General features: G+C 74.7%; 34 protein-coding genes and 1 pseudogene (2 of these 35 cut by a window edge). 13 read left to right on the top strand and 22 right to left on the bottom strand.

What is annotated here, in order from left to right; all coding sequences use genetic code 11:
• From IG05_RS0109005 to IG05_RS0108985, 5 genes and pseudogenes are all read left to right on the top strand, one after another.
• Nucleotides 1–941, top strand: partial view of a GH12 family glycosyl hydrolase domain-containing protein gene (locus tag IG05_RS0109005; RefSeq protein ID WP_030340788.1) — the 3' portion only. Its footprint begins 175 nt before the window's first position; the window shows 941 of its 1,116 coding nt (coding positions 176–1,116); the start codon falls outside the window, past its left edge; its stop codon occupies nt 939–941.
• A gap of 106 nt (nt 942–1,047) precedes the next feature.
• On the top strand, nt 1,048–3,225 hold the full coding sequence (locus tag IG05_RS0109000) for a glycoside hydrolase family 3 N-terminal domain-containing protein (protein ID WP_030340786.1): 2,178 nt from the start codon (nt 1,048–1,050) through the stop codon (nt 3,223–3,225).
• A 46-nt stretch (nt 3,226–3,271) separates the two neighbouring features.
• On the top strand, nt 3,272–4,738 hold the full coding sequence (locus IG05_RS0108995; protein WP_078893993.1) for a glycoside hydrolase family 6 protein: 1,467 nt from the start codon (nt 3,272–3,274) through the stop codon (nt 4,736–4,738).
• Between the two features lie 97 nt (nt 4,739–4,835).
• Nucleotides 4,836–5,930, top strand: coding sequence for a lytic polysaccharide monooxygenase (locus tag IG05_RS0108990; RefSeq protein WP_030340783.1), 1,095 nt, complete (start codon nt 4,836–4,838; stop codon nt 5,928–5,930).
• A 182-nt stretch (nt 5,931–6,112) separates the two neighbouring features.
• Nucleotides 6,113–6,382 (top strand): annotated as a pseudogene (locus tag IG05_RS0108985) (rhamnogalacturonan lyase); the annotation flags it as partial.
• On the opposite strand, the gene vioD reads toward IG05_RS0108985, so the two are convergent.
• From vioD to IG05_RS0108955, 6 genes are all read right to left on the bottom strand, one after another.
• A complete protein-coding gene (gene vioD, locus IG05_RS0108980; RefSeq protein ID WP_030340780.1) occupies nt 6,370–7,551 on the bottom strand; it encodes a capreomycidine synthase in 1,182 nt (393 codons plus the stop codon). The pseudogene IG05_RS0108985 and the gene vioD overlap by 13 nt on opposite strands.
• A gap of 92 nt (nt 7,552–7,643) precedes the next feature.
• Nucleotides 7,644–8,813, bottom strand: a complete 1,170-nt coding sequence (metK, locus tag IG05_RS0108975; RefSeq protein WP_037813368.1) for a methionine adenosyltransferase — start codon at nt 8,811–8,813, stop codon at nt 7,644–7,646.
• 73 nt (nt 8,814–8,886) lie between these two features.
• Entirely contained in the window at nt 8,887–9,948 is a 1,062-nt protein-coding gene (locus IG05_RS0108970; RefSeq protein ID WP_051789661.1) for a pyridoxal phosphate-dependent aminotransferase, read from the bottom strand.
• Entirely contained in the window at nt 9,945–11,057 is a 1,113-nt protein-coding gene (locus tag IG05_RS0108965; protein WP_051789658.1) for an iron-containing redox enzyme family protein, read from the bottom strand. The genes IG05_RS0108970 and IG05_RS0108965 overlap by 4 nt, the downstream gene beginning before the upstream one ends.
• A gap of 67 nt (nt 11,058–11,124) precedes the next feature.
• Nucleotides 11,125–12,306 carry a KamA family radical SAM protein gene (locus IG05_RS0108960; RefSeq protein ID WP_030340773.1) on the bottom strand — a complete coding sequence of 394 codons (1,182 nt, stop codon included), beginning with the start codon at nt 12,304–12,306 and terminating at the stop codon, nt 11,125–11,127.
• A 53-nt stretch (nt 12,307–12,359) separates the two neighbouring features.
• Nucleotides 12,360–13,382 carry a C-terminal binding protein gene (locus IG05_RS0108955; RefSeq protein ID WP_078893991.1) on the bottom strand — a complete coding sequence of 341 codons (1,023 nt, stop codon included), beginning with the start codon at nt 13,380–13,382 and terminating at the stop codon, nt 12,360–12,362.
• Nucleotides 13,383–14,212: 830 nt separating this feature from the next.
• Here IG05_RS0108955 and IG05_RS0108950 point away from each other — a divergent pair.
• On the top strand, nt 14,213–16,633 hold the full coding sequence (locus IG05_RS0108950; RefSeq protein ID WP_051789654.1) for a helix-turn-helix transcriptional regulator: 2,421 nt from the start codon (nt 14,213–14,215) through the stop codon (nt 16,631–16,633).
• 15 nt (nt 16,634–16,648) lie between these two features.
• On the opposite strand, the gene IG05_RS0108945 is transcribed toward IG05_RS0108950, so the two are convergent.
• The 12 genes from IG05_RS0108945 to IG05_RS0108890 form a co-directional block, all read right to left on the bottom strand.
• Nucleotides 16,649–17,821 carry an acyl-CoA dehydrogenase family protein gene (locus tag IG05_RS0108945; protein WP_030340768.1) on the bottom strand — a complete coding sequence of 391 codons (1,173 nt, stop codon included), beginning with the start codon at nt 17,819–17,821 and terminating at the stop codon, nt 16,649–16,651.
• Nucleotides 17,818–18,558, bottom strand: coding sequence for a thioesterase II family protein (locus IG05_RS0108940; RefSeq protein ID WP_051789652.1), 741 nt, complete (start codon nt 18,556–18,558; stop codon nt 17,818–17,820). The genes IG05_RS0108945 and IG05_RS0108940 overlap by 4 nt, the downstream gene beginning before the upstream one ends.
• Nucleotides 18,555–19,994: an FkbM family methyltransferase gene (locus IG05_RS0108935; RefSeq protein ID WP_051789649.1), complete on the bottom strand. Its 1,440-nt coding sequence runs from the start codon at nt 19,992–19,994 to the stop codon at nt 18,555–18,557. Before IG05_RS0108935 ends, IG05_RS0108940 begins: the two co-directional genes overlap by 4 nt.
• Nucleotides 19,991–21,100 (bottom strand): alpha/beta fold hydrolase, encoded by a 1,110-nt coding sequence (locus IG05_RS0108930; RefSeq protein ID WP_030340763.1) that lies wholly within the window; start codon nt 21,098–21,100, stop codon nt 19,991–19,993. Before IG05_RS0108930 ends, IG05_RS0108935 begins: the two co-directional genes overlap by 4 nt.
• On the bottom strand, nt 21,100–22,059 hold the full coding sequence (locus IG05_RS0108925; RefSeq protein ID WP_030340762.1) for a chlorinating enzyme: 960 nt from the start codon (nt 22,057–22,059) through the stop codon (nt 21,100–21,102). Before IG05_RS0108925 ends, IG05_RS0108930 begins: the two co-directional genes overlap by 1 nt.
• Nucleotides 22,056–23,885, bottom strand: coding sequence for an amino acid adenylation domain-containing protein (locus IG05_RS0108920; protein WP_030340760.1), 1,830 nt, complete (start codon nt 23,883–23,885; stop codon nt 22,056–22,058). Before IG05_RS0108920 ends, IG05_RS0108925 begins: the two co-directional genes overlap by 4 nt.
• 73 nt (nt 23,886–23,958) lie before the next feature.
• The gene (locus IG05_RS0108915; protein ID WP_030340758.1) at nt 23,959–24,159 is read right to left on the bottom strand and encodes an MbtH family protein; all 201 of its coding nucleotides are present in this window, start codon (nt 24,157–24,159) and stop codon (nt 23,959–23,961) included.
• A 256-nt stretch (nt 24,160–24,415) separates the two neighbouring features.
• On the bottom strand, nt 24,416–29,782 hold the full coding sequence (locus tag IG05_RS0108910; protein WP_051789646.1) for a non-ribosomal peptide synthetase: 5,367 nt from the start codon (nt 29,780–29,782) through the stop codon (nt 24,416–24,418).
• Nucleotides 29,779–34,356 carry a non-ribosomal peptide synthetase gene (locus tag IG05_RS43615; protein WP_051789643.1) on the bottom strand — a complete coding sequence of 1,526 codons (4,578 nt, stop codon included), beginning with the start codon at nt 34,354–34,356 and terminating at the stop codon, nt 29,779–29,781. The genes IG05_RS0108910 and IG05_RS43615 overlap by 4 nt, the downstream gene beginning before the upstream one ends.
• Nucleotides 34,353–37,760, bottom strand: a complete 3,408-nt coding sequence (locus tag IG05_RS0108900; protein WP_051789640.1) for a non-ribosomal peptide synthetase — start codon at nt 37,758–37,760, stop codon at nt 34,353–34,355. Before IG05_RS0108900 ends, IG05_RS43615 begins: the two co-directional genes overlap by 4 nt.
• The gene (locus IG05_RS0108895; RefSeq protein WP_063760070.1) at nt 37,753–38,529 is read right to left on the bottom strand and encodes a thioesterase II family protein; all 777 of its coding nucleotides are present in this window, start codon (nt 38,527–38,529) and stop codon (nt 37,753–37,755) included. Before IG05_RS0108895 ends, IG05_RS0108900 begins: the two co-directional genes overlap by 8 nt.
• Nucleotides 38,530–38,579: 50 nt before the next feature.
• A complete protein-coding gene (locus IG05_RS0108890; protein WP_078893989.1) occupies nt 38,580–40,049 on the bottom strand; it encodes an MFS transporter in 1,470 nt (489 codons plus the stop codon).
• Nucleotides 40,050–40,226: 177 nt separating this feature from the next.
• Between IG05_RS0108890 and IG05_RS0108885 the strand changes: the two genes are divergently transcribed.
• From IG05_RS0108885 to IG05_RS42020, 4 genes are all read left to right on the top strand, one after another.
• A complete protein-coding gene (locus tag IG05_RS0108885; protein ID WP_051789632.1) occupies nt 40,227–43,550 on the top strand; it encodes a non-ribosomal peptide synthetase in 3,324 nt (1,107 codons plus the stop codon).
• Nucleotides 43,551–43,609: 59 nt separating this feature from the next.
• A complete protein-coding gene (locus tag IG05_RS0108880; protein WP_234335801.1) occupies nt 43,610–44,533 on the top strand; it encodes a GNAT family N-acetyltransferase in 924 nt (307 codons plus the stop codon).
• A 52-nt stretch (nt 44,534–44,585) separates the two neighbouring features.
• Nucleotides 44,586–45,671, top strand: a complete 1,086-nt coding sequence (gene gntD, locus IG05_RS0108875) for a guanitoxin biosynthesis L-enduracididine beta-hydroxylase GntD (RefSeq protein WP_078893987.1) — start codon at nt 44,586–44,588, stop codon at nt 45,669–45,671.
• Between the two features lie 66 nt (nt 45,672–45,737).
• Entirely contained in the window at nt 45,738–47,216 is a 1,479-nt protein-coding gene (locus tag IG05_RS42020) for a condensation domain-containing protein (RefSeq protein ID WP_030340743.1), read from the top strand.
• Here the strand turns inward: IG05_RS42020 and IG05_RS42015 are convergent.
• Entirely contained in the window at nt 47,194–49,380 is a 2,187-nt protein-coding gene (locus IG05_RS42015) for an amino acid adenylation domain-containing protein (RefSeq protein ID WP_158838833.1), read from the bottom strand. The genes IG05_RS42020 and IG05_RS42015 overlap by 23 nt on opposite strands.
• 221 nt (nt 49,381–49,601) lie before the next feature.
• Here IG05_RS42015 and IG05_RS0108860 point away from each other — a divergent pair, with 221 nt between their 5' ends.
• Together IG05_RS0108860 and IG05_RS43610 are read left to right on the top strand one after the other, a co-directional pair.
• Nucleotides 49,602–50,969, top strand: a complete 1,368-nt coding sequence (locus IG05_RS0108860; protein ID WP_078893985.1) for a condensation domain-containing protein — start codon at nt 49,602–49,604, stop codon at nt 50,967–50,969.
• Nucleotides 50,966–51,265 carry a phosphopantetheine-binding protein gene (locus IG05_RS43610; protein ID WP_030340737.1) on the top strand — a complete coding sequence of 100 codons (300 nt, stop codon included), beginning with the start codon at nt 50,966–50,968 and terminating at the stop codon, nt 51,263–51,265. The genes IG05_RS0108860 and IG05_RS43610 overlap by 4 nt, the downstream gene beginning before the upstream one ends.
• Nucleotides 51,266–51,438: 173 nt before the next feature.
• Here IG05_RS43610 and IG05_RS0108850 read toward each other — a convergent pair whose 3' ends face one another.
• On the bottom strand, nt 51,439–53,601 hold the full coding sequence (locus tag IG05_RS0108850; RefSeq protein WP_234335800.1) for an FUSC family protein: 2,163 nt from the start codon (nt 53,599–53,601) through the stop codon (nt 51,439–51,441).
• Nucleotides 53,602–53,812: 211 nt separating this feature from the next.
• Here IG05_RS0108850 and helR point away from each other — a divergent pair, with 211 nt between their 5' ends.
• Complete coding sequence (helR, locus tag IG05_RS0108845) at nt 53,813–56,041, top strand: RNA polymerase recycling motor ATPase HelR (protein ID WP_234335810.1); 2,229 nt, start codon at nt 53,813–53,815, stop codon at nt 56,039–56,041.
• An 8-nt stretch (nt 56,042–56,049) separates the two neighbouring features.
• On the opposite strand, the gene IG05_RS0108840 is transcribed toward helR, so the two are convergent.
• Complete coding sequence (locus tag IG05_RS0108840; RefSeq protein ID WP_030340731.1) at nt 56,050–56,919, bottom strand: NlpC/P60 family protein; 870 nt, start codon at nt 56,917–56,919, stop codon at nt 56,050–56,052.
• Between the two features lie 151 nt (nt 56,920–57,070).
• On the bottom strand, nt 57,071–57,671 hold the final stretch of the coding sequence (locus tag IG05_RS0108835; protein WP_030340729.1) for a helix-turn-helix domain-containing protein. The gene runs 3,251 nt beyond the window's last position; only the last 601 of its 3,852 coding nucleotides appear in the window; the start codon falls outside the window, past its right edge; its stop codon occupies nt 57,071–57,073.

Below are 57,671 nucleotides of genomic sequence, written 5' to 3'. Positions count from 1 at the left end.
ACCGCTGGGGCACCAGCGACACGCAGTGCGTCACCGCCACCGACTCGGGATTCCGCGTCACCCAGGCCGACGGCTCCGTACCGACGAACGGCGCCCCGAAGTCCTACCCGTCCGTCTTCAACGGCTGCCACTACACCAACTGCTCGCCCGGGACGAAGCTCCCGGCCCGGCTCAGCACCATCTCCGGCGCGCCGACCGGCATCTCGTACACCTATGTGAGCAACGCGGTGTACGACGCCGCGTACGACATCTGGCTCGACCCCACGCCCCGCACCGACGGCGTCAACCGGACCGAGATCATGATCTGGTTCAACAAGGTCGGCCCCGTCCAGCCCGTGGGCTCGCAGGTCGGCACCGCCACCGTCGCCGGCCGCCCGTGGCAGGTGTGGTCCGGCAACAACGGCTCCAACGACGTCCTGTCCTTCGTCGCGCCGTCGGCGATCAGCAGCTGGAGCTTCGACGTCATGGACTTCGTCCGGCAGGCCGTCTCGCGGGGTCTGGCGCAGGACAGCTGGTACCTGACCAGCGTGCAGGCCGGGTTCGAGCCCTGGCAGAACGGCGCCGGTCTGGCCGTGACCTCGTTCTCCTCCACGGTCGAGACCGGCGGCGGCTCCGGCGGCACGGCGGCCTGCAAGGTGGCGTACGCGACGAACGTCTGGCAGGGCGGTTTCAGCGCCGACGTCACCGTCACCAACACCGGCTCCTCCCCCGTCAGCGGCTGGAAGCTGGCGTTCACGCTGCCCGCGGGGCAGCAGATCAGCGGTGCCTGGGGCGCCGGCGTGACGCCGTCCTCGGGGGCGGTCACCGCGAGCAACCTCGCCTACAACGCACAGATCGCGCCCGGCGGCCAGGTGTCCTTCGGGTTCCAGGGCAGCTATGGCGGCACCTTCGCCAAGCCGTCCGGTTTCAGCCTGAACGGCGGCGCCTGCGCCACCGCGTGACCCACCCGCTCCGGGACCCGCTCGTCCCGCCCCGCCGATCGGGCGGGTCCCGGCTCCACCCCAGCGCCGCCCCGCTCCCGGACCGCTCCAGGAAAGGCCCGCCCCCATGAGCCTCCTGCTCGCCCGCCGCAGCCCGGTGACGGCCCTGGCCGTGTGCGCCGCGGCCCTGGCCCTCACCGCGCCGGCCGCAGCCGCACCGGAGCCCGCCGTCGCACCGGCCGCGCTCCTGCCCTACCAGGACGCGTCCTTACCCGTGCCGGACCGGGTCACCGACCTGCTGTCCCGCATGAGCCTGGACGACAAGCTCGGCCAGATGACCCAGATCGAGAAGGACGCCCTCGTCCCGCAGTCCGACCTCGCCGCCTACCGCATCGGATCCGTACTCTCCGGCGGCGACTCGACCGTCAGCCCCAACAACGCGCAGACCTGGGCCGACACCTACGACTCCCTGCAGCGCACCGCGCTGGCCACCCCGCTCGGCATCCCGGTGATCTACGGCATCGACGCCGTGCACGGGCACAACGCGGTGCGCGGAGCCACCCTGTTCCCGCACGACATCGCTCTGGGCGCCACCCGGGACCCCGCGCTCGTCCAGCGGATCGGGCGGGCGGTGGCCGAGGAGGTGTCGGGCACCGGCATCGACTGGGACTTCGCGCCGTGCCTGTGCGTGGCCCGCGACGACCGGTGGGGCCGTACCTACGAGTCGTACGGCGAGACGCCCGAACTGCCCTCCGCCCTGACGACGTTCATCACCGGGCTCCAGGGCGACGCACTGGGCGCCGGGCCCGCGTCCGTGCTCGCCACCGCCAAGCACTACCTCGGCGACGGCGGCACCGCCGGCGGCGTCGACCAGGGCGACACCAAGGTGTCCGAGGCCGAGTTGCGCGCCGTCCACCTGCCGCCGTTCAAAGAGGCGGTGCGGCGCGGTGTGGGCGCGGTGATGCTGTCGTACAGCAGCTGGAACGGTGTGCGGTCGCACGCCGACCGGTACCTCGTGACCGACGTGCTCAAGGGCGAACTCGGCTTCACCGGGTTCGTGGTGTCCGACTGGGCGGCGGTCGACCAGCTCGACGGTCGGAGCGGTTTCACCGGCGCCGAGATCCGTACGGCGGTCGACGCGGGCGTCGACATGGTGATGGTCCCGCACGACTACAAGAAGTTCCTCACGCTGCTGCGCGGCGAGGTCACCGCCGGCCGCATCGCCGTGTCCCGGATCGACGACGCCAACCGGCGCATCCTCACCAAGAAGTTCCAACTGGGTCTGTTCGAGCATCCGTTGACCGACCGCTCGTACACCGCCACGGTCGGCTCGGCCGCGCACCGGGAGCTGGCCAGGCAGGCGGTACGCGCCTCGCAGGTGCTGCTGAAGAACGACGGCGGCGTGCTGCCCCTGCCGAAGTCGGCCAAGCTGTTCGTGGCCGGCAAGTCCGCCGACGACATCGGCAACCAGAGCGGCGGCTGGACCGTCGGCTGGCAGGGCCGCAGCGGCCCCGTCACCGACGGCACCACGATCCTCCAGGGCATCCGGGCCGCCGTCACCGACCCCTCCCGGGTCACCTACGACCGCTACGGCAACGGCGTCGACTCCAGCTACCGGGCCGCCGTCGCCGTTGTCGGCGAGACCCCGTACGCCGAGGGCCGCGGCGACCGGCCGGGCGGCCTCGGGCTGGACCAGGAGGACTTGAGCACCCTCGCCCGGCTGAAGGCGAGCGGCGTGCCGGTCGTCGTGGTCCTGGTCTCCGGCCGTCCGCTGGACGTCTCCGCCCGACTGCCCGACTGGAAGGCGCTGCTGGCCGCGTGGCTGCCCGGGACCGAGGGCGGCGGCGTGTCCGACGTCCTGTTCGGCGACCACGCCCCCACCGGCAGACTGCCGGTGAGCTGGCCGAGGACGTCCGCCCAGGAACCCGTCAACGACGGTGACGGCAAGGACCCGCTCTTCCCGTACGGGTACGGGCTGACGTACTCCGGCACCGGTCCCGCACCGGCGCCCGGGACGTGCACCGCGCGGATGCGCACCACCTCCTCCTGGCCGGGCGGTCACCAGGCGGAGGTCACCGTCGAGAACACCGGTTCCGTCGCGCTGACGGGCTGGTCCGTGGACTGGGAGCTGGGCGGCTCCCGCATCAACAGCCTCTGGAACGGCTCGCTCGGCACGGCCGACGGCCGGGTCACGGTCCGCAACGCCGCCTTCAACGGCTCCCTGGCGCCGGGCGCCACCGCCTCGTTCGGCTTCACCGCCGACGGCAGCGCCGGCACACCCGCACCGCACTGCGCCGGCAGCTGAGCGCGCCGGCCCCGACCGCCGACCCCCGTACGCACGAGGAGGGCACATGCCACACCCCATCCGCCGAGCGCCCGTACCCCGGCCGGGGTACGGCCGGCGACGGCGCCGGGCAGCCTCGCTGGGCGCGGCGCTCGCCGCCCTGGCACTGGGCCTGGCCGGGCAGTTCACCGCACACCCGGCCGCCGCCGCCGAGAACCACGTCGACAACCCGTTCGCCGGGGCCTCGTTCTACGTCAACCCCGACTACACCGACCACGTCCGCACCTCGGCCGCCCGGACCCCCGACCCCGGGCTCAGGGCGAAGATGCGGAAGGTGGGCCGCTATCCCACCGCCGTGTGGCTGGACCGGATCGCCGCCATCGGCGGCGGGGGCGGAGAGGCCGGCCGCCGGAGCCTCGCCGACCACCTCGACCTGGCGCTCGCCCAGAAGCGGCGCGGACAGCCGATCACCGCGACCTTCGTGGTGTACGACCTGCCCGGCCGGGACTGCGCGGCCCAGGCCTCCGGCGGCGAACTCCCGCTCACGCAGGCCGGTCTCGACCGCTACGAGAGCGAGTACATCGACGCCATCGCGAAGGTGTTCAAGAAGCGGAAGTACCGCGACATCCGCATCACGGCGGTGATCGAGCCGGACAGCCTGCCCAACCTGGCGACGAACACCTCCGACCCGGAGTGCGCCGAGGCCGGGAGCAGCGGGATCTACGTCAAGGGCATCCGGTACGCCCTGGACAAGCTGCACGCGCTGCCCAACGTCTACACGTACCTGGACTTCGCGAACTCCGGGTGGCTCGGCTGGGACAGCAACCTGGCGCAGAGCGTGCAGCTGTACACGGACGTCGCCCGGGGCACCGCCGCCGGACTGTCCAGCGTCGACGGGCTGGTCACCAACGTCTCCAACTACATGCCTCTGGAAGAACCCTTCCTGACCGACCCGGACAAGCCCGTGGGCGGCAACCCGGTCAAGTCCTCGAAGTTCTACGGGTGGAACCCCAACCTCGACGAATCGGACTTCACCCGCAACGTCCACCGCGCGCTCGTCGCCGCCGGCTGGCCCGCGTCGACCGGCATGGTCGTCGACACCTCCCGCAACGGGTGGGGCGGCCCCGGGCGTCCCACGGCGGAGAGCACCAGCACCACCCTCGACACCTACGTCGCCGAATCCCGCGTCGACCGCCGGACCTACCGGGGCCTGTGGTGCAACGTCGGCGGTGCCGGGCTCGGGCGGCCGCCGCAGGCCGCGCCCTCCGGCTACCCCGACTCCCACCTCGACGCGTTGCTGTGGGTGAAGCCGCCGGGTGAGTCGGACGGTGCGAGCAGCGACCTCCCCAACGACGAGGGCAAGGCCGCGGACCCCATGTGCGACCCCGGGTACGCCCCGCCGGGCGCGGGCGGCGACAAGACCGGCGCGCTGCCCGGCGCCCCGCTGGCCGGGCAGTGGTTCCCGGAGCAGTTCGCGATGCTCGTGCGCAACGCCGACCCGGCCGTGACCCCGGGCGGCGGCACCGGTCACTGACACGACGTACACCGACTCCCCGGCGGACCCCGCCCGCCTCGGTGCGGCGCCCGCCGGGGGTGCACCACCGCCTGATGCGAACCGAGAGGAGCAGAACGTGGCTCGACGCAACAGACTGATGTCGGCGGCAGCAGCCCTGTCGACCCTGCTCGCGGCGCTCGCCCTGACCCTGCTGGGGCAGAGCAGCGCGCAGGCGCACGGGGTGGCGATGCTGCCCGGATCGCGAACCTACCTGTGCTACCTGGACGCGCACACGACGACCGGCGGGCTGGACCCGACCAACCCGGCGTGCCGGGACGCGCTGGCCGAGAGCGGTGCGACGGCGCTGTACAACTGGTTCGCCGTGCTCGACTCCCACGCCGGCGGCCGGGGCTCCGGTTACGTCCCGGACGGCACCCTGTGCAGTGCGGGCGACCGGTCACCGTACGACTTCCGCGCCTACAACGCGGCCCGCGCGGACTGGCCGCGGACCCATCTGACCAGCGGGGCGACCATCCAGGCCCAGTACAGCAACTGGGCGGCGCATCCTGGTGACTTCCGGGTCTACGTCACCAAGCAGGGCTGGTCACCGTCCTCCGCCCTGCGCTGGGCCGACCTGGACCTGATCCAGACGGTCACCGATCCGCCGCAGCAGGGGTCGCCGGGCACCGACGGCGGCCACTACCACTGGGACCTGAAGCTGCCCTCCGGACGGACCGGCAACGCCCTGATCTTCATCCAGTGGGTCCGCTCGGACAGCCAGGAGAACTTCTTCTCCTGCTCCGACATCGTCTTCGACGGCGGCCACGGCGAGGTCACGGGCATCCGCGGCTCCGGCAGCACGCCGACGCCCACGCCGACGCCGACGCCGACGCCGACGGATCCGCACACCGGTTCCTGCATGGCCGCCTATTCCGTGGTGAACTCCTGGAACGGCGGCTTCCAGGCCTCCGTCGAGGTCATGAACCACGGCACGGCGCCGCTCGACGGCTGGGCCGTGTCCTGGCTGCCCGGGGCGGGCACCAGGATCAGCAGTCTGTGGAACGGCACGCGGTCGACCGCCGCCGACGGCACGGTCACGGTCCGCAACGCGGACCACAACCGGGTCGTGCCCGCCGACGGCAGCGTCACCTTCGGCTTCACCGCCACCTCGGCCGGCAACAACGTCCCCGCCGGTCCGATCGGCTGCGCCACGGCGCAGACCACCCGCTGACCCATACCGGCCGCACCGCCTCCCCGGCCCTTCCGGGGAGGCGGTGCGGAACGCGGTCCCCGTACCCCCCCCATTCCCGAACACCGATTCCGACAGGATCCTTGACGAGCCGTCGGCAGTCCTGGTCGGCCGGTGTGAGCGGGCTGTACGACACCGTGGGCCGGAACATCGGCCGCAAGCCCTCCTCCGCCAAGGCGACGCCCTCGCTCTCCGGGGACATCCTCGGTGACTGGCGGGAGGAGGTCGTGTGGCCGACGACCGACAACCGCGCCCTGCGCATCTACAGCACGCCGTACCAGACCGGCACCAGGATCACCACGCTGCTCCAGGACATGCAATACCGCACCGCGCTGGCCTGGCAGAACACCGGCTACAACCAGCCGCCGCACCCCGGCTTCCTCATCGGCGACGGCATGCCCACCCCGCCCCGCCCCAGCGTCTACCCGCCCTGAGCGCCGGCGCGGCCGGAGCCCGGCGCGCGCTGCGCCAGGAACTGCGAGAGGTGTTCGAGGCCGGCGCGGAAGTCGGCCTCGGGCCCGCCGAAGCCCAGCCGTACCGACCGGGGGGCGTCGAAGGCGGAGCCGGGCACCAGCAGCGTCTTGTGTGCGGCGAGCAGGTCCCGGCAGAACTCCTCGACCGCGGTGCGGTCCTGCGCGTGGGCCAGTTCACGGATACCCAGCAGGCAGCACACCCCGCCTTCCGGCGGGGTCCAGTCGACGAGTTCTCCGTGCCGGGCCGCCCAGTCGGTGAGGTGGGCGAGGTTGCGGCGGGCCTCCGCGGCGCGCCGGCCGATGAGCCGGTCGGCGTGCCGCATGGCGTGCTCGGCGATGAGTTCGACCAACGGGGACAGGAACAAGGTGGTGCGGTCGCGCAGCGGGAAGGTGGCCCGCAGCAGTTCGGGCGAGGTGACGGCCCAGCCGACGCGCAGGCCGGGCAGGCCGAAGGTCTTGGAGAAGGTGCCGTAGGTGACGGTCCGTTCGTAGCGGGTCGCCGGGTCGGGCAGCGGCTCCCAGCGGTGGGCGATCTCCGCCGTCGCGCCGTCCCAGACCAGGACGGCGCCGACGGCCTCCACCCGGGCCAGCAGGGCGTCCAGTCCCCGGGGGCTCAGGGTCCGGCCGCTCGGGTTGTGCGGGAAGTTGACGATGACGGCCGTCGTGTCCGGGGTGACCAGCCGGGCCAGTGTGTCCGGGTCGATCTCCCCGTCCCGGACGCTGTCGGCCGGCAGGGGCACCGTCCGGCATCCCGTCTCCCGCGGGAAGTAACCCAGTGAGTGGTAGATGCTCTCCTGCACCACCACACGGTCACCGGGCCGCAGCAGGGCGTCGAGGGTCAGGGCGATCGCCTCGCTGGACCCGTGGGTGACCAGGACCCGGTCGGCGTCGCCGGCGCAGTACCGGTCGGCGATCGCCTGGCGGATGCCGGCGCCGCCCTCCGAGACGCTGTCGTCCATGACGATGCCGTCCAGGTCCTCGACGCGCAGCGCGCACACCTCGCGGACCTCCGCGAAGGAGTAGGGGTGGACACCGCTGGAGCTGATGTCGAAGCGGCAGGCGGGCAGGTGCCTGCGGTACCACTCTTCGAGGATCGGGGGGTCTTCCTGCCGGGTCCGCAAGGGGGCCATGTCTTCGGGCGCTCTCTTCTCGTCAGGCGTCGGGCACGAGGCGTCGGGAGTCGGGAGTCCGGGGTCGGGAGTCCGGGGTCGGGGCGGTGGTCTCAGGCGGTGGGTGCGCCGGTCTTCCCGTCGCCGAGCCGGGAGCGGAGCGCGTCCGCCAGGTCGAGCCGCTCCCAGGAGAACTCGGGGCGGCCGAAGTGGCCGTAGGCGGCGGTCGGCTGGTAGGCGGCGGTGCGCAGCGACAGGCGCTCGATCACCGCTTCCACCCGCAGGTCCACCAGGGCCGTCAGCACGGCGGCGATGTGCTCGTGGGCGACCGTGGCCGTGCCGAAGCACTCGACGTCGAGCCAGACCGGCAGCGGGCGGCCGATGGCGTAGGCCAGGCCGATCCGGCAGCGGCCGGCCAGTCCGGCGGCCACGACGTTGGCGGCGAGGTAGCGGGCGGCGTACGCGCCGGACCGGTCGACCTTGGTGGCGTCCTTGCCGGAGCAGCAGCCGCCGCCGTGCCGGACCAGGCCCCCGTAGGCGTCGACCATGAGCTTGCGTCCGGTGAGCCCGGCGTCGGCCGAGGTGCCGCCCACGACGAAGGTGCCCGCCGGGTTGACGTGGATGTCGGCGGGCACGACGCCGCGGTCCTCCAGCGCCGGTGTCACGATCTTGCCCGCCACCAGGTCGGCCAGCTCGTCCAGGGAGAGGTCGGCCGGGTGCTGCGCGGAGACGACGACGATCGCCCGCTCGGCACCGTCCCGGCGGGACAGCTCCACCTGGACCTTGCCGTCCGGTCCGAGCGCCGGTACGCCCTGCTCACCGGTGGCGCCGACCCGGCGGGCGATGTCGTGGGCGAGGACGCAGCTGAGCGGGAGCCGTTCCGGTGTCTCGTCGCAGGCGTACCCGTAGACGATGCCGGAGTCGCCGGCACCGCCGCGGTCCACCCCGTCGGCGATCTCGCGGGACTGGCGGTCGAGCAGCACCCGCACGGTCGAGGTGTCGGCGCTCAGGCCGTGCCGCTCCACGTCGTGGTAGCCGATCTCGCGCAGCACGGAGCGGACCGTCGCGTCGATGTCCACCTCGGCGTTCGCGGTGATCTGACCGGTGGCGATCACGTTGTCCCTGGTGACCAGGGTCTCGCAGTTGACCCGGGCGTGGGGGTCGATCGTCAGGAAGGCGTCGAGCACGGCGTCCGAGATCCGGTCCGCGACCTTGTCGGGGTGCCCGGCGCACACCGACTCGGCGATCTGCGATCCGGACCGGAAGCTCAGGGGTGCGGCCATGTGGACTCCTTGTCTCGAAGCAGGAGGGGCTCGGGGCGGGAGGGCGGGGGCGTGTGCTGCGGCGGGGGCCGCCTCACGCCGCCCGGGTCAGCTCGGCGAGGACCGCCTCGCGCTGGGCCGTGGGACCGATGCTCATCCGCAGGCAGTCGGTCAGTCCGGGTGCGGCCAGATGCCGTACGAACACCCCGGCCTGCGCGAGTCGCTTGGCTACGGCGGCGGCGGTCTCGGTGTCGGCGCAGCGGAAGGTCACGAAGTTCGTCGTGCCCTCCAGCACCGTGTAGCCGAGCTCGGTGAGCCGCCTGCCGTAGTGGGCCCGGCCCTCGGCGGTGCGCCGGACGGTGTCGGTGAGATGCCCGACGGCGTCGAGCGCGGCGAGGGCGGCCGCCTCGGCCACCCGGCCGACGACGTAGTGCTCGCCACCCCGGCGCAGTGCGGCCAGGAGGGCGCGGTCGCCCACCGCGTAGCCGATCCGCAGGCCGGCCAGGGCGTGGGCCTTGGAGAAGGTGCGCAGCCAGAGCATGCGCCGGCCGGTCAGCTCGCCGGCCGCGGGCCGGTCGGCGGGCGGCTGGTATTCGGTGTAGGCGCCGTCGACGACCAGCAGGGTCCGGGCCGGCAGCCGGTCCGCCAGCCGCAGCAGGGCCGGTGCGCCCAGCGAACCGCCGGTCGGGTTGTCGGGGTCGGCGAGATAGACGACGTCCGCGCCGGTGTCGGTGGCCCGCCGTACCAGGGCCTCGGTGTCCACGCGCGCGTCCCGGTACGGCACGAGGTGGACCGTGGCCCCGCCGGCGCGTGCGAAGTAGGCGAAGGTCGGATAGGTGGCGTCGCTGGTCACGGCGGTGCGCCCCGGCCCGAGGAAGGCGCGGCCGATGACGCCGAGCAGTCCGTCGATGCCGGAGCCGATGTGCACGTGGTCCTCGGGGACGCCGAGGGTGTGCCCGAGTCGCCGGCGCAGCTCGTGGTGGTCGCAGTCGGGGTAGCGGTGGCACTCCCGGGCGGTGGCGCCGATGGCGCGGACCACCTCGGGGGCCGGTCCGAACTCGTTCTCGTTGGTGCTGAGCCGTTCACGCGCCCGCAGGCCCGTGGCGCGTTCGGTCATCTCCAGGGAGGGGAAGGGGTTCTCCTCCCCGCCGGTCACCGCCTCCCCTCCTGGGGGAGGTCCGGTACGTCGGCCAGCCCCAGGCGCTCGGCGAGGTATTCGTTGTACCGCCGCATGGCCAGCATCCGCAGCAGTCCGCCGGTGATCAGTTCCATGCTGGCGTCCGGCTCGGCCTCGACGATGGGCAGCACGACTCCGTCCAGCCACTCGGGGCCGTGTTCGGCGTCGCCCTCCATGTGGTTGAAGAAGAACTCGAAGTCGTGCTGGGCGGTGAACCCGTTGCGTTCCAGGCCCTTGACGACCGCAGCGTCGCGGTCGACGTCGAACAGTTCGGGCATGGCCAGGCTGCCCAGGGCCTTGAAGTAGTGGCGCCGGTTGCAGGCCAGCAGGAAGTAGAGGTTGTGTCCGGCGTACGGCCGCCAGTCCTCCCAGGGCGGGACGGTGGGCAGTTCGAGGCCGAGCCGGCGCAGGCTGCGGGTGAACTGCAGGGTGTGCGCGGCGTCGGGCCTGCCTTCCCCGCACTCGTCCCACATGTGCTTGCTGATCTCGTGCTTGACGCCCTCCATGAAGTGCGGCTGGGCGAGCACGAGGGCGTCGTAGAAGCGGTAGTTGAGGTAGCCGTCCGCCTGGATGAAGGCGGCCAGTTGGCCGGTCGTGGCCTTCTCCGCCAGGTAGGTCTCCACCGCCCGGTCGAGGTCGCTGCGTTCCTTCGCCGCCGCGAGGAACCACTCGCGGACGAACCCGGGGTGCCGGGCGTCGCCCGCGGAGGGCAGCCGGTCGGCGATCTCCTCGATGTCCGCGGCGAGGACGCGGTCCTCGTACAGGGAGCGGAACGCGTTGAACCAGGTGCTGCGTTCGTGCCGTGCGGCCGGGCTGAGCGGGTGCCCCAGCAGGGTCTCGTACACGGTGTAGGCGCTGCGGTGGACGTCGAGCAGCGCGTCGTCGTCCCCGTGGGACAGTCCCTCCTCCAGCCTCCGGGTGAGTGCGGCCGTCAGGTCGTCGTGGACGGGGAGTCGCTCCACCGTCGTCCCGGGGCCGCGGAGGCACTCGTTCAGCCTGCGTTCCACCGATTCGGCCGGGGTCTCGTGCGCGTCGCGCAGCACCCCGTGCCGAGCCGGCATCCGCTCCAGGCTCAGATCCCTGCTCACTCGCCTGTCCTCCGTCGCTGTCGTTCCGTGTGATGGTGCGATGTGCGGGGAAGCCGGGTCCGGCTCCTCACACGATCTCCGGGTCGGGGTACTCGATGGTTTCCTGCTGCCAGTTGACGGCGCGCAGGACGCGGACGCCGTTGGCGTCGACGGCGTGCCGCGGGTAGGCGTCCGGCGAGTCGATCAGCGGGACGGTGTACTTGCCGGTGGCGTGCGGCAGCACGTATTCGGGCACGGCGGGGTTGGATATGTGCCGTTTGAGCGCGCGGACGATCTCCACCCCGCGGCTGACGGGGACGCGGAAGGCGCTCGCCTCGGGGCTGTGCGGCATGAAGTGGTACAGGTAGCCGGCGTGGACGCCACGCCGGTACAGGCCCATGCACAGCTCCCGCATCGTCCCGGTGTCGTCGTTGACGCCGCCGAGCAGCGGGACGTTGGCGAAGAGGATGGGGACCGCGCCGTGCAGCCGGCGTACCGCGTCGTCGAAGTCCGGGCTGAGTTCGCGGGGATGCGTGATGTGCAGGCCGACCGCGGTCACGTCGTGCCGGGCCAGTACGGAGACGAGACCGGAGTCGATGCGGTACGGGTTGAAGGTGAGCGAGCGGGTGTGCAGGCGCACGATCAGGTCGGGGCGGACGGCGCGGGCCTCCGTCAGCACCTGGTCGATCTGGTCGTTGCTGTGCATGAGCGGCTCGCCGCCGCTCAGGATCATCTCCTCCACCTGCGGGTTGGCGCGCAGGAAGTCGAGCGTGGCCTGCCAGTGGCCGCGGTCGAAGGAGACCTTGGTGGAGTCGCGGTCCAGGGTGCGCAGCGCCTCGTAACAGAACTGGCAGTAGGCGTGGCACACATTGGCGTAGCGGACGATGACCCGGTTGTCGTACTTGTGCTGGGCGATCGGGGTGACCATCTCGCTGGGCAGTTCCCAGTTCTCGGTCTTCCCGTCGTACGTGTAGGGGTCCTCCCCGTCGCCCGTCTCGTCGGTGTCGATGGGGACGACCTGCTTCCACAGCGGGTCGTCGGCCAGCGGGTTGCCCGTGTGCGGGTCCGTCTCGACGAGGCTGAGGAAGTAGGGCGTCGCCTGGAACCGCTTGGTCCGGTTGTGCCGGTCGATGATGTCCAGCAGCCGCTGGTCGCAGTTGGGGAAGTGGCTCTTCAGCTGGCGGGAGGTGCGTACCGCGTTGCGCTGTTGCCACTTCCAGTCCGTCCACGCCTGCCTCGCGGCGTCGGGGGACAGGGTTTCCACAGCCATCGAGATCCTTCGGGGTTCAGCGGCGGTGAGGTCGGGGGGCGGTACCGGTGCGCTCAGACCACGCGTACGGCCGAGGTGACGGGTGCCGCGACGATCAGCTCGCGGACCGCCTCGGCGGCCCGGGTGCGCAGCTCGGCCAACGAGGCCACGGAGTAGAAGGCGGCGTGCGGGGTGAGCAGCACGCGGGGGTGGTCGCGCAGCCAGTGCGGCAGTTCCGGTTCGCCCTCCACGACGTCGAGCGCGACGCGGCCGGGGCGGCCGGCGGCCAGCGCCGGGCGCAGCGCGGAGACGTCGACCACGCCGCCGCGTGCCGTGTTGATCAGCAGCGAGCCGGGCTTCATCCGGTCCAGTTCGCGCGCGCCCAGCAGGTGGTGGGTGGTGGAGTCGAGCGGGACGTGGACGCTCACCACGTCGGCGTCGGCGAGGAGTTCGTCGAGGGAGTGCCTGCGCTCCAGGCCCAGGGACTTCTCGATCCCGGGGTGGTTGTGGGGGTCGTGGAAGCAGACCCGGATGCCGAAGGCGCGGGCGCGCTGGGCGACGGCCAGGCCGATGCGGCCCAGCCCGACGATGCCCCAGGTCATGTCGCGCACCCGGGGGGCGTCGGTGATGGAGCGCCAGTCCCAGCCGCCGTCGCGCACGTGCTCGCGGAGGTCGGGGAGCCTGCGGACCTGGGCGAGGAAGAGGGCGAGGGTGTGGTCGGCGACCTCCTCGGTGCCGTAGTGGGGGATGTGGAAGACGCTGGTGCCGGCGGCGCGGGCCGCCTCGACGGCGACGTGGTCGTACCCCGTGCTGGCGCAGATGACGGCGCGGCATCTGGTGTTGCGGGTGAAGTAGGAGGCGTCGAGCGGGACACGGTGCCAGAGGATCATGTAGTCGCACTCGGCCTCCGGCAGCCGGTCCCGCTCGTCTTCCGGCACGACGACCAGGCGCACGGTGCCGTGCGGGCCGACGACGCGTCCCTCGATGTCGGGGCTCTCGACGTATCCACCGCCCGGAGCGTCCACCACCCACACTACGGGCGTCTTGTCGTGGCCGTCTCCCGCGTCCCTGGGCACGTCAGGCGCCAGCTGAACCATCGCTCCCCTTTGACATAGGTGCGGACGAAACAGCCGTGCGGACGGCCGGATGGGGGCCACCGCCGGCGGTTTCGGGGGTTTCTCCGTTCCGACAGGAGAAGTTCCGACAGGAGGAGAAAGAGAAGTTACCTGGCCAGGCCTTCGGCCTCCGGGCCGGGCCGGCCGTCATGCGCATCCGTCAGCTGCTTGAAATGGATCAGAAATACAGCCGGTAACGACTCTGTTCTATCAGTTCGAAAACGGCCGCACAAGGATGCCGTCGTGCGCATTCCAGCCGGTTTCGAGCGTGCCGGGCAGCATCCCCCGCCCGGGTGTGACTCAATCCTGACCGCATATCACCCGAACGAACCAGGTCGAGAACCGGACATGCCGGAGGTGGAAATCCCGCCACCGGGAAGGGTCCTGAATGACCGACTCTACTCGGGTTTGTTCATGCTTCTTTCCGCCACACGTGGCCGGAACATGTGGTTACCGTCCGGTTGGTATCCGTGCACCGTGGCCGGATGCATGACCTCCGCACGGTGCAATCACACCTCCGCCATCCCCCGTACCACCGGAAGTTTTAAATTCTTTTCGACGGCGGGGCTGCACCGCGATTTGGCGGGGCCCGTTCCACGTGCGCTTTCGCCGCACTACCGAATCCGGCAGTCGACTCGTTACCCTGGGATCCTGTCGCCGGTAAAAAATCTTGCGCTGACGCGCGTCACCGGCCGCCCGGTATTTCTCGCCACTCGACCGCCGCCGCAGACGGGTCCGGCAATCCGGCCCGTCGCTTCTCGGGCTTCCTCGGGCTCCCCCCTCCCGGGCTCAGACGAAAGAGGTGCGCTTACTTGCCACACCGTGAGGACACTCGGCACACCGACCACGCGACAGGCCCCCGGGGCCCCTCCGACAGCCGGCCGACGACAGCGGACGGGCGCGCGCACGCCCTGCACGCGAGAGCGCGGGAACTCGCCGCGCTCGAACAGGTCCTCGACCACGACGAACCCGGCGTGCCGCTCGTCGAGGTGCGGGGCGACCCCTGGATGGGCAAGTCGGCCCTCCTGGCGGCCCTCGGCGAACGCGCGCGTGAACGGGGGTGGACGGTGGCTTCCGCGGCGGCCGGATCGGTCCCCGAGGGACTTCCGTTCGGCGTCTTCGCCGACGCCCTCGACGAGCTGCTGGCACCGGTCGGCGACCAGACCGTGTCCTGGCTCTCCCCGCACCACCTGTCCTGGCTGGCCGGCATCTTCCCGGCGCTGTCCTGGCACGCCCCGGCCGTCGCGCTGCCCGCCAACCCCTGCGAGCACCACCACGCCCTGCACGCGGTCCGCAGCCTCCTCGGCCATCTCGGCTCCCGCGACCGCCTGCTGCTGATCCTCGACGACATGCACCTGGCCGACGAGGCCTCGGTCCTGCTCCTGCAGCACCTGCTGCGGCACCCCGCCCCGCGGGTGGTGCTGGCGCTCGCGCACCGGCCCCGGCAGGACCAGCAGAGCCTGCGCATCCTGCTGGGGGAGGCCGCGGCGGCCGGCCGGTCCGCCCGGCTGGAGCTGTCGCCGCTGCCCGACGAGCAGCTCGGCGCCCTCCTGCCCCGGCCCCTGCTGCCCGCCCGGCTGCGCAGCCTGCTGCACGCCTCCCAGGGCCGCCCCGGGCTGCTCCGCGCCCTCGCCCTGAGCGCCCCGTGGGCCGACGACGTGCCGGGCGGCCCGCACTCTCCGGCCGACCCGGCGATGTCCCTGCTGCGCGAGTTCCGCGGACTGTCCCCGCTGGGGCGGACGGTGGCGCACGCGGCGGCCGTGCTCCAGGAACCCTTCGACACCGCGCTGCTGGCGGAAGCCGCGCGGGCCGGCGAGGACGAGACCCGGGCGGGGGTGGACGAGCTGGTCCGGCGGGACATCCTGCGGCCCGGTGCCACCAGGGGGACCTTCCGGTTCCGCGATCCGCTGGTGCGCCGCACGGCGCACGACACGGCGGGCGTCGCCTGGCAGCTGGGCGCCCACGCGCGCGCGGCCACGGCGCTGCGCGACCGCGCGGCCTGTCCGGCACGCGTCGCCTGGCACCTGGGCCACGGCGGGCTCACCGCCCGGGACGGCGAGGGCGTCCGCATCCTCCAGGAGGCGGCGCGCTCCGTGCTGTGGCAACGCCCCGACCGCGCGGCCGGCTGGCTCGGGGCCACGCTGGACCCGCGCTCGGACACCGGCGACCCCCGGCAGCGGCTGCGGCTCGCCACGGCGCTGGCGCTGAGCGGCGATCCGGCCGGGAGCCTGGCCATGTTCGACGGCACGCTGGAGAAGGGCTCGGTGGCGCACCCGGACGCCGAGCTGTGGCGCGCCCGGGTGCTGCGCCTGCTGGGCCGGCACGGCGAAGCCGCCGACCTGCTGGAGAAGACGGCCGCCAACCTGACGCCGGACGCCCACGAGTTGCGGGCCCGAACGACGGCGGCCCTGCTGGAGACCTGCCTGGAGGCGGGCGAACGCCCGCGCCCGGCCCTGGTCGAGGACGCCGGCGCCGTCACGGAACCCGACCCCGCCCTGCGGGCCCTGCTGCTCGCGCTGCGGGCGCTCGCCTCCGGGTCCGACGCAGCCGCGGCCGGCGGGCGGGCCGAGCTGGTGCAGCGCGCGGCCCGCCTGGCGGACGGGCTGGGCGACGAGCCGGCGCTGCGCGCGCTGGACACCCTGTACTGGGTGGCCCGGGCCGAGAGCGCGCTGGGCCGGGACACCGCGGCGCTCGGGCGGCTGGAACGCGCACTCGACCTCGCGCTGCGGCACCGGCTGCGCTACGTCGTCCCCCAACTGGCCGTCGCGGCGGGACGGATCCTGCTGGCCCGGGGGGACACGGCCGCCGCCGGGCTGTACGCCGACCACGCCCGGCGCGCCGCCGAGCGCATGGGCAGCGGTTTCCAGGCCGAAGCGGCCGGCCGGCTCCGCGCCCGGACCGACCGGCCCGGGCCGCCCGGCACCGCACGCGCCACCGCCGGGAGGGACGCGGCGCAGGCCGAGCCGGAGCCCGGCACGGCCGGGGCGCCCGAGCCGGTGCCGGACGACCGCCCCGCGGACTCCTCGACCGGGCTCAGCCGGCTGAGCGAACGCGAACGGGAGATCTCCGTGCTGGTCAGCAAGGGCCGGACCAACCAGCAGATCGCCCGGGCGCTGGCGCTCAGTCCCAAGACGGTGGAGACCTATCTGGCCCGGGTGTTCAAGAAGCTCACGCTGTGTTCCCGGGCCCAGCTGGCCGCGCTCGTCGGGATGGAAGGGGGGCTGGCCGGCTGACCGGACGCCGGCCCCTCAGGACGCCGGGGCCCGCAGCACCGCCCGTCCGATGAGATCACGCATGACCTCGCTCGGCCCGGCGGCGATGGTGGCCGCGCGGGCGTCGCGGTGGATCCGCGCCACCGCCGAGGAGTCCAGGTAGCCCGCCGAGCCGTGCAGTTGGAGGCTGGTCTCGGCCAGCCGGCACGCCAGTTCCGTCGTGTGCAGCTTGGCCATCGAGCACTCGGTGGCCGGCAACTCCCCCTGCTCGTAGAGCCAGGCCGCGTGGTAGACGAGCTGACGGGCCGCCGCGAGCTCGGTCGCGAGGTCGGCGATGCGGTGGGCGGGGGCCTGGAGGTCGGCCAGGTGGCCGCCGAACGCCCGGCGTCCGGTCAGGAAGCGCCGGGTGTCCTCCAGGCAGCGGTCCATGCCGCCGAGCGCCGCCGCCGCGGCGACCAGGCGTTCCAGTTGCAGGCCCCGCATCAGCTGGTAGAAGCCGCTGCCGGGCCGACCGAGCAGGCAGCCCACCGGGACCCGTACCCCGTCGTAGGTCACCGTGGCCGTGCCCGCGGAGCGCCAGCCGAGGGTGGCCACCGGCTCGGTGGTGATGCCGGGCAGCCGGGCGTCGACCACCAGCAGGGAGAGCCCCGTCGTGCCGCGCGGCCCGGAGCCGGCGGGGGGCGCGGTGCGGACGGCCACGACGTGGAAATCGGCGCTCGTGCCGTTGCTGACCATGGACTTCACCCCGCGGACCACATAGTGGCCGCCGTCCTGTTCCGCCGTGGTGACGAGCCCGGACAGGTCCGCGCCCGCGCCGGGTTCGGTGATCGCCAGGGCGGCGACCCGGTCGCCGCGGACCGCGGGGGCGAGGTAGTCGCGGTCCAGCACGGGATCGCGGGCCGCCGCCAGGTAGTGCGTGGCCATGTAGGCGTGCACGGACACCGCGGCGCGGCAGCCGCCGAAGCCGGTGCGGCCGAGTTCCTCCAGGAACACCACGGACGTGAACAGGTCCTGCTCCGTGCCGCCCACCCGCCGGGGGTGCAGCAGGCCCAGCAGGCCCTCGTCGCCGAGGACCTTCCACGCCGTACGGGGCAGTCGCCCCTCCCGCTCCCAGGACTCGCCGGCCGGCCCGGCGAGCGCGTCCAGCACCGCCCGCACCCGGGCGCGGAACTCCTCGTGCCGTTCGGTCAGGTAGACGGATCGTGTCATCCGGCGGCTCCGAGTTCGCGGTTGAGCAGGTCCACCACGCCGGCGGACGGGTCGGAGAGGAAGAAGTGGCCGCCGGTCACCTCGTGGCCCCGGAACCCGCCGGACGCCAGATGCCGCCACGCCCGTACGGCGCTGGGCGGGGCGACCGGGTCGGCGTCGCCCCACAGCACGGTGACGGGGACGGGGACGGGGCGCGGCGGGTGCGCCGGCCAGGTCTCGGCCAGCCGCACATCGGCGCGCAGGGCGGGTGCGAACAGCCGGAACAGGCCGGGACTGGCCAGGACCTCCGCCGGAGCGCCGCCCAGGTCGCGCAGCCGGGCGGCGAATTCCGGCTCCGGCAGGTGGTGGATGGCGGGCAGGGCGCGGGCGACGCCCGGGGCGCGGCAGGCCGAGATGACGACGCGTTCCGGTGGGCGGCCGAGTCCGGCGGTCGCCGCCTCGTACGCGAGCATGCCGCCCATGCTGTGTCCGAACAGGACGTACGGCGAGGGCACGTGCCGCATCAGGGCGCGGCCGAACGCGCCGACCAGCGCGTCCCAGTCGGACAGCGGCCGTTCGCCCAGCCGGCTCTCCCGGCCGGGCAGCCGGACCCACACCGGCTCCACGTCCGGGGACAGCTCCTCGGCCCAGTCCCGGAAGACCGCCGCGCCGCCGCCCGCGTACGGCAGGCCCACCAGCCGGACCCGGGCGGCGGGCCGGGCCAGCGGGCGGTGGAACCACCGGCTGGTGGAGGTCACCGGGACCGGGCCGGACCGGAGGGCTGCTCACCGGAGGCCTCGACGGCGGCGGCCAGCGCGCCGAAGGTGCCGGCGGTGAAGATCAGGTCCGGTTCCAGCGCGTCCTCGCCGAGCTGCTCCTCCAGCCGGGTCAGCAGGCGCATGGCGGTCAGCGAGTCGCCTCCGAGGTCGAAGAAGTCCGCGTCCGGGCGGACCGCCTCGGCGCCGAAGATGCCCGCCCAGACCCGGGCGAAGACCTCGGCACGGGCCGAGAGCGGGACGGTGGCCCGGGGCACCTCCTCCGCGCGCTCGCCGGCCGCCCCGAGGTCGGTGGTGAGTTCGAACCGGCCCGGTGCCGGGGTGCCGGGCAGCCTGCGGGCCAGCAGGTCGCGCAGTTCGGCCTCCAGGCGCCACAGCACCGGCCCGGGATTTGGCCGGTGCGCGGTCCCGGGCGGGCGGGCGCCGGTGTCCCCGGGCGCGCCGGGGCGGCGGGCGTAGACGTTGACGCAGGCGGTGTCGGCCAGCCGCGGGTCCTGCTCGTGGACGACGCCGAAACCCCGGCCCTCCAGGGTCTTGGTGACGGAGGCCAGGCGTCCGTCGATGTCGTGCACCTCCATCACGATCTGCCGGATGCCGGCCCACAGCTCGGGGCTGATGCCCCGCAGCACGTCCTCCTCGGCCTTCTCCACGTCGATCTTGAGCAGGTCGATCCGGGTCAGCCCGTGGTCGGCGGCGATCCGGGCGAGCGTGGTGACGGCGACCCGCCGGTGCTCGGCGGCCAGCAGGTCGGCGGCGAGCCGGTCGGCCACGAGCCGGTCCTGCGGGTCCACGCCCTCGCTGTCGGCGCCGGTGAGCAGGTAGCCGCGCAGCGTGCGCCGGTCGTCGTCGGCGTCGGCGAACGCGCCGGACATCACGCTGTTGTGCGGGTAGAAGGTGAAGTCCGCCTCCCCCTCGGCGGCGCCGACGGCCCGGGCGACGACCGTGACGTCGGCCGCGTGCACTTCGGCGTTGACGGCCACCGCGGCGGCGAGTTCGGCGAGCGGTTCGCAGGCGATGATCCGTGCTCCGGGGCTGCGGCGGGCCGCGCACAGGGTGAACATGCCGATGTTGGCGCCGACGTCCACGACGACGGCACCGGCGGGCAGGTCGACGCCGTGCCGGAAGTAGACGTCGTCCACGAAGATCTCGCGGTGGAGGAAGTCGCTCTCGCTGCGGTTCACCCCGGCCACCCGCAGGTCGGCGGCGGGCTCGTGCCAGCCGAGCGGGCCGAGGCGGCCGGCCGCCTCCACGGCCGCCGAGCGGTGCAGCAGCGGGGCCCGCTCCGGGTCGGGGACCAGGCGGACGACCGCGGGGCCGCCGCCGTCCGGTACCTCCACGGCGGCGTCGGCCACGGCCGCGTGCTCGCGCAGCACCGCCGCGAGCCGCCCGGCCGGGTCGGTGTCCTCGAACTGGCTCATGCGTCCTCCAGGACGTCGCTCAGGAACCGCTCGGCGAGCCGGACCACCTCCGGGCCCGCGTCGAACGCGGTGAGGTGGTCGCCGGACGGCCGGGTGACCAGCCGCGCCCGGGGCAGGTGGGCCGCGACGTAGCGCGATCCGGCCGGGTGGGCGGTGACGTCGTCCCGGCTGGTCACCACGAGCACGGGCTGGGCGGCCGACAGGTAGGGGCGGGAGTCGTGGGACATGATCGCTCCGTTGAGCAGGCCGTAGCGGTGCAGCAACAGCGGAGTCGCGTAAGGGTAGATGAGGTGGTGGGCGATGTCGGGGCGCAGCGAGTCCAGCACCACGGGGCGGCGCATCAGCCGGTGCACGCCCGCCGCCTTCTCCGGGCCGCGGGCGGCCATCGCCATCATGGCCTGCATGTCACGCTGGTGCTCCGTCCGCGGTGCCGCGTCCCCGAGGTCGTAGTCGCCGTGCCACAGGCTGAGCGAGCTGACCCGCGGGCCGGCGGTGGCCGCCGCGGCCAGCGCGAGGACCGCTCCGCCGCACAGTCCCATCACATGGGCACCGGGGACGTCCAGGGCGTCGAGGACCGCGAGCAGGTCGCCGGCCTGGGAGGCCACGTCATGCGCGCCGAGCGGGGCGGGACCGTCCGCGTCCGGCGCGCCGAACATGCCCCGGCTCTCCCAGGTCACCACGCGGAACGGGCCGGCGAGCGCCCGCATCCATCCCGCGGTGAGCCCGGCCGGCATGCCGCAGGCCGTCACCAGGGCGACGACGGGGGCGTCCGGGGGCCCGGCCGACCAGCAGCGCAGCGCGGTGCCGTCGGTGGCCCGGACCGGGACCGGCCCCTCGGTACGCCACTGACCCGCCGGCCCGGCGGCCGTGCCGTCCCCGGCGCTCGCCCGGGCCAGGTGTCTGGTGAGTGCCAGTTCCACGGACCACAGGCCGTCGGGGTCCGCGACCACCTCCAGCCGGGGCAGTCCCAGCTGCCCGGTGACGGAGTCCAGCCGCACCTGGGTCAGCGGGGCGCCGGGCGTCGAGGCGACCCGCAGGCCGGGCACGGCGCGGACGAGGGCGTCGGCGTCGACGAGGGCCTCCGCCAGGCGCCTCGACGGGTCCATCACCGGGTCGCCGGCCGGGAGCGGTGCGGGAACGGGACGCCCCGGGTGGTGTGTCCGGCCAGGGTGTTGTGGCCGTAGCGGTCCTCGCCGCTGACCAGCACCGCGCCGTAGCGGTCCAGGCTCACCGTGCCGCCGTACTCCTCGATGACCTCGGTGTCCGGGTAGATCCGCACCGAGGTGGGGACGTACCGGGACGCGTAGCCCATCCGCATCTGCTTGCTCCTGCCGGAGTGCGGATGGGAGGCGTGCATGAGGGTCGACCAGAAGACGATGAACTGCCCGGCGCGCATCTCCATCGACACGGCCTTCGACTCGTCGGGCTTGAAGTCCGGGTCGATCTGCAGCTCCCGGTAGTCGTAGCCGAAGAAGCCGCGCCGCACGCCGTCCTTCACCACGGAGGCGTTGCGTTCGGGCGCGTAGTGCATGCGTTTGGTCTCGTCGTAGTTCATGGACTCGTGGGTGCCGGGGATGAACTGCAGGCAGCCCATGTCGACGGTGGCCTCGCTGAAGGCGCACCAGACGGTGATGGTGCCGCCGAAGCGGGATGCGCCGGGCCACAGGATCTGCGGGCTGCCGGAGGCGTTGGCGAAGGTGTCCGCCTGGTGCCAGTCGGTGCCCTCGTCGCCCGGGTTCTTGGGGAAGAACTCGGTGCGCCAGCACAGCACGTCGGGGCCGAGGATGCCGGCGACGCGGTCCACGATCTCGGGGCGGCCGATGTGCTGGGCGAGGAACGGGTGGTCGAGGTGGCGGTCGTAGTTGGCGATGTTGGTGCTGCCCGAGACGGCCGCGTCGGCGCGGTAGACGGCGTGGCTGCGGTCGAGCAGTTCCAGCCGGGTCCGGCCCCACCGGTCGGCGATCTCCTCGGGTTCGTAGAGGGTGAAGGGGCCCGCGAAGCCGTCGCGGTGGAAGGCCGCCAGTTCCTCGGGGGTGAGGGAGAAGTCCGTGGTCTGCGCCGTCATGGTGTCTCCGTAAGGTGTCGGGCGCGCTGGGCCAGCGCGGCGTCGACGTGCGGGGCGAGCGCGCCCACCGTCGCCCCGCCGATCAGGACGGTGATGTCGAGATCGGTGTCGAATTCCTCGTTGACCCGGGCGAACATCCGCACCAGGGACAGGGAGGTGCCGCCGAGGGAGAAGAAGTCCTCGTCGGCTCCCACGTGCGGCACGTCCAGCACGGACCGCCAGATCGCGGCGATGCGCTCCGCGGTGCCGGCGGTGGGGCCGGCCGCGGCGGCGGGTCCGGCCGCGCCGGGCGGTGCGGGCAGCCGGTCCTTGTCCACCTTGCCGTTGGCGGTGAGCGGCAGTCCGGCCAGCGTGACGTACCGGGACGGACACATGTGGGCGGGCAGCAGTTCCCCGGCCAGCTTGGCGAGTTCGGCGGCGAGGGACTCCGGGGCGGCGGCGGACTGCACGTACGCGATGAGCCGGACGTCGCCGTCGCCGTGGTCGTGCGGTACGACGACGGCCCGCCGGACCTCGTCGTGACCGGCGAGGACCGCTTCGATCTCGCCCGGTTCGACGCGGTGGCCGCGGATCTTGAGCTGGTCGTCGACCCGGCCCAGGTAGCCGTAGCCGCCTTCCGGCAGGGCGACGACCCGGTCCCCGGTGCGCAGCCGGCGCCGGCGTACGCCGTCGGCTCCGACGTGTGCGACGAACCGCTCCGCGTCCAGGTCCGGGCGGCCGAGGTAGCCGCGGGCCACGCCCGGTCCCTCGATGAACAGTTCACCGGGCTCGCCGTCGGCGGGGGGCGTGCCGTCCTCGCCGAGCAGGTGGAAGGCGAGGTCGGCGAGCGGGGCCCCGATCGGGCTGGGTCCGCGCCGGTCCAGATCGGTGCGGTCGAGCGGCCGGCAGGAGGCGTGCACCGTCGCCTCCGTGATGCCGTACATGTTGACCAGCCGGGGACGGTCGGTGCCGTACCGGTCGGCCCAGGGCCGCAGTGCCGCGACGTCCAGCGCCTCGCCGCCGAGGATCACCAGCCGCAGGGCGCCCGGGTCGGGCGCGGTCCGCAGGTCGGCCGCCATGAGCCCGTGGAACGCCGACGGTGTCTGGCTGAGCACGGTGACGCCCTGGGCGCGCACCAGGTCGCGGAACGCCTCCGGGGCCCGGGCGACCTCGCGCGGGACGATCAGCAGGCGGCCGCCCGACAGCAGCGGGCCCCAGATCTCCCACACGGAGAAGTCGAAGGCGGCGGAGTGGAACATCGACCACACGTCGTGCTCGTCGAAGGCGAGGTGCTCCCGGACGACGTCGAAGAGGCGGAGCACGCTGTGCTGTTCCACCTGGACGCCCTTGGGGTCGCCGGTGGAGCCGGAGGTGTAGATGACGTAGGCGAGGTCGGTGCCGTCCCCGGCGGGGTCCGGGGCGGCGGGACCGGCCGGCGCCGCGGGCGGGCCGTCCAGGGTGACGGCCCGTACGGCGGGGTGCCGCCCGGCGCCCGGCAGCAGGGGCGCGGTGGCCGGGGTGACGACGGCCAGCGGGGAGCCGCTGTCGCGCAGCGTCCACGCGATGCGGGCCGGCGGGTACTCCGGGTCGATGGGCAGGTAGGCGGCGCCCGCCTTGAGGATGCCGAGCATCCCCACGACGAGGTCGGTGCCGCGCGGGGTCAGCAGGGTCACCAGCGAGCCCCTGCGTGCTCCCGCGCGGACGAGTTCCGCGGCGAGCGCGTCCGTGCGCGCGTCCAGTTCGCGATAGGTCAGGTCGCCGTCCGGTGCGGTGACCGCCGTCCTGTCCGGGAATTGCGCGACCGCACCCCGGAACGCCTGGGGGATCGTTCGGGCTGCCTGGGGCATCCGCCCTCCTCGTGTGTCGGCTCGGTTCCTGCAAGACGTCGGCGTGCTCCCGGACGGGACCGGCCGGCGGCGCTCAGGACTCCATGGCCCGCCGCAGGCTCAGCGGCCTCATGTCGGTCCACCGGGTCTCGATGTCGGCCAGGCAGGCGTCCTTGGTCGCGGCCCGGCCCACCGCCCGCCAGCCGGCCGGCACCAGCCTCCCGGCCGGCCAGATGGAGTACTGCTCCTCGTCGTTGACGACCACGACGTAGCGTGCGGTCACGGCGTCGGTCATGTCCGCTCCCTGTGTGTCGGTTCCGGTGCGGCGGCTGCGCGGCTCCCGGCCCGGAGCGGGACGGGACCTCCGTGGGCGCCGCGGCCCACGGACGGAAGGGTCGTCGGCGGTGCCACGGCGGGTGCGCCTCCCGGGCCGCTCGTGCGGCGGGCCCACGCGGACATGGCACTCCCCCTGGGACGAGGTCGGGTGATCTTGATTGGCAGCATGTCATCCGGGACGGCGGGGCGAGAGTCGGGAAGCTCCCGCACAGCCGTCAGGTCCCGGTGTCGGGTGCGGTGTCGGGGAGTTGCCGGGCTTGCCCCGGGCCGGCCAGCAGTTCCGCGACCTGTTCGTCGGACAACTCGGCCAGCCAGTCCAGGACTTCGCCCAGCTCCTCGCCGTCGGTCTGGGTCAGCTGCCGGGTCTGGATCAGGCCGGCCAGCCGCTCGATGGTCAGCGGGCCGCCGCTCAGCAGTTCCCCGACCGGCAGTTCCAGCCCGAAGTCGGCGCGGACGCGTACGGCGAGCCGGGTGGCCAGCAGCGAGTGGCCGCCGAGGGCGAAGAAGTCGTCGGTCACGGACGGTTCCCCGATGCCGAGCACCTCGCTCCAGATGACGGCCAGCGAGCGTTCCACGGCGTCCCGGGGGGCGGTCCGGGCGGGTGCACCGGGCCGGCCGGCCGGCTCGTGGGCCGCGGGTTCGGGCAGCGCGGCCGGGTCCAGTTTGCCGTGCGGACCGACCGGCAGCCGGTCGAGCAGGTACACGGCGTCGGGCAGCAGTCCGGGCGGCAGCCGTTCGGCCAGGAAGGCGCGCAGGCCGTCGGGGCCGGGTGACGCGGCGGTGCCGGCCACCGCCCAGGCCAGCAGACGGGGCCGGCCGTCCGGACCGGGGCGGGCCGCCACCACGGCGGCGCGGACGGCCGGGTGGCGGCCGAGGACGGTCTCGATCTCCGCGGCCTCCACCCGCTGTCCGCGGATCTTGAACTGCCGGTCGGTCCGGCCCAGGAACTCCAGGCTGCCGTCGGGCAGGAGGCGCCCGCGGTCGCCGGTGCGGTACAGCCGGGCACCGGGGACGAAGGGGTGCGGGACGAACTTCTCCGCGGTGAGCGCCGGCTGCCCGAGGTAGCCGCGGGCCGGTGCGAGGCCGCCGATGTACAGCTCGCCCGGCGCCATGGGCGGGGCGAGGTGTCCGGCGGAGTCCAGGACGTACACCTCGGTGCCGGCGATCGGCCGCCCGATCGGCAGGCGGGTCCGGCCGGCCGGGGGCAGCGGGACCGGGTGGGCGGTGACGTCGATGGCCGCCTCGGCGGGTCCGTACAGGTTGTGCAGCTCCACTCCGGGCAGGACGCGGGCGAAGCGCTCGGCGAGGGCGGGCGGCAGTTCCTCGCCGCTGCACACCACCCGGCGCAGCACGGGCGCGCAGGCCGCCACCTGGGGTTCCGCCAGGAAGGCGTCGAGCATGGACGGCACGAAGTGGCAGGTGGTGACGGCGTGCCGGGTGATCAGGCGGGCGAGGTAGGCGGGGTCGCGGTGGCCCTCGGGCCGGGCCAGGACCACGGTGGCGCCGGTGGTCAGCGGAGCCAGGAGTTCCCAGCCGGCTACGTCGAAACTCACGGGTGTCTTGTGCAGCACGGCCTCGCCTGGGCGCAGCCCGTACTCCTGGTGCACCCATGCCAGCCGGTTGGCGAGGGCGGCGTGCGTGGTCATGACGGCCTTGGGTTCGCCGGTGGAGCCCGAGGTGTGCAGGATGTTGGCCAGGTGTGCGGGGTGTACCAGCGGTTCGGGGTGCGGCGGTGCAGGGTGCGGCGGGTCCGGGGCCGTGGCCGGCCCGGCGGTGGGCCCGGCGGCGGGTACGGCGTCGAGCACGGCCGGTGCGGTGGCGGTGCCGTCGAGCCCGGACAGCACGCGTCGCGCCGTCTCCTGTGTGCCGATCAGAACCCGGGCGGAGGTGCCGGTGACCTGCCGGGCGAGCCGGGCCGGCGGGTGGGAGGGGTCGAGCGGCACGTAGGCGCCGCCGGCGACGAGCACCGCGCACACCGCGACGACCAGTTCCGGGGAGCGGGGCAGGCAGACGGCGACCGGCTGGTCCGGGCCCGTGCCGAGCGCGCCGAGCCGGGCGGCCAGCGCGTGCACGCGGGACATCAGCTCGCGGTAGGTGAGCACCCCTTCGTCCCAGACCACGGCCCGGACGTCCGGGAAGTCACCGGCGGCCCGGCGCAGGAGGTGGTGCACGACGCCGTGGTCCAGGGCGGCGGGACCGCCGTTGCAGACGGTGCGGACCCGCTCCTCGGTCTCGGCGGCCGTCAGCAGCGGCAGGCCGGCGACGGGGGCCGTGGGCCGGTCGAGCGCCGCGGCCAGCAGGTTCGGCAGGCCGTCCAGCAGGCCGGCGACGGTGGCCTCGTCGAAGAGGTCGGCGGCGTACACCGCGTGGCCCGCCAGCGAACCGTCCGGGCTCTCGCCCAGATGCACCGAGAGCTCGAACTGGGCGCCTGGTGAGGGGAGTTCGAACGGTTCGGCGCGGATACCCGCCGCCTCCCAGGGTTCGACGGGCAGGTTCTGGAGCACCAGCAGGGTGCGGACGACGGGGGCGCGGCTGCCGTCGGGCTGTCCGCCCAGGGCGCGGACGATGTCGTGGAACGCGTTCGCCGGGTGGCCGTGGACGGCCAGGCAGGCGGCACGGACCCGGTCGAGGACGGTGGTGAAGTCCACCGTGTCCACCGTGTCCGCCGGGCCTTCGCCGGGGGGCCGCAGGCTGACCCGGACCGGCACCGTGTCGGCCAGCAGGCCCACGTGTTCGGTGTCCTCGCCCCCGCCCCGGCCGGACACGACGGTGCCCACCACCAGGTCGTCCTGGCCGCTCCACCGGCCGAGCAGCACGCCGAAGGCCGCCATCAGGACCATGAACGGGGTGGCTCCGCGCTCGGCGGCGAGCGCCCGCAGCCGGCCGGCGAGGCCGGCGTCGATGCGGACCGGCAGCGCTCCCCCGCGCCAGGTCGGCAGGGCGGGGGCGGGGCGGTCGGTGGGCAGGGCGACCGGTCGGGCGGTGCCGATCCGGGCCCGCCAGAACGCGGCGTCGGCGTCGGTGAAGGCGGGGCGGGGCGCGGGGGGCCGGCCGGCCGCCGGAACCGGCGGGGTGCCGCCTGCCGTCAGCCGGCGGTAGCCGTCGGCGAGCCGGCGCAGCAGCAGGCCCAGGGACCAGCCGTCCAGCACGATGTGGTGGGCGGCGAGCCCGAGCATCCACCGGGTGGGCCCCAGCCGGACCAGCAGCACCCGCACGAGCGGCCCGGCGGCGAGGTCGAAGGGTTCGGCGGCGAGCCGGGCGAGGAGGTCACGGGCGCGTGCCGCGCGGCCGGGTTCCCGCGGCGGCCCGGACAGGTCCATCACGGTCGGCCGGTGGCTGTCGCCGGGCGGCCGGACCTCCACGGTGGGCAGGCCGTCGGGTCCGGCGGGGAACACCGAGCGCAGTGCGGGTGTCGTGGCGAGGAGGTGGGTGAGGCACTCCTGGAACACGCCGGCGTCCAGCGGTCCGGTGATGTCCAGTCCGCCCGCGATGTGGTAGGCGCCGCCGGCTCCCATCTGGTCCAGCAGCCACATCCGTTCCTGCGCGGCGGTCGGCCCCCAGGGACCGTCGGCGGCGGGCCGGACCGGCTCCTGCTGCGGGAGGCCGGCGAGGTCGCGCGGGGTGAGTCCGCCGAGCAGGGCGGCGAGGGTCACGGCGAGCTTGTGCTCCTCCCGCAGTGCCGCCAGCAGGCGCACGGCGCGCAGCGAGTCCAGGCCCTGGGCGACCAGCGGCACATCCGGGTCGAGGGCGGCCGGTGACGTCCCCAGTTCGGCCGCGGCGAGCCGGAGCAGGCCGTCCGGCGGCCCGCCGGCGACCGGGACGGCGCCGGCGGCCGGGGCTACGGCGATCGGGACGGCAGCGGCCGGGGCCGGGGCGGCCGGAGGTGCGGCCACGGGTACGAGGTCGCCGGCCAGCCAGCGGGTACGGCACTCCGCCCGGCGGATCTTGCCGCTGCTGGTCCGCGGGATCGCGCCGAGCCGCACCAGGACGACGTCGTCGACGCGCACCCCGTGCCCGTCGGCCACGCTCTCCCGGACCGCGGCGGTGATCCGGGAGACGGCGTCGGCGTCCAGCCGCCCGCGCACCTCGTGGACGAGGACGATCCGGCCCCCGGCGTCGTCGTCCACGGTGAACGCGGCACTGCGCGCGGGCTGGAGCGCGGGGTGCGCGGCCTCCGCGGTCTGTTCGAGGTCGGGAGCGTAGTGGTTGCGGCCCCGGACGATCATCAGGTCGTCGTTCCGGCCGGTGAGGAAGAGTTCCCCGTCGTGCCGGAAGCCCCGGTCCCCGGTGCGCAGGAAGACCCGGCCGGGGTGGCCCGCGGCCCGGGCGGCGAAGGTCTCGCGGGTCTGCCGGGGCCGCTGCCAGTAGCCGAGCGCCACCGTGGGTCCGCCGACCCACACCTCGCCCACCTCGTCGTCGGGCAGCGGGCGGCCCGAGGCGGGGTCGACGACCAGCAGGAGGTCCTCGTCCTCGGCGCGGCCGCAGCCGACGAGTTCACGGCTGTGCGGGCCGCCGGGCGCGACGACGGCCCGGCCCTCGTCCAGCGCGGTCCGCTCCACCCGCAGCCGGGCCGGTTCGGCGGACGGGCGGGTGCCGCCGCAGACGAAGAGGGTGGCCTCGGCGAGGCCGTAGCAGGGCACGAAGGCCGACCGGTCGAATCCGGTGCCCGCGAAGGTCTCGGCGAACCGGTCGAGCGTGGCGCCGCGCACCGGCTCCGCGCCGACCAGGGCGTGCCGCAGCGCCGACAGGTCCAGGGCGCGGCGGTCCTCGGGGGTGACCCGGCGGACCGCCTCACCGTAGGCGAAGTCGGGCGCGGCGGTGACGGTGGCGCGGGTCCGGGTCAGTTCGTGCAGCCAGCGTGCCGGACGGTACATGAAGGCCAGCGGGGACAGCAGGGTGCAGGGGAAGCCGGTGTGCAGCGGTTGCAGGATGCCGCCGATCAGCCCCATGTCGTGGTAAGGCGGCAGCCAGCTGACGGCCCGGCTGTCCTCGGTCAGGCCGAGGGCGCGCGCGATGACGGCCGAGTTGTGCACGAGGTTGCCGTGGCTGACCATGACCCCTTTGGGGCGGCCGGTGGAGCCGGAGGTGTACTGCAGGAACGCGAGGTCGTCCGGGGCGGGGCGGTGCTCGGTCCAGTCCTCGGCCCGGGCCGGGTCGACGTCGTCGCCGGCCGCCCAGTGCACCGTGCCGGCCGTGCCGAGTCCGTCCCGGGCGTCGGCCGGGCCGTCCAGGAACTCCCGGTCGGCCAGGGCGAGTTCGGCTCCGGCGTCGGCGATCACGGCGGCCAGCCGGTCCCGGCCGCGCGCTCCGGTGGGCGGGTAGACCGGCACGGCCACCGCTCCGGCGTACAGGCAGCCGAGGAAGGCGCCGACGTAGTCGGGCCCGGGCTGGTGGACGATCAGGACCCGGCCGCCCGGGGGGACGTGGTCCTGGACCAGCGCGGCGACGGCGCGGGCGCGCCGGTCGAGTCCGGCGTGGTCCAGGGGCAGGTAGGTGTCCTCGCCGAGCGCGAACTCCAGGGCCAGGCGGTGCGGTGCCGTCCCGGCCCGTTCGCGCAGCAGCTCCACGAAGCTGGTGCTCATCGGCCCTCCTCCGCCCGGGGCTCGCCGATCGGATGGCGCGCGGCGCGCTGGATGGGCACCGGTTTCGCCGCCGTGTCCGCCGCCCGGTCCAGGAGGGCGGCTACGGCGGCGACGGTGGGCGCCCGCAGCAGGGCGCCCACGGACACCTCGCCGCCGGGCAGGGCACGGAGTCGGCCGACGAGTTGGACGGCCAGCAGGGAGTGGCCGCCGAGGGCGAAGAAGTCGTCGTGGACACCGATCCGGTCGACGCCGAGCACCTCGCACCACACCCGTGCCACCGTCCGTTCGGTGGCGGTGCGCGGGGCCACGAAGCCGGTGGCCAGGGTCGGGCGCAGCCCGTCGGGTGCGGGCAGGGCGGAGCGGTCCAGTTTGCCGGTGCGTCCGAGCGGCCACTCCTGCAGCACGATCAGCGAGGCCGGCACCATGAAGTCGGGCAGCGTCCCGGCCAGGTGCTCGCGCAGGGCGGCGACGGCCAGGCGTTCGCGGGCCGCGCGCCGCGGCTCGTTGGTGTACGCGGACCAGGTGCCGGGGCTCTCGTCGGGGCCGGGGAGCCGGGCGGGGGCGGCCGGCGTCGCGGCGGGGTCCGGGAACTCCAGGTCCAGGGTGCCGGGTACGGCTCCGAGGTGCGGCACCATCGTGCGGCCGGCCGCGTGGGCGTGTTCGGCGAGGGCGGCCGGGTCGGCGGCCGGACCCTCGGGGGTGGCGGCCAGCGTGCGGCGCAGGTCGTCCACGGTCTCGTCGTCGCCGGCCGTGGCCAGCGCGCGGACCGCGCGCAGGTCCGCGCCCAGCCGGGCGTCGGGCACCCCGCGCCAGCCGAAGGGGTCCGGCTCGCGGTCGCCGGGCAGCGCGGCCGGTCCCGGCCAGGGCCGCCAGCCGGCGGGCGGGGCGGAGGGTGCCCCGGCGGGGCGGGGGGTGATGATCACGTCGTAGCGGAAGCGGGTCAGTTCGTTGCGGTACGGCGAGGTCTTGGCGAGGACGCCGACCGTGGCACCGGGGCCGGCGACCGCCTCGAACAGGGCGGGGTGCACGAGGAGTTCCTCCTCGCGTGCGGCCTGCCGGGCGACCAGCCGGCGCAGGGTGCGCACGGGTGTGTCGGGCGGCAGCCGGTGCAGCAGGACCGAGGTGTGCAGCGCGTCGAGCAGCCGGAGGTCGCGTACGTCCCCGAGGAACAGGCGGCCGCCCGGGGCGAGCAGCGACAGCGCGCCGCGTATCACGCGCACCAGGTAGTCCGCGTCGGGGAAGTACTGGACGACCGAGTTGAGGACCACCGTGTCGAAGCCGCCCGCGGGCAGGCCGGAGAAGTCGTCGGCGGCCCGGTGGGACAGCTCCACGCGGGTGCCGTCGAGCCGCTCGGTGTGGCGGCGCAGCCGGCCGACGACCTCGGCGGAGACGTCGGTGCCGTGGTAGAGCGCGCAGTGGGGGGCGATGCGGAACAGCAGCAGGCCGGTGCCGCAGCCGATCTCCAGCACCCGGCGTGGCCGCAGGGCGCAGATCCGGGCGACGGTCTCCTCGACCCAGGTCCGCATCTCGGCGTCGGGGATGGGTTCACCGGTGGCCGAGTCCACCCAGCCGACGGTGTCGAAGGCGGGGTCCTCGGGCCGGGAGCCCCGGTAGGTCTCGTCGAAGACGGTGCGCCACCGGTCGACGTGCTCGGCGTGCTCGGCGGCCTCGTCCTCGCGCGGGCCCGCCGCGTCCGCGCGCAGGCCGACGTAGGCGGCGAGCTGGAGGTCGCCGGCCGCGTCCCGGTACGGCTCGACCGCCGCCCGCTCGACGGCCGGGTGGGCGCCGAGCACCGCCTCGATCTCGCCGGGCTCGATGCGCTGGCCGCGGATCTTGAGCTGGGAGTCGAGCCGGCCGAGGAAGTCGAGGGTGCCGTCGGGCAGCCAGCGGGCCCGGTCCCCGGTGCGGTACAGGCGCCGGCCGGGTGCGAAGGGGTCGGGCAGGAAGCGCTGCGCGGTGAGCCCGGGACGTCCGCGGTACCCGCGGCCCACGGGGAGCCCGCCGAGGAACAGTTCGCCGGGCATGCCCGGCGGCACGGGACGCATCCGCTCGTCCAGGACGTGGGCCCGCGCGCCCGCGATCGGCGTGCCGATCGGCAGCCGGGCCCACGCCTCGGCGTCCAGGTCCTCGGGTACGGTCCACGCGGTCACGTCGATGGCCGCCTCGGTCGGGCCGTACAGGTTGTGCAGCGCCACCCCGGGCAGCGCCTCCCGGACGCGGGCCGCCAGGGCGGGCGGCAGGGCCTCTCCGCTGCACACGATCCGGCGCAGGGATCCGGCGCAGCCGGCCGCCGCGGGGTCGTCCAGGAAGATCCGCAGCATGGAGGGGACGAAGTGGCAGGTGGTCACGGCGTGGTCGCGGATCAGCCCGGCGATGACCGCGGGGTCGCGGCGCCCGTCCGCGTCGGCGACCACGACGCGGGCGCCCACGGCGAGCGGCCAGAGCCACTCCCAGACGGACACGTCGAAGCCGAGGGGGGTCTTGTGCAGCACCGCCTCGTCGGGCCGCAGCCGGTACTCCGCCTGCATCCACAGGATCCGGTTGACGACGGCCGCGTGCTCGTTCACGGCGCCCTTCGGCCGCCCGGTCGATCCGGAGGTGTAGAGGACGTAGGCGCTGTGGTGCGGCGAGACGGTGACGCCGGGCCGGGTGTGCGGGGCGTGCCGGACCGCGTCGTCCGTCACGCTCAGCACGGGCGGCGCCGCCGTCGTCCCGTCCTCCTGTGCGGCGGCCACCAGCCGGCGGGCCGTCGCGTCGGACTCGGTGAGCACCGTGTGGACCGCCGCGTCGGCGGCGAGCCGGGCCAGGCGCAGCGGGGGCAGCGCGGGGTCCAGCGGGAGGAAGGCCGCGCCCGCCTTGAGCGCCCCGAGCATCGCGGCGATCGCGTCCGCCGACCGCGGCAGGGCGATCCCGACCACGTCCTCGGGGCCCACGCCCCGCGCGCGCAGGCCGTGGGCGATGCGGTTGGCACGGCGGTCGAGTTCGGCGTAGCCGACGCCCACGCCGTCGTGCACCACGGCGGTGGCCGAGGGCCGCTCGTCCACCGTGCGTTCGAACAGCAGTGGCAGGCTCTGCCCGGCCACGTCGTGCGCCGGTGCGCGGCGCGCGTACCGCGCGACCAGGTCGCGGTCCGCGTCGCCGAGGACGTCCAGCTCCCGCACAGGGGTGTCCGGCCGGGCCGTGCCGTCGGTCAGCAGCAGCCGCAGCCCCCGGGCGAGCCGGGTGGCGGTGGACTCGTCGAACAGTTCCCGGGCGTACTCGATCCAGCCGGTGAGGCCGCCGTCCGGGGTGGGGGCCAGCTCCACCTCCAGTTCGAACTTGGCGGTGCCGGTCTGCACCGGCAGGACGGTCACGTCGAGGCCCGGGAGTTCGAGGCGGGGGCGGGGGGTGTTGTGCAGGACCAGCATGTGCCGGACCAGCGGCACGCGCGCTCCCGGGTCCCGCTCGGGCCGCAGCGCCTGCACGATCCGCTCGAACGGGACCTCCTGCCAGGCGTAGAGATCGGTGCAGCCTTCCCTGGCCCGGCCCACGAGCGTGCGCAGCGACGGGTCACCGCTCAAGTCCAGCCGCAGGGGCAGGGTGTTGACGAAGAAGCCGATGAGCGGCTCGATCTCGGTGCGGTCGCGGCCGGCCACCGCGCAGCCCAGCAGGACGTCCTCGGCCCGGCCGGCCCAGCGGGCGAGCAGCGCGGCGAACGCCGCCGACAGCACCATGAAGGGCGTGGCGCGTTCCTGGTCGGCGAGCCGCTTGATCCGGGTCACGAGGCCGGGGGGCAGCTCCAGGCCGGCCCAGCCGCCCGCGTACGACTCCTCCTTCCGCCTCGGCCGGTCGGTCACCAGGTCGAGCGGGGCGGCCCCGGCGAGCCGGTCCGTCCACTTCTCCAGCAGCTCGGCGTGGCGGGGCCGCTCGGTCAGCTCCCGCTGCCAGCGGGCGTAGTCGGCGTACTGCACGCTCAGTTCGGGCAGCGGTGAGGGCCGGCCCTGCCGGAACGCCGCGTACAGTGCGCCGAGTTCGCCGATGAGGACCCCGAGGGACCAGCCGTCGGCGGCGATGTGGTGCATGGACAGCTGCAGGAGGTGTTCGTCGGGGGCGAGCCGCAGCAGCGCGCAGCGCAGCATCCGGTCGCGGGCCAGGTCGAACGGGCGGGCGGCCTCCGCGGCGAGGTGCTCCCGAACGGCCTCGGCGCGCCGCTGCTCCGGCAGCGCGGACAGGTCCGTCTCGGGCAGGTCGACGGGCCCGGCCTCGTCGACGCGCGCCCAGGGTTCGTGCTCGCCGGGGAAGGTGGTGCGCAGCGACTCGTGCCGGCGCAGCACCTCGTCCAGGGCGCGGCGCAGCACGGGGATGTCGAGCGCTCCGCGCAGCCGTGCGACGCCGGTGATGGTGTAGAGCGACGAGCCCGGCCGGACCCGGTCGAAGAACCAGATCCGCTGCTGGGCGAAGGACAGCTCGGCGCGTTTCCGGTCGGCGGCGCCCGGTGCGGGCGCGGCCCGGCGCGGTTGCCCGGCCTGTCCGGCCTGTTCGTCGAGGAGTCGCTCCAGCAGCCTGCGCTGGTCGGCGGTGAGGCGGGCGCTCATTCGGCCAGGCTCCTTTTCACCTGTTCCTCGGACATGGCGCCCACCTGGAGCACCAGCCGGGCGACGCGGTCGGCGTCCACACCCTGCGCCCCGGCCGTCACCCGCAGGTGGGCGGCGAGGGCCGGCAGGGTGCTGGCGGCCAGGAAGCCGCGGATGGACAGGTCCACCCGGAACAGGTCGCGGATCCGGGAGACCGCCTGGGTCACCAGCAGGGAGTGGCCGCCCAGTTCGAAGAAGTCGTCGCCCGCCCCGACCCGGTCCACCTTCAGTACGTCGGCCCAGACGCCGGCCAGGACCTCCTCCAGCGGCCCGGCCGGCTCGACGTAGGCGACGGCCTCGGAGCGGACCGGGGCGGCGTCCGGGAGCGCGGAGCGGTCGAGCTTGCCGCTGGGCAGCAGCGGCAGCCGGTCCAGCAGGACGAACGCCGACGGCACCATGTGCTCCGGCAGCCGCTCTCGCAGGAAGCGGCGCAGCTCGCCGGAGCTGGGCGGCAGCGGTCCGCAGGCGGTGAGGTAGGCGACCAGGCGCTGGTCCAGGTCCTCGCCGCGCATCAGCACCACACCGCGTTCCACGTCCGGGTGGGCCGCGAGCGCGACCTCGATCTCGCCGGGCTCGATGCGCAGGCCGCGCAGTTTCACCTGGTGGTCCAGGCGACCGAGGAACTCCAGCTCGCCGGTCGCGCGCCAGCGGGCCGCGTCACCGGTGCGGTACAGCCGCCCGCCCGGTACGGCGCCGAACGGGTCGGGGACGAACCGCTGCGCGGTCAGGTCCGGCCGGCGCCAGTAGCCGCGGCGTACGGCGGCGCCGCCGACGAACAGTTCGCCGCGCACACCGGCCGGGACCGGTTCGCCGTGGGCGTCGAGGACGTAGACCCGCTGGTTGGGCAGCGGCCTGCCCCACGGGATGCTGCCCGGGACCGGTTCGGGCCGGCGCACCAGGTGGTAGAGGGTGCAGTACGACGTCTCGGTCATGCCCGCCAGGTTGTACAGGCGGACGCCGGGGACCAGGCCGGCCAGCCGGTCGGCGAGGGTCGGCGCGGGCCGGTCGCCGCCGAGCACGGCCAGTCGCAGCGCGCTGCCCGGCAGGCCGCCGTGCCCGCGGGCGTGGGCCACCAGCATCTCCAGCAGGGCGGGCGCGCTGCTCCACGCGGTCACGGCCGCGTCCCCGAGCAGCCGGCGCAGCCGCTCGGGGTCGGTGACGTCGTCGTCCCGGGGGACGACGACACAGCCGCCGGCCAGCAGCGGGCCGAAGATCTCGTACACGGACATGTCGTAGTTCAGCGAGGAGATCGCCAGCATCCGGTCGGAGGCGTCCAGGCCGAGGCAGCGGTTGAGGCCGAGGAGCGTGTTGACGACGCCGCCGTGCTCGTTGGCGGATCCCTTGGGCACGCCGGTGGAGCCGGAGGTGTAGATGACGTAGGCGAGGGTGCGTTCGGCGGCGAGGTCGGCCGGCGGGTCGGCCCGCCGCCCGGTGGCCTCCTCGGTCAGGACCAGCCGGGGGCCGGTGCCGCCGGCGGGCGGGTCGAGCAGGCCGCTCGCGGCGACGGCCGCGTCGGTGACGACGACGGGCACTCCCGAGTCGCGGACCATCAACTCGACGCGCTGCCGCGGGTAGCGGGGGTCGAGCGGCATGTAGCCCGCGCCCGCCTTGAGGATGGCGAGCAGGGCGACGACCATGTCCGCGGACTTCGGCAGGCAGACGCCCACCAGCTGTTCCGGGCCGGCGCCGAGGCCGCGCAGGACGTGCGCGAGCGCGTTGGCGCGTTCGACCAGGTCCCGGTAGGTGAGGCCGGCCTCGCCGCACACCACCGCGGGGGCGTCCGGGTGCCGCTCGGCCGTGCGGTCGATGAGGCGGTGCAGGCAGCCGGCGGTGTCGGCGGCGCTCGCGTCACCGTCGCCGGACAGCTCGTACAGGACGCGCTCGCGTTCCTCCGGGGAGAGCAGCGGCAGCCGGTCCACGGGCAGCTCGGGTTCCCGGGTGGCCGCCGTCAGCACCTGCACGAAGGCCTGCCCGACGGCGTCGGCCGTGGCGTCCGTGAACAGGTCGGTGCTGAACTCCACCCGGCCGCGCAGCCGTCCGTCCCGGGCGGCGACGAGGTCGAGGACGAGGTCGAACTTGCTGGACCGGCCGGTGAGCACCACGTCGAGCTGTTCGGCCTCGATGCCGTCGAGCGCCACCTCCTCGGCGGGTGTGTCGCGCAGCGCCAGCATCACCTGGACCAGCGGGACGGGGCCCTGGGAGCGGTCCGGGGCGAGCGCCTGGACCAGTTTGCCGAACGGCACTTCCTGGTGGGTGTAGGCGTCGGTGCAGGTCACCCGCACCTGTTCGAGCAGTGTGGCGAAGGACGGGGCGCCGAAGAGGTCCACGCGCAGCGGCAGCGTGTTGACGAAGAACCCGGCGAGCCGCTCCAGTTCGGGGTGGCTGCGGCCCGCCACGGGCGAGCCGATCACCAGGTCCCGCTGTCCGCTCCACCGGGACAGGACGACGGCGAACGCGGCGACCAGGACCATGTACGGGGTGACGCCCGTCCGCCCGGCCAGCTCGCCCACCTGCCGCCACAGCCCGGCGGGCACGGTGAACGGCACCGACGCGCCCCGCCAGGTCCGCTCAGCGGCGCCGGGCAGGTCGGCGGGCAGCTCCAGCACGGGCGCGTCCTTGAGCCGTTCCCGCCAGTAGGCGAGCTGTTCCTCCAGCAGCCCCTGGTCGAGCCAGGCGCGCTGCCAGACGGCGTAGTCGGCGTACTGCACGTCCGGTTCGGGCAGCCCGTGCGGCGTGCCGTGCCGGAAGGCGTCGTACAGCACCCCGATCTCGTGCTGGAGGACGTCCAGTGTCCAGCCGTCCGCGGCGATGTGGTGCAGGCTCAGCAGCAGCACGTGGTCGTCGTCGGCCAGGCGCAGCAGCCGGGCGCGCAGCATCAGGTCGCGGGTCAGGTCGAAGGGCCGGGCGGCTTCGGCGCGGCAGCACTCGGCGACGGCGGCCTCCCGGTCCTGGGGGGCGGCCGTGCCGAGTTCGGTGACGGGCAGGGGCACCGGGCGGGGCGGCCCGACGCGCTGTTCGGGTTTCCCGCCCTCGGCCGGGAACGTGGTCCGCAGCGCCTCGTGGCGGCGCACGATCTCGGTGAGCGCCCGGCCCAGCGCCGCCGTGTCCAGCGGTCCGCGCAGCCGCATCCCGCCCGGCATGACGTACGCGGTGCTCCCGGGGTCCGCCTGGTCGAGGAACCACAGCCGTTCCTGCGCGTAGGAGAGCGGGAACCGGGTCCCGGGGCCCGGACGGGGGCGGCGTACCGGGCGGTTGGCCGCGGTGCGGCGCCGGGCCAGTTCCAGGGTGAGCAGGGCGCGGCGTTCGGCCGACAGGGCGCCCGCGCGCTCCCTGGGGTCGTCCGTGGTGCTGCGGGGGTCAGCCATGTGCCACTCCTTCTGCCGCGAGCAGCCGGCCGCCCACGGCCGCGTCGGCGTCCTCGACCAGGGCGGTGAGCAACTCGTCCTGCGACTGCTGGGGAAAGAAGTGGCCGCCGGGGAAGGTCCGCACGGTGTGGCCCCCCGTGGTGCGGCCGGCCCAGCCCGCGACGGCCGGGTCCGCGTCGACGGTGGTGTCCCGCGCGCCGAGGTAGACGTGGACGGGGCAGTCGAGCGGCGGCAGGTCGCGCGGGGTGCGTCCGGCGACCAGGGCGAGGTCGGCGCGCACCAGGGGCAGTGTCTCGGCGAGGTAGCGCGGATCGTCGAGGAGCTCGGCGGTGGCGCCGCCCCAGGCCCGCAGCAGGCCGGTCAGGTCCGCGTCGGACACGGTGTCCAGGGCGGCGGGCAGCGGCCGGTCCGGCGGGTCGCCGGCGGCGGCGACCAGGGCGGCGGGCCGCCAGCCGCGCTCGGCGCGCAGCACCTGGGCGAGGTCGTGGGCGATGACCGCGCCCATGCTGTGGCCGTAGAGCACCACGGGCCGGCCCAGCAACGGCAGGACGTCGGCGGTCAGTTGCGCGCAGAGCGCGTCGAGGTCGGTGAGGGGTGGCTCGGCGGACCGGGCACCGTGTCCGGGCAGTTCCACGGCGGCGACGCCCAGGGCCGGCGGAAGCCGGTCGGACCAGCTCCGGAACTGGTGCGCGCCGCCGCCTCCGGGCGGCAGGCACAGCAGCCACATCCGGACCTCATCGCTCCTGTACCAGAGCCGCAACGAGTTCATGGGGCCAGGGTGTTGGCGCGCCCGGGCGCGGGAACAGTCGGGACATTCCCTTACCCCGGTGCCGCCAGGCCGGGTTCGGCGCGGTGGTCCTGGCGCTCGACGTGGTGCAGGGTCCGCACGGGGAGGGTCAGCAGGGGCAGCAGGGCGGCCACCATCACGGCGGGGGCGGCCCACAGGGTGGCGCGGGCGCCGACGCCGTCCACCAGCAGGCCGCCCGTCAGTGCTCCGACGGGGACCAGGGCGAACGTGACCAGCCGGAAAGCGGCGCTCACCCGGGCGTGCAGCGCGGGCGGGCTGGCCAGATGGCGGACGGTCGTGCTCACCACGCTCAGTGCGCCGGCGCCCGCCGAACCGGCGAACAGGCCCGCCGAGCACAGCGCCACCACGGTGGCGCGGCTGCCGGCCGCCGCGGGGACGAGCCAGAAGGCGGGCGCCGCGACCGCGGCCGCGGTCAGCGCCGCCCGGCCGTGGCCGAGCCGGCGGATCAGCGGCGGGGCGAGGAGCGTGCCGGCCGTGCCGCCGAGTCCGCCCCCGACGAGGACCAGGCCGTAGAGGCCGCCCAGGTGCTGGTCGCGGACCAGGTGGACGACGAGGGCGACGTTGACCGCCTGGGCACAGGCGTTGAACAGCGCGGCGTGGACGGCGATGCGGCGCAGCGGCGGATAGCCGAGGACGACGCGCAGCCCGGCGGTGAGTTCTCCGCGCAGCCGGCCTCCGGGCCGCGGCATCGGGCGGGACCGCTGGCGGTGGGTGATCCGGCCGAGCGCGGCGGCGCAGAACAGGTAGGTCAGGCAGTCGGCCAGCAGGGCGTCAGGGGCGCCGAACCGGGTGGTGAGCCAGACCGCGATGCCGGGCCCCGAGGTGACGGCGACCGCGAGACCCGCGTTGAGCCTGCTGTTGGCCGAGGCCAGCCGTTCGGCGGTGACGAGCTTCGGTAGCAGCGCGAACATCGCGATCTCCGAGGTCACGGTGGCCGCGCCGCCGAGGGCCGCGACCAGGTGGAGCTGGGCGAGACGGAGGGTTCCGGCCGCGGCGGCCAGCGGCACGGACAGCACGAGCAGGGCGCAGACGATGTTGACGGTGATCAGTACGCCGCGCAGCGGCCGGTGGTCCAGCCACAGTCCGGCGGGCAGCGGCACCAGCAGGAACGGGAGCGTGTACAGGGCCTGCAGCAGGCCGAGCTGGTCCCCCGGGGCGTGCAGTACGGACACGGCCGTGTAGGGCAGCGCGAACAGGGTGATCTGGGAGCCGAGCTGGGAGACGGCGTCGCCGGCCCACAGCCGCCGGAAGTCGCGTTCGCCGGGGCGGCTGCGCCCGCGGAACCGGGCTCGCCGCGCCTGGGGCCGGGTGTGCCGCACGTGCCGCAGCCCTCCCTCGTCCGGGGGCCGGGTGTGCCGCACGTGCCGCAGCCCTCCCTCGTCCGACCGGTCACCGAGCAGCTTCCGGCCCGGGGGCGGGCCGGGCCAGTCAGGAGAACTCCCGATTGGCGGGCCGGTGTCGCCCTGCCAGAGTCGGTCCATGACCTTGCGGACTGTGGCGTGTGGCGTGCACGGAGGCCCCCCGGCACCGACGGGATCCACGGGACTCTCGGGACCCGTGGGATCACCGCGGCCGGTGCCGGGGCATCCGGAGGCCCCGGTGCGAAGGCGTGGAGCGGGAGCGGGGCGGCCGGCCGCCGCCGCGGGCGGGCACGCGTCATGACGTACCGGCCGGAGCCCCGCGTCCCCGGCACGGGGGACGGCGCCTTTCCGCCCCGCCCGCTGCCGCCGGTCCTGCCCGCGGGCGACGGGACGGCGCCGGTGCTGTCCTTCGCCCAGCAGCGCATGTGGTTCGCCGAGCACCTGGCGCCGGACCGGCCCGTCTACAACGTCCCCGTGTCCGTCCGGCTGTCCGGTCCCCTCGACCACGAGGCGCTGCGGCGGGCCGTCAACCGGGTGATGGCCCGCCATGACGTGCTGCGCACCGTGTACCCCCTGGCCGGGGACCGGCCGGTCCCCCGGGTGCGCGAGCCGGCGCGGGCGGACCTGCCCGTGGTGGACCTGTCGGGGCTGCCCGCCGGCGGGGCACGGGAACAGGCGCTGCGCGACCTCGTGGACACCGAGTCGGAGCGGGTCTTCGACCTGGCGCGGGACGTACCGGTGCGCTGGCTGCTGGTCCGGCTCGGCGACGAGGACCACGCCCTGGTGGCGACGATGCACCACATCGCCGTCGACGGCTGGTCCGTCGACCTGCTGCTGGGCGAACTGGCCCTGCACTACGCCGGTCCCGCCCCGGACCCGGCGCGACCGCCCGCCCTGCCGCTGCGGTACGCCGACTACGCGGCCTGGCAGCAGGCCCAGTGGGAGGCGGGGGCGTTCGACGGGCAACTGGCCTTCTGGCGGGCACGCCTGGCGGACCTGACGACGCTCGACCTGCCGACCGACCGTCCGCGCGGCGCCGGCGGGCCGCCGCGGTACGGGCGGTTCACCACCGGTCTGGACGCCCCGCTCACCACCGCCCTGCGCAGGCTGGCGGCGGAGCGCGACGTCACGCTGTTCACCGTCGCCCTCGCCGCCTTCCACCTCACGCTGGGCAAGCTGGCGGGCCAGGACGACGTGGTCGTCGGCACGCCCGTCGCCGGCCGCTCGCGGATCGAGCTGGAAGAGATGGTGGGCTGCTTCGTCAACACCCTCGCCATCCGCGCCGACCTGTCGGGGGACCCCTCCTTCGCCGAGGTGCTCGGTGCCGTGCGAACCGGGCTGCTGGGCGCGCTCGGCCACCAGGACGTGCCGTTCGAACGCGTGGTGGAGGCGGTGTCGGGCGAGCGGGACCTGACCCGCACCCCGGTCTTCCAGGCCATGTTCACCTTCCAGGACGCGCCCGTGGCGACGCTCGACCTGGGCGGCCTGCGGATCACGCCGCTGGTCACCGACCGCGGTGTCGCCCCGCTCACCGACCTCGTGTGCACCCTGGCCCAGGACGGCGACCGGCTGTCGGCGCGCTTCGAGTACGACGCTGACCTGTTCGACGAGTCGACCGTGGCCGGCTTCGCCCGGTGCTACCTCCGGGTGCTGGAGCAGGTGAGCGCGGATCCGCTGCGGCCGCTGTCCGGCGTGGACCTGCTGGACGCCGCCGAGCGCCGGCGGGTGCTGACGGACTGGAACGACACCGGCCGTCCGCTGCCCGCCACCACCGTGCACGAGCAGATCGCCGAACGGGCCCGGCGCACCCCCGCGCTCGTCGCCGTCGAGGACGGCACCCGCCGGCTCGACTACGCCGCACTCGACGCGCAGGCCGGGGAACTCGCCCTGCGGCTGGCCGCGGAGGGAGTCGGTCCGGAGTCCGTCGTGGCCCTGGTCACCGAGCCCACCGCGGAGCTGGTGGTGGCCATGCTGGCCGTGCTCAAGGCGGGCGGTGCCTTCCTGCCCCTGGACCCGGGATACCCGCCGGCCCGGCTGCGCGGCGTGCTGGACCACGCACGGATCCGCTTGGTCCTCGCCGACGCCCCCTCGGCCCGGGCGCTCGACGGCGTGGTGGCCGGACCGTCCCTGCGGATCCTGGGCGCGTGGCCGGACGACCGGCCCGCCGCGCCCCGGGACCTGCCCGCAGCCGACCCGCAGGGCCTGGCCTGTGTGTTCTACACGTCCGGCAGCACGGGGACCCCCAAGGGAGTCGCCGTCACGCACGGCGCACTGGCCAACTACACTCGCGCCATGGTCGAAGGTTTACGGCTGACCGGCGGCGACCGCTTCCTGCAACTGGCCTCGATCGGCTTCGACGTCCTGCTGGAAGAGGTGTTCCCGGCGCTGGCCGCGGGAGCGACCGTGGTGATGCCCGGCCGGCCACTCCTCGCCACGGGGACGGACCTCACCCGGTTCGTGGAGTCCCACCGCATCACCTGCCTGGAACTCACCACGGCGTACTGGCACACGTGGGTGGACGACCTCACCGCGACCCGCCGGAGCCTGCCGCCGTCGCTGCGGCTGGTCGCGATGGGCGGGGAGCGGGTGCTCGCGGACCGGCTGGCGGCCTGGCGCGAACTCGGGGTCCCGCTGCTGCACGTCTACGGCCTGACCGAGGTGACCTGCACGTCCACCGTGCACCTCGTGGCGGGCCGGGACCCCGGGGACACCAGGGGGGCCACCGGAGGCGGCTCCGGTCTGCCGATCGGCAGACCCCTGGACAACACCCGCGTCTACCTCCTCGACCGCCATCTGCGTCCCGTGCCGGCGGGAGTGCCCGGCGAGCTGTACCTCGGCGGGGCGGGGCTCGCCCGCGGCTATCTGCACGAGCCGGCGCGCACCGCCGCCCGCTTCGTCCCCGACCCGTTCAGCGCGGTGCCGGGGGCGCGCATGTACCGCACCGGCGATCTCGCCCGCCACCGGCCCGACGGCAGCCTCGACTTCATCGGCCGCGTCGACAACCAGGTGAAACTGCGCGGCTTCCGGATCGAACCGGGCGAGGTGGAGGCCGCGTTGGCCGACCATCCGGCGGTGTCCGCCGCCGTGGCCGTGGTCCGCGAGGACAGGCCGGGCGACAAGCGGCTCGTGGGCTACGCCGCGCGGGCCGCGCACGCCGGCGGTGCCCCGGCCGACCCGGCGGAGCTGCGCTCCTTCGTCCGGGACCGGCTGCCCGCCTACATGGTGCCCTCCGCCGTCGTCGTCCTCGACGAGCTGCCCCTGACCGCCAACGGCAAGGTGGACCGGGCCGCGCTGCCCGCGCCGCGCCACGATGTCCCGGCCGCTCCGGCCGAGCCCCCGCGCACCCCGATGGAGGCGCGGATCGCCGCCGTCTGCGCCGAGTTGCTCCACCGGGACGGCATCGGCGTGCACGACGACTTCTTCGCCCTCGGGGGCCACTCCCTGCTGGCCACACAGCTCGTGACGCGGCTGCGCACGGAGTTCGCGGTGGACGTCTCGCTGCGCGGGTTCTTCGAGGCGCCGACCGTCGCCGGGCTGGCGGAGCAGATCCTCACCTTGCAGGCCGCCGCCCTGGAGGAGTCGGAACTCGACTCCCTGCTGGCCGAACTGACCGACGAGTGAACCGTCTTGCCCCGACTAGCACCACCCTGGAGAAAAGCATGCTGGTACGCGCCCTTTCCGTGAGCGAAGCGGCACGTGCTCTCGACTGCACCGTGAGCGAGCCGATCGACTGGGTCGGCCCCGACCGGCTCAAGGACGGACTGGAGAGCGGCCACTACCGGCCGGAGTGGACCTGGATCGCGGAGGACGACGGCAAGCTCCTCGCCCGCGCCGTGTGGTGGGGCCTGCCGGACGGCGCACACCCCTTGGCGCTGGACTGCCTGTACGTGCACGAGTCGGTCGGGGACCGGCAGGCGCTCGCCACCCGGCTGATCGTCTCGGCGCACGAGCGGTTCCGCGCCCGGGGCATGACCCGGCTGCCCGAGTTCCACCTCTTCTCCCGCACCGACGGGAACCCGGCGCAGACGGCGGCCGCGCTCGACTGGCGGATCGGGGCCGCCGCCGCGGCCGGCCTGACGGACGTCCTGCGCAGGCTGCGCTACGAGTGGACGGCCGGCGACCGGCCGCCCGCGGCCCCCGAGCGGCTGGTGTTCCGCCCGGAACCGGACGACGAGGTGTTCCTCGCCGCCTTCCGGGAGGTGGCCGCCCAGACCCTCGACACCACGACCCGGCGCGCGGTCGCCCGGCACGGCGTGGCCAAGGCGGCCCGGGACGACCTGGCGGGCTACCGGGACATGCCCGGCGACCGCGCCTGGTGGCGGCTGGCCCACACCCCCGACGGAACACTCGCCGGCCTGCTCGTCCCGTCCCGCAACGACCAGAGTTTCGTGGTCGGTTACCTCGGGGTGGTCCCCGCCCTGCGCGGCCGGGGGTACGTGGACGAACTGCTGGCGCAGACCACCCGCATCCTGCTGGACGCGGGAGCCCGCCGGATCACGGCGGACACCGATCTGGTGAACCGTCCCATGGCGGCCGCGTTCGACCGCGCCGGCTACCGCAACTTCGCCTCCCGGACCGTGCTCGCCGCTCCCGCCGACAGCTGAACGGCCGCCGCACCCGCACCCGGCCGGCCCCACCCTCCTGTGGAGACCTCAGATGCCGATCCCCCATGCCAGTCCTCCCCCCGGGCCCACGGTGGCCGACGCGGCCGACCCGGCTGACGACGGGTTCGTCCACCGGTGCACCCTGACCGACACCGAGGCCAAACAGGCCCTCGACCTGGCGCACCAGTGCGCACAGGAGTACGGCCGGGTCGACGATCCGCGGTTCCTCGCCGAGATGGGCGTACTGGCCCACGCCCTGCCCCAGCGGGCCCGGTTCGCCCTGCACGCCGCCGCCCGGGACAGCGACCGGGCGGCCACGGTGATCGCCGGCAACCAGGTGGACTCCGAGGCGCTGGGGCCGACCCCGGCCGGCTGGCAGGCGGCGGACACCCCGGCCAGCCGGCCGTACGCGTTCCTGCTCATGCTCTTCAGCGCCCTGCTGGGGGAGACGATCGCGTGGCGGACCCAGCAGGACGGGCGGATGGTCGGCGATGTCGTGCCGACCGAGGGGTTGGAGCACAGCCTGATCAGTGCCAGCAGCCACAGCGAGCTGAGCTGGCACACGGAGGACGCCTTCTCCCCGTACCGGGCCGACTGGGTGGGGCTGATGTGCCTGCGCAACGCCGAACTGACCCCGACGACGCTGGCGGTGCCCGAGCTGGGCGCGGCGCCCGAGGGGGTCGTGGAGGTGCTGCGCCAGCGGCGGTTCCACGTGGTCCCGGACAACGCGCACGTCGACCCTCCCGGGCAGGGCGCGGATCCCGCCGAGGTGTCCGACGCGCTGGCCGATGTGACGCGGGCCCGGCGCACTCCGCCGCCGGTCGCCCTGGTCAGCGGCCCCCCGGAGGCGTTCGTGGTGCGTGTCGACCGGGACTTCACCTCCGTGGCGCCCGGTGACGAGGAGGCGGCCCGCGCCCTCGCCTGGCTGATCGCGAACCTGGACGCGAACCTGCGCGACCTCCCGCTCGCGCCCGGGGACATCGCGTTCGTGGACAACCGCAACGCCGTCCACGGGCGGCGGTCGTTCCACCCGCGCTACAACGGTACGGACCGCTGGCTCAAGCGCGTCAACATCGTGCGGGACCTGCGCAGGACCCGTCCGGGGCGGGCCTCGGCCACGTCCCGGACGATCGGCTGACCCGCACGGCCACCCGGCCGCGCATCCCTCGGCAGAGCAGCCTGTGAGCGGACTTCGGAGGTCGCGATGACAGCGGACACGCCCCGGCGGACGGCGCTGGCTCGGCGGCTGGCGGACCTCTCACCCGCTCAGCGGGCCCAGTTGGAGCGCCGGCTCGCCGAGCGGGAGCGTACGGGTGCCCGGCGGCCCGCCACCCGCATCCCGCCGCGTGCCCCGGGCGCCGGACCCCTGCCGCTGTCCTGGTCGCAGGAGCACATGTGGCACCGGCACCGGGCCGATCCCAGCGGTGCCGCCTACCTGGTCCCGCTGAGGGTACGGCTCGACGGCGACCTGCGCATCGAGGTGCTGCGGGCCGCGTTCCGTGACGTCGTGTCGCGGCACGAGATCCTGCGGACCACGTTCGGCGAGACGGACGGGGTCCCGTACCAGCTCGTCCACGACGACCTCGGTGCGGACGTGGAGTTCGGCGACCTCAGGGGCGCCGGGGACACCGAGGCGGCGGTCGCCGCCCGGCTCGCCGAGGAGGCGGCACGGCCGTACGACCTGGCGGAGGGGCCGCTGCTACGGGCCGTACTGCTGCGGACGGCGGACGACGTGCACGTGCTGAGCCTCGTCCTGCACCACATCCTGACCGACGAGCAGTCCACCGGGCTGCTCCTCGCCGAGTTCGTCGAGGCCTACGAGCGGCGCCTGCGCGGCCTGCCCGCCGCCGCCCCGCCCCGGTTGCAGTACGCGGACTTCGCGGTGTGGCAGCGGTCCGGGCAGGGTGCCGGCACGGTCGCGGCGGACCTGCGGCGCTCCGTACGCCGGCTGGCCGGCATGCCCGACGGGATCCGGCTGCCGGCCGACCGGCCCAGGCCGCCGCGGCCGACCGGCCGGGGCGGTGCCGTGGGGGCGACCGTCGGCCCGCAGCTGTGGCGGCTGCTGCGCGAACTCGCCCGCGGGGAGCAGGCCACGGAGGTGATGGTCCTGCTGGCCGTCTTCCAGGTCCTCCTGCGTGACGTGTCCGGGCAGGACGACATCACCGTCTCGATGCCGACGGCCGGCCGCGGCCACCCCGACCTGGAGGGCGTGCTCGGCTGCTTCTTCAACACGGTCGCCGTACGCTGCGACCTGTCCGGCACGCCCGCGTTCCGCAGCCTGCTCCGCCACGTCCGCACCCGGTGCCTGGAGGCGTACGACGACCGGGAGGTGCCGTTCACCGAGGTGGTGGAGGCGGTCACGAAGGGGCGGGCGGAGAATGGGCATCCGCTCCTGCAGACGATGGTGGTCTTCGAACGGGAGGGCGCGGGACGCCCCGTGGAGTTCGCCGGACTGCGCCTGACGCCCCTGCCGGCGCCGACGGCCCACCGCGCCGCACGGGCCAAGCGGGACCTCACGGTGCAGGCCGTCGACCAGGGGGACACGGCACGCCTCACCCTCGTCTACGACGCGGACCTGTTCGACCCCGCGACCGCCGAGGGCATCCTCGACCGCTACACGGCCCTGCTGTCGTCCCTGGTCCGCGACCCGGACGGCCGCCTCACCCCGCCGGACGGCCGGTGAGGGCGAGGCGGTCGACCTTGCCGTTGGCGTTCAGCGGCAGCCGCTCGAGGAAGGTGACGTCCGCGGGGACCAGCGAGGAGGGGAGCTTCCGGGCGAGGAAGGCGCGCAGTTCGTCCGGCGCCGCCGCCCGGCCGTCCCCCGCCGCCACGACGAAGGCCCGCAGCAGCGGGAGTTCGGGCACCGCGCGGTCGGCCACGACCACGGCCGAGGCCACCGCGGGGTGTTCGGCCAGCGCCGCCTCGATCTCGCCGAGTTCGATGCGCACGCCCTGGATCTTCACCTGGAAGTCCTTGCGGCCCAGGATCTCCAGGGTGCCGTCGGGCAGGTAGCGGGCCATGTCACCGGAGGCGTAGACACGTTCGCCGAGGCCGGGTACCGGACGGAAGTGCGCGGCGGTGCGTGCCGCGTCCCGCCAGTATCCCTGGGCGAGGCCCACCTCCGAGGCGATGTGGATCTCGCCGGGGACCCAGACGGGGCACGGCCGGAGCCGTTCGTCCAGGACGTGGTAGCGCTGGTTGGCCATGGGGCGGCCGAGCGGGATGCTCGTGGCGGCGGGGTCCACCCGGCCGACGGCGTGGATCACCGACAGCACGCAGCTCTCGGCCGGCCCACCGCCGTTGTACACCCGTATCCGCGGGTTCAGGGCGCGCAGCCGGTCGGGCAGCGTGACGGGCAGGACGTCTCCGGCCTGGATCACCGTGCGCAGCCGGGCGATCCGCTCCCGCTCGCCGCTGCTCTCCAGGTGCGCGGCCAGCATCTCCAGCAGCGCGGACACGGCCAGCACGAACGTCACACCCGCCGCGTCCGCCAGTTTCGCCCAGTGATGGGGATCGGGATAGGGCGAGGGATCCGGTACCACGACCGCCCCGCCCACGGCGGTCACACCGAAGGTGTCGTACACCGACAGGTCGAACCAGATGCCCGACAGGGCCAGGCACCGGTCGTCGGGGCCCATGCCGACGCGCCGGTTGACGTCGTGCAGGGCGTTGAGCGCGCCCCGGTGGTCGACCATGACGCCCTTGGGCGTGCCGGTGGAACCGGAGGTGAAGATGACGTAGGCGAGGTCGGTCTGTTGCTGCACCGGCTCCAGCGGGCCGTCGTCGACCGAGTCGAAGTCGGCGTCGACGCGCAGCCGCCGGACGCCGTCCGGCCAGGTGACCCGCGCGTCGGTCCGGCTCTCGGTCACCACCAGCCCGGCCTGCGCCTGGTCGAGCAGCCGGCGCAGCCGTTCGGCGGGCACGGCCGGGTCGATCGGGACGTAGGCGGCGCCGGAGGCGAGGACGCCGTGCAGGGCGACGATCTGCTCCCAGCCCTTGTCGAGGACCACGGCCACGAGGCGGCCGGGCCGGGCGCCCAGTTCGCGCAGGCGCCGCCCCACCTGGTTCATCCGGCTGTTCAGCTCGCCGTAGCCGAGCACACGGCCGGTGGTGATCACTGCGGGGGCGTCCGGGCGGAGCCGGGCCTGCTCGATGACGGGGGTGTGCAACAGGCCCCGCGGCAGCGGGGTCCGGGTGGCGTTGGTCCGCGCGCGCAGGGCGAGTTGTTCCCCGGGGACGAGCCGCGGGTGCTCCGCGGTCCATTCCGGGCCGTTCGCGCCCAGCCGTTCCAGCAGCAGCCGGAAGGCGTCCGCCATCGCCTCGGCCATGCCGGGGGGACAGCGGTCGGCGGGCCACCGCCACACCGCCTCCACGGCACCGCGTTCGTCCCGGGTGACCCGCACGTGCAGCAGGCTCTCCGGCCGCGGTGCCGGCACCACGGCCGCCGCGACCGGTTCCCCCGGTCGTGGCCGGTGCAGCGCGGTGACGAGAACCACGGGGGAACGGTCCCCGGGAGCGCCGGTGTCCGGCAGCGCGGCCCGCTCGGCGATGGGGCGCCCGTCGCCGTGCCTCTCCCGCTGTGCGGCGACGACGTCGTCCTCGCCCACGGACTCGTGGATGTAGGCGAAGCGCTGCGTGGTGCTCCAGGTGCGGAGCACTTCGCCGAAGGCGGCCACGACCGCCTGGCCGGCCGTCACGCCGTGCGCCCGGGCGGCCCCGGTCAGTCCGTCCCACACGCCCGGGCCCGTCACCCGGGACGCGCGGCCCCACGTGAGCGGCTGTTCCGGTGTCCGGGCGGTGACGACCGGGAGGGCGGGCGGCGGCGCGGTCGGGTGGCGATCTGGCATGCGGGCCCCTGGTCGTCACGGAGGGTCGGCGGACACGGTCGGCTCAGCCGCCATGGTCCGCCCGGACGCGGCGGGCGACGAGTCGGGTAAACGCCGATCGCGGCACCGGTGTCAGGGAGGTTCCCGACTGGGAGAGCGCCGCCGGCCGATCACAATGGGGAGGAGCCGTCGTATCCCGCCGTCGCGTCCCGTGCGGTCGTGTCGAAGCGCAGAGGAACCGGATGCCCCGAGATCTGTACGTCCTGCCTGCCTCACCCGGCCAGGAGTGGATGTGGCTGATCCATCACATGCTCCGGGACGCCTCGCCGTACGTCATCGCCGGCATGGTCCGCATCCGCGGTCCTGTCGATCCCGGCGCGCTCGGCCGCTCCCTGGACCTGCTGGTCGAGCGGCACGAGGCGTTGCGGACCGTGTTCCGGATGGACCCCTCGGGTGAGCTGAGCCAGGTCGTCCGGCAGGCGGAGCCGGTCGACCTCGCCCGGTGCGGCCTCGACGGCACGGACACCCCTCGCGACCAGGTCCCGGAGCTCCTCCGGGAGTTGGCCGCCCGCCCGTTCGACTTGTCGCGGGGGCCACTGCTGCGGGCGTCCCTCACCCGGCTCGGCCCGCAGGACCACGTACTCGCTCTGGCCGTCCACCACATCGTCAGTGACGGCTGGTCGATGCGCCTGATGACCTCCGAACTCGCCGAGGCCTACCGTCGGCTGACCGCCGGCCACGTCCCCGACCTGCCCGAACCACCGTTGCAGTACGCGGACTTCGCCGTCTGGCACCGTGAGTGGCTGACCTCGCAAGCAGCGCACGAACACCTCGCCTACTGGCGCCGGCAACTGGACGGCGCATCCCCGCTCCGGCTGCCCCTCGATCCCGCCCCGCCCGCGGCCGGCCCCGCGCCGACGGCGCCACTGCGGCTCGGTCCGGCCACCACCGTCGCGCTCACCGAGACCGCCCGCCGGCACGGCGCGAGCCTGTTCATGCTGCTGCTCACCGCGTACGCCGCCACCCTGGCCCGCTTCACCGGTCAGCGGGACTTCGTCGTCACCGTTCCGGTGGCCGGCCGCTCCCGCGAGGAACTCACCAGGACCGTCGGCCTGTTCGTGAACACGCTGCCCATCCGCGTGGACGCGTCCGGCAACCCCACCCTGCTCGAACTGCTCCGCCGCGTCCGGCTGACCTGCCTGGAGGCCTACGACCACCAGGAGCTGCCCTACGAACGCATGGTGCGCGAGGCCGCCTGGCAGCGGGACCGGGACAACTCGCGCCTCGGGCCGGCCATGTTCGCCCTGCGGGTGCCGCTGCTCGCCCCGCGGCGGCTGACCGGGGACACCACCGTCGAGGTACTCGAACCGCCCCCGGCGGCCGGCGGGATGGACCTGCTGGCCGAACTCGCCGAGACACCCGGCGAGGGCCTGCACGGGTATGTCGCCGGCCGGACCGGCACCTTCCACCCGGACACCGTACGGCTCCTCGCCGGCTCCCTCACCACCGTCCTGACCATCGCCGCCACCGGCGGCGGAGTACCGCTCGAAGAGCTGCCCGTCACCGTGGGGGCGGCCCGGCGGCGGAGCGTTCGAGGAGGGACACCATGACGGCCGACGCCAACGCCCCCGAGACCGGCCCCCCGCCCCGGGCACCCCGGGGTCCCGAGGAGGAGAGGATCGCCGACGTCTGGTCGGCCTTCCTGCGCCGGCCCGACCCGCCGGCCAACGTCAGCTTCTTCGCCCTGGGCGGCTACTCCCTCGGCCTCATGCGCCTCGGACTGCGGCTCCAGCAGGAGTTCGGCGTCGTGATCCCGGTACCCGACCTGTTCGAGAGCACCACGATCGAGGCCCAGGCGATCCTGGTCAGAAAGCTCCTCGACCAGCAGCCCGACGCCCGCCTCTGAGCCGGAGGTCGCGCGGGATCCGACGCCCTGCATCCGCAAGTCCAGCGATTGGAACGCGGTGCACCAGGAGTGGGAACGCGTGAGAACGCAGGACTGGGGAACCGGGCCCAGTGCGCATTGAACCAGCCTGACTCGGCGAGCTTCACAGCGGCTGCCTGACCGCGTGGCGAGTCCTAGGGCCGGTCCGGTGGGCGGGCGATGCGGGTCAGGTCGGTCATGAGGGAGTTCAGCCAGGCCGCGGTCGCGTAGTAGCGGCGCGGGGCGCCGGGCGGCTCGTCGGTGGAGCCGGCTAGGGCCGGGTCGATGAGCACGGTCGTCGCGGCCGGCGTGTCGTCGCCCGGGTCCAGTGCCGCCGAGACCAGCAGCATCCGTCCCGCCACCCGCTCCCCCAGCACCCCGGCCGACGCGGCGGCCGGCGCACCGAGCGGGGTGCACGGCGGCTCCAGCAGCCGGGCCGACCCCCACAGGGTGTGGTGCCCGGCGATCAGTGTGGCCTGCCAGTCGACCGCGGGCGGTCGCGGCCCGCGCCCCCCGCCGCCGAAGGGCGCCGGCTCACTCTGCAGCTGGGCGTAAGCCGACTCGGCGAGGACGACGGCCCGTTCCAGCGAGCGGTGCCGCGGCACGCCCGACGGCACGGACGCCGCCGCGCCGCCCGCCACCGACGCGCTGGTCGCCACCACGATCTCCGCCGCCCTGCGCAGGAGGTCCGCCGCCGCGCGGCGCAGCTCGTCATGGGCGCCCCGGGGCCAGGCCAGCACACCGAAGACCGCGCCGATCGCGCTGCCGACCAGCACGTCCAGCATCCTGACCTCCGCCAGCCGCCACGTCGGCTGCGCCAGCTGGGCGAAGACGAACGCGACGAGCACGGTGAACAGCCCCTGCGCCCATCCCACGCCCCGGACCGGACCCACCGTGAAGGCGCCCAGCATCCACACCGGCAGCAGGACGGCGTACACGGCGGTGTCGGACCCCACCAGGATCAGCACGCCGGCACTGACCAGGGCCCCGGCCAGGGTGCCCGCGACCGCCAGGCGGATGGTGCTCCAGGTCTCGCCCAGCGTGGTCCGGGTGAGGGTGAGCGTCGCCAGCATCGCCCAGAAGCCGTGCGGCAGCGTGTCCACCCCGGCCACCAGCCGGACGGCCGTCAGGGCCAGCGCCATGCGCACCGCGTTCTGGAAGAACACCGACCGGCGTCCGGCGTGGCCGCGCGCCCGGTGCCACCACAGCAGCGGCGTCCGGACCCCGGCGTACCAGAAGCGGCCGGGCGGCAGCTCCACCGTGGCGTGCCGGCCCCGCACCGCGAGATCGGCGGCCGCGCCCATGGCCAGCGCCGCGTCGGCGGCCTCCAGCACGGCGGCGTGGCAGCGCAGCACGGCGGGCGGGAACCGGCCCCCGGCGGCGGGCGGCCCGGCGGAGACGGCGGACAGGCGGGCGCGGGCCGCGACCAGCTGCCGCTGCCCGGCCGCAGGGGACGCCTCCGTCCGCAGACAGGCCGCGGTCGCCCCGGCCAGACGTGCCACGGCCCGCAGTACGGCGGTCACGTCGGGTGCCGTGTCGTCGCCCGGTACCGCGGGCAGCTGCACCAGCCTGCCGAGCAGGGTGCGGGCGGCCAGGCCGGTGTGGGTGAGGGCGCGGTCCCGCACCCCGGGCCCCGCCGGCCGCTCCGCGTCCGGCACGTTGAGCGGCCGCAGCCCTTGTCCGGCCTCCTGTGCCTCCTCGCGGTCCGCGTCGGTCAGGGCGGCGGGGGCGGTGGCGAGCCGCGCCGCCCACCGCTCGGCGACCAGCGCCGCGCGGGCGGCCCGCTCGCGGTAGGGCACGGGAGCCGGCTCCCGGAAGAGCAGCGCCTCGGCCGCCACGAACAGGGCCAGGCCGGTGGTCGTCCCGAGCAGCCGGTCGCCGAGCGAGCCCGGATCGTACGGCGGGAAGGACGGCAGGATGTACAGGAGTTGCAGGCCCGGCGCCGCCCCCGCCCAGCGCGGCCCGCCGACGGCGGAGAAGGCCAGTGTGAAGCCGATCACCAGCATGCCGGCGACCGCGCTCCAGGTCCGCACCGACAGGCAGGTGCCGAGGGCCACCAGCGCCCAGCACACCGGCAGCAGGCGCGCCGTGAACGCCGCGCGCTGCCGACCGGTACCGGGGATCCTGGACAGTCCGCCCAGGGCCACCACGGTGAACAGCGCGTAGGTGGCCGCCACGGGGCGGTCCAGGCCGTAGCGGAAGGCGTAGAAGCCGGCCGCCGCGACCAGGGTCACGCGCAGCGCACGGCGCCCGGAGGCGGCGTAGGCCGCCGGCAGCCGGGCACCTCGCAGACCCCACACCCCTACAGAATCGCCCACGCCGGCAGGTCCGGCACCTCGCCGGAAGCCCGAAGGGGCCCCGGACGACAGAGGGGCCGGAAACGGCAAAGGCAAGGAGTCACCGACTCCTTGCCACTTTCAACTTATAGCGCACCGGGGGGCTTGCGGCAAGGCCCCCGTCGTACCGCAGAATTGCCGGCCGAGGCCAGGAAGCTGCCGGAAACGGGGAATTCACCACATGCATACCCATATGTCGACGCACGGTTCACGCGAAGACGCCGACTCACCCACCCGCCTGAACGGAAAGCCGACCCACCCCTTGACCACCAGCGCTTTCGACCTTCCCGAGCGGCTGGCCGCGAAGGCCGACCCGACACTGATCGCCGACGACGAGCGGCACTTCGCGGCCATCGCGGAGTGCCTCGAACAGTCCATCGCCGAGCTGACCGGGCGGCTCGACGCCGAGCGCAGGGCTCCCGGCGGTATGGGCCGGCACGCGATGGACCGGGACGCGGAGATCCACCGGCTGACCGGCCGGCTGCGCACCCTGCGCCGCTTCGGCCTGGACCTCTGCCTCGGGCGGATGGTCGGCGCGGACGGCCCCGAGCCCGTGTACGTCGGACGGCTCGGGCTCACCGACAGCGCGGGCCGGCGGCTGCTGGTGGACTGGCGCTCGCCCGCCGCCGAGCCGTTCTTCGGGGCGACCCACGCCAACCCGATGGGCCTGGTCAGCCGCCGCAGGTACCGCTGGACCGACGGCCGGATCAGCGACTACTGGGACGAGGTGTTCACCCCGGACGGGCTGGTCGGCCACGCCGCGCTGGACGACCAGTCCGCCTTCATCGCCAGCCTGGGCGGGAACCGCTCGGAGCGGATGCGGGACGTGCTCGGCACCATCCAGGCCGACCAGGACGCCATCATCCGGGCGGGGTCCCGCGGCGCCCTCGTCGTCGACGGCGGCCCGGGCACGGGCAAGACGGTCGTCGCCCTGCACCGCTCCGCCTATCTCCTGCACGCCGACCCGCGGCTCGGTCACCGCCGGGGCGGTGTCCTGTTCGTCGGCCCGCACCGGCCCTACCTGGCCTACGTCTCCGACGTCCTGCCCAGCCTCGGGGAGGAGGGTGTGCAGACCTGCACCCTGCGGGACCTGGTCACCGAGGGCGCCGACGCGGCCGTCGAGACCGATCCGGAGGTGGCCCGCCTGAAGTCGTCCGCGGACATGGTCGAGGCGGTCGAGAAGGCGGTCAGGTTCTACGAGGAGCCGCCCACCGAGGGGATGACGGTCACCACCCACTGGTCCGACATCCGGCTCGGCCCCGACGACTGGGCCGTGGCCTTCGAAGCGGCCGAACCGGGCACCCCGCACAACGAGGCACGCCACCAGGTCTGGGAGGAGCTGCTCACCCTCCTGGTGGACAAGCACGACGGCGACGCCCCGCCCGAGCTGCTGCGCAGGTCGCTGCGGCAGAACAGGGAACTCGTCACGGCGTTCCACCGGGCGTGGCCGCTGCTGGAGGCGGCCGATCTCGTCGGCGACCTGTGGACCGTACCCGCCTATCTGCGGATGTGCGCCCCCTGGCTGAGCCGCGACGAGGTGCGGCGGCTCCAGCGCGCGGACGCCCAGGCCTGGACGGTGTCGGACCTGCCGATCCTGGACGCGGCACGCCAGCGGCTCGGCGACCCGGAGACGGCCCGGCGCAAGCGCCGGCACGAGGCCGTCCTGGCCGCCCAGCGCGAGCGGATGGAGCAGGTCGTCGACAACCTGGTCACGGCCGTGGCCGACTCCGGGGCCGACGGTGACGACGGCGAGGGCCTGGTGCGGATGCTGCGCGGCGAGGACGCCAAGGTCAGCCTGGTGGACGAGAGCGAGCTGGCCACCGTGGACCCCGACCTGCTCGCCGGCCCGTTCGCCCACATCGTCGTGGACGAGGCGCAGGAACTGACCGACGCCGAGTGGCAGATGCTGCTGCTGCGGTGCCCGTCCCGCAGCTTCACCATCGTCGGGGACCGCGCCCAGGCCAGGCACGGCTTCACCGAGTCGTGGCGGGAGCGGCTGGAACGGGTCGGGTTCGACCGGATCACCATGACCTCCCTGAGCGTCAACTACCGGACGCCGCAGGAGATCATGACGGAGGCCGAGCCGGTCATCCGGGCGGTGCTCCCGGACGCCAACGTGCCGGTCTCCATCCGCAGCACCGGCATCCCGGTCGTCCGCGGTCCGGTGTCCGACCTGCGCCCGGTCCTCGACACCTGGCTCGCCGCGCACGCCGACGGGATCGCCTGTGTCATCGGCGATCCCGCGTTCCGGTCGGCCCCGCGGGTCCGCTCCCTGTCGCCCGAGCTGGTGAAGGGCCTCGAATTCGACCTGGTCGTCCTCGTCGACCCGGAGGAGTTCGGGGACGGCGTCGAGGGTGCGGTGGACCGCTATGTCGCGATGACCCGGGCCACCCGGCGGCTCGTGGTCCTCACGAGTGCCTGAGCCCGGGCTCAGGCGGTGCAGGCCGGTACGCCGTCCAGCCAGGCCGGGCCCTGGATGTAGATGTTGGTGACCCAGGCGCGGTAGTCGGGGAGGTAGGACCAGGCGTCGTTGGTGTAGCCCTCGGCGGTGACGGATTCGGCGTGTTTCTGGCAGGCCACCCGGATCGTCGTGGGCCCGGGGAAGGCGTAGACGCGGGCGGCCCTGGTCGAGGGCTGGGTTTTGGTCCACACGCCGGTGCCCCAGGTGCGCAGGACGGGGCCCTCGACGGTGCCGGTGTCGACGCGGACGGCACCGAAGTAGTCGCCGCCGAGGCGGACGTCACCGACCATCAGCCTGGTGCCGGACTGCCGGGCCTCCACCATCTTGCCGGCGCCCAGGTAGAGGGCGATGTGGTGCAGGTCGGCCGAGGTGCCGTAGGCGAGCAGGTCGCCGGGGAGGAGCGGGGCGAGGCCGTCGGCGGCGGTGAAGCGGGCGGCGGTGCGGTGCGTGTAGTACTGGGCGCTCGCGTCGCCGTCGAGGAGGTCCGCGCCGGTGGCCTGTGCGTAGGCGTAGCGGACCAGGCCCGAGCAGTCGAAGCCGACGCGTTCGGGGTCGTGTTCGCTGGCCGGGTCGGTCGGGTCCACCTTGCCGTGGGTGGGGCCGGGCTGCGCGCCGTGGCCCCCGCCCCAGGTGTACCAGACGCCCGCCGCGACCTGGGCGCAGGCGGCGTCGACGGCCCGTTCGGCCGCGGTGCCCGCGCCCGGGGCGAGGGCGCGGCAGTCGGTGTCCGCGGCCCGCGCCGGCCCGGGATGCCGGTCGGCGGCGGTCGCCGACGAGGTGAGCAGGAGAGTGGTCAGCAGGACGATGAGTGTGCCGATGGCGCCGGTTCGCCGCAGCATGCCGGTACCCCCGTTTCGTGGTCTGGTCGTGAGCGGGTGTGCGGGCCCCAGCGTTCCCGGGGTGCGGTGCGCCGGTCGAGGAGGCCGCGCGGGCCTTCCCCGACGGGCAACGGGAAACGTCCGGGAAACCCCGCCCGAGCAGGGCACTCGCTCAGGGCCGTGGGCACGCGGAGGCGCCGGGGGCGGGCTCGCCGGGGAGCAGGGCGCGGCGCGTCGCCGGGTCCGTCTCCCGGTCCAGGCGGCAGATCTCCGCCAGCCGGGTCCCGGTGTCCAGGTTCCACAGCCGTACCGTGCCGTCGGTGCCGCTGCTGGCCACCGTCCGCCCGTCGGGTGCGAAGGCCAAGCCCCACACGGCGTCGGTGTGCCCGGAGAGCGTGGCCCACGGCCGCCGTCCGGGCACGTCCCACAGCCGTACCGTACGGTCGTTGCCGCTGCTGGCGAGGAGCCGGCCGTCCGGTGAGAAGGCCAGGCCGCGTACCGACCCGGTGTGGCCCGTCAGCGAGCCGAGGGGCCGGTGCCGGGCCACGTCCCACAGCCGTACGGTGCCGTCGTTGCCCGAACTGGCCAGCGTGCGGCCGTCGGGGCTGAAGGCGACACCGCGGACGGCGCCGGTGTGCCCGGTCAGGGTGACCGGCCGGCGGCGGTTGCGCAGGTCCCACAGCCGTACCGTCAGGTCGTCGCCGGCGGAGGCCAGGGTCCGTCCGTCGGGGCTGAAGGCGACGCCGTTGACGTAGTCGGTGTGGCCGGTGAGC

Origin of the sequence: Streptomyces sp. NRRL S-1022 (assembly GCF_000720135.1) — a bacterium.
Lineage (GTDB): Bacteria > Actinomycetota > Actinomycetes > Streptomycetales > Streptomycetaceae > Streptomyces.
The sequence above is the reverse complement of the archived record's forward strand: the minus strand, read 5'-3'. Positions and strand labels throughout refer to the sequence as shown.

What these genes read in the sequence shown, in the direction of transcription:
- IG05_RS0109000 (WP_030340786.1), top strand. Translation starts at nt 1,048, where the DNA reads ATGAGCCTCCTGCTCGCCCGCCGCAGCCCGGTGACGGCCCTGGCCGTG.
- IG05_RS0108995 (WP_078893993.1), top strand. Translation starts at nt 3,272, where the DNA reads ATGCCACACCCCATCCGCCGAGCGCCCGTACCCCGGCCGGGGTACGGC.
- vioD (WP_030340780.1), bottom strand. Translation starts at nt 7,551, where the DNA reads ATGGCCCCCTTGCGGACCCGGCAGGAAGACCCCCCGATCCTCGAAGAG.
- metK (WP_037813368.1), bottom strand. Translation starts at nt 8,813, where the DNA reads ATGGCCGCACCCCTGAGCTTCCGGTCCGGATCGCAGATCGCCGAGTCG.
- IG05_RS0108960 (WP_030340773.1), bottom strand. Translation starts at nt 12,306, where the DNA reads ATGGCTGTGGAAACCCTGTCCCCCGACGCCGCGAGGCAGGCGTGGACG.
- IG05_RS0108955 (WP_078893991.1), bottom strand. Translation starts at nt 13,382, where the DNA reads ATGGTTCAGCTGGCGCCTGACGTGCCCAGGGACGCGGGAGACGGCCAC.
- IG05_RS0108945 (WP_030340768.1), bottom strand. Translation starts at nt 17,821, where the DNA reads ATGACACGATCCGTCTACCTGACCGAACGGCACGAGGAGTTCCGCGCC.
- IG05_RS0108935 (WP_051789649.1), bottom strand. Translation starts at nt 19,994, where the DNA reads ATGAGCCAGTTCGAGGACACCGACCCGGCCGGGCGGCTCGCGGCGGTG.
- IG05_RS0108930 (WP_030340763.1), bottom strand. Translation starts at nt 21,100, where the DNA reads ATGGACCCGTCGAGGCGCCTGGCGGAGGCCCTCGTCGACGCCGACGCC.
- IG05_RS0108925 (WP_030340762.1), bottom strand. Translation starts at nt 22,059, where the DNA reads ATGACGGCGCAGACCACGGACTTCTCCCTCACCCCCGAGGAACTGGCG.
- IG05_RS0108920 (WP_030340760.1), bottom strand. Translation starts at nt 23,885, where the DNA reads ATGCCCCAGGCAGCCCGAACGATCCCCCAGGCGTTCCGGGGTGCGGTC.
- IG05_RS0108915 (WP_030340758.1), bottom strand. Translation starts at nt 24,159, where the DNA reads ATGACCGACGCCGTGACCGCACGCTACGTCGTGGTCGTCAACGACGAG.
- IG05_RS0108910 (WP_051789646.1), bottom strand. Translation starts at nt 29,782, where the DNA reads ATGAGCACCAGCTTCGTGGAGCTGCTGCGCGAACGGGCCGGGACGGCA.
- IG05_RS43615 (WP_051789643.1), bottom strand. Translation starts at nt 34,356, where the DNA reads ATGAGCGCCCGCCTCACCGCCGACCAGCGCAGGCTGCTGGAGCGACTC.
- IG05_RS0108900 (WP_051789640.1), bottom strand. Translation starts at nt 37,760, where the DNA reads ATGGCTGACCCCCGCAGCACCACGGACGACCCCAGGGAGCGCGCGGGC.
- IG05_RS0108895 (WP_063760070.1), bottom strand. Translation starts at nt 38,529, where the DNA reads ATGAACTCGTTGCGGCTCTGGTACAGGAGCGATGAGGTCCGGATGTGG.
- IG05_RS0108890 (WP_078893989.1), bottom strand. Translation starts at nt 40,049, where the DNA reads ATGGACCGACTCTGGCAGGGCGACACCGGCCCGCCAATCGGGAGTTCT.
- IG05_RS0108885 (WP_051789632.1), top strand. Translation starts at nt 40,227, where the DNA reads ATGACGTACCGGCCGGAGCCCCGCGTCCCCGGCACGGGGGACGGCGCC.
- gntD (WP_078893987.1), top strand. Translation starts at nt 44,586, where the DNA reads ATGCCGATCCCCCATGCCAGTCCTCCCCCCGGGCCCACGGTGGCCGAC.
- IG05_RS42020 (WP_030340743.1), top strand. Translation starts at nt 45,738, where the DNA reads ATGACAGCGGACACGCCCCGGCGGACGGCGCTGGCTCGGCGGCTGGCG.
- IG05_RS42015 (WP_158838833.1), bottom strand. Translation starts at nt 49,380, where the DNA reads ATGCCAGATCGCCACCCGACCGCGCCGCCGCCCGCCCTCCCGGTCGTC.
- IG05_RS0108860 (WP_078893985.1), top strand. Translation starts at nt 49,602, where the DNA reads ATGCCCCGAGATCTGTACGTCCTGCCTGCCTCACCCGGCCAGGAGTGG.
- IG05_RS43610 (WP_030340737.1), top strand. Translation starts at nt 50,966, where the DNA reads ATGACGGCCGACGCCAACGCCCCCGAGACCGGCCCCCCGCCCCGGGCA.
- helR (WP_234335810.1), top strand. Translation starts at nt 53,813, where the DNA reads ATGTCGACGCACGGTTCACGCGAAGACGCCGACTCACCCACCCGCCTG.
- IG05_RS0108840 (WP_030340731.1), bottom strand. Translation starts at nt 56,919, where the DNA reads ATGCTGCGGCGAACCGGCGCCATCGGCACACTCATCGTCCTGCTGACC.